Raw genomic sequence first — 57,671 nt, forward strand, 5'->3', positions numbered from 1 at the left:
GGCCAGGGTTTCCAACTCCCGGACGTTGCCCGATGAAGGGGTGGCCACTTGCCGCCTTGCGGCGGTGCGCGCACCGACCCTGCTGCTTGTGGGGGGTGCCGACACGCAGGTCCTGGCACTGAACCGGCAGGCCATGGGCCTGATGCGGGCCCCAGTGCACCTGGAGATCATCCTGGGAGCCACCCACCTCTTCGAGGAGCCCGGAACGCTGGGCCAGGTCGCAGTGCTGGCCAGGGAATGGTTCTCGCGCTACCTTACGCCGGAGGCTGCCGTGGAAGGTGCGCCGGGGGTTTCTTAGGACTTCAGCTACGCGCCGGCGGGCACCGCTGCAGGTTTCCGGCCCAGCTCGGCGGTCCGCTTCACCGACCACCACAGCAGCACCACCAGGAGCACGTTGCGCGTCGTCAGGATGGCCGCCATCACCGGGTGGGCGTGGATCAGCGGGGTGTAAAACAGCGGGTAGATCACGAAGGTGGTCATGGCGATGCCCATCAGCAGCGCCGCGGGGACCTTCCACCGGTCCCAGTCGTGGGTCAGCCCGGCGATGATCACGGGTGCCAGCCAGATGATGAACTGCGGGGAGCCCACCTTGTTGAACACAATGAAGGCGGTGACCATCATCAGGGAGCCCTCGAGGAAAAGTTCCTCCCGTTCCGCGCCGCGGTTCAGGGCGCGGACCAGCAGGACGGCAGCGATCACGGCCGCGAGGATCAGCAGCGGCTGCATCAGGAAAGCCGCCACGCCGGCGCCGGGTCCGTAGACCTCGGTGGAGTTAATGGCGGTGTTGTCCGCCATCTTCGAGCCTGCGATGTTGAAGACGCTCAGCCACACCCACGGCGTGGAGAAGGTGGCTTCCAGCTGCATGCCGCGCTCGCCCTGGTTGGTGAGGAAGTCCATGATGTGTGGCAGCCCGCCGGCCAGCCAGGTGCCCAGGGCTACAACCACTGTCACCGCCACCCCGGAAAGGAGTATGTGTATTCGTTTCCGGCTGGCAATCACGATGGGCACCAGGACCGCCGCCGGCCACACCTTGATCCAGGTGGCGATGCTGAGCAGGACGCCGGCCACCACCGGCCGCTGCGCCGCGTACAGCAGGGCGATGAGCACGATGGGGGCGGTGATGCCTTCAACGCGGGCGAAGCTGAGGTAGCCCATGAAGACTGTGAAGAACAGCCACCACCAGGCCGGGGCGATGCCGCACTCCTTCCGCGGCCCGCGGGTGAGGAAGGCGAGTCCGGCCGCGTTGAGGGCTGTGATGATCAGGAACCACACGAGGAGGTACAGGTCCGGCCCGGCGATGTTGGCCAGGAAGATGGGGATCTGCGCCAGCACGGGGTACACCCAGGGGCTGATCTTCCCATCGAGGTCCGCGGGGTTGTAGCCGTCCATGGCCCACTGGCGGTACTGCTCCGTGTCGCTGAATGTGTCGCCGTGCAGGAAGAAGGACGCCATCCAGCCCAGGAAGTACAGATGGACGACGGCGAATCCCCACCACACGCTGGAAGGGCGGGCGAACCAGTCCACCACCTTTGCGGGCAGGACTTTGCTGCGGACGGTGACCAGGCGGTCGAAGAACCTCGTGGAAATCTTAGGACTCCTTGAGCGCGGGGGCGGCAGCAGGCGCCTTCTTGCCCAGCAGGTAGAGGCGCCGGACGCTCCAGATGAACAGGACCACCAGGAGGACGTTGCGGATGGTCAGCACCAGGGCCATCCAGGGATTGTTGTGGCTGAGGGCGTCGTAGAACAGGGGGTAGATAAAGTACGTTGCCACGGCGATGACGATCAGCATGGCGGCCGGGACCCGCCAATCACGCCAGCTGTGGGCGAGGCCGACGGCGACGGCCGGGGCGAGCCACACCATGAACTGCGGCGAGCCCACCTTGTTGAACACAACGAACGCGGTGGCCAGGGTCAGGGCACCGGCGAGGAGCAGCTCGGTGCGGTCAACGCCGCCGTTCAGCTGGCCTTTGTGCTGGTTTCCGTTGTGGAGTGCCCAGAATGTCAGGCCGGCCACCAGCAGTGCGGCCAGGATCAGGAGGGGCTGCATCAGCACTGACATCAGTGCGGTGCCGGGGCCGTCCACCTGCATGGAGTTGATGTCCGTGTTCATGTACATCCGGGAATCGCCGACGTTCAAAACGGACAGCCAGAGCCAGGGCGTGGTAAAGGTGGCCTCCAGCTGCATGCCGCGGTCACCCTGCTGGGTGAGGAAGTTCAAAAGCTTGGGGACACTGCCCACCGCAGCGGCCAGCGCAACTACCCCCGCCGTCGTCGCAAGGCCGGCGAGCACCACCAGGACGCGGTTTTTGACGACGGCGAACAGGGCCAGCATGACGGCGGCGGGCCAGACCTTCACCCAGGTGCCGATGGCGAGCAGGACGGAGGCGATGAACGGGCGGCCGACGCCATAGGCAAGGGCCACCAGGACCAGCGGGGCGGTGAGGCCGTCCACGCGGGCGAATCCCAGCCAGCCCATGAGGAAGGTGAACACCAGCCACCACCAGCCCGCGGGGATGGCCTGGCGGTCCCGGCCGCGGTTGGTAAGTTTCAGCAGTGCCCAGCCGTTCAGGACTGTGGTCATGAGGACCCACAGGAAGAAGAACGGACCGGGGCCGGCGACTCCTGCGATAGCCATGGGGATCAGGGCAAGGATCGGGTAGACCCAGGGGCTGGGCCCGCCGGTGAGGTTCGCGTCGTTGAACCCTGCCATGGCCCAGTCGCGGTAGATGAAGGTATCGCTGAAAGCCTCACCGCGAAGCGAGAGGGATGCCGCGAAGACCAGGAAAACCAGGTGCACCACGATGAAACCGCCCAGCAGCCCGCGGCCGGTGTTCAGCCGGGTCCGGGCGGGCGTGGGAAGAACGGCGTTGCGGATCCGGGTGAGTCTGCCGAAGAAAGCGTCCGTAGAGATGGCGGGATCCTTATCAGGTCGTTGCACAGCCGTGTGTTGCGCAGTGGTGCACGGGTCTTGCCGGGAGGCTTCTCCGGTGGCATTGGAGGCGTCCAAAAACAGCTTCCACTCCCCATTAACTGTAATTGACCAGCCCGAGCGGGCCGTAATTGCTGAGCTTGCACGGCGGATCCCGCAGCGCTGACCTGCGGTTCCTTGTTACTTGATTTTTCAAGTTGCTGGTGGTCCGATGCTGGGGCATCATGAGGTGGGCAGTATGATGCCCTGCCGCGTCGGCAGCTTGGGGGAGCGAAAGACGCGTGTCCCACACCTAGAACACTAAGGCCCCACCCATGACCGCTGACTTCCCCTTGACCCTGACCGTTGCCGACCGCGCGAGCATGGACAGCGAGCTCGACGCCGCTGTCACCGCCGCCAAGGCCTACGCGCTTGCCGAGAAGCGCCACGGCATCCTGGTGACACGGCACGGCGTGGACAAGTTCACCGTGGCACTCAGTGAGGCTGTTCCCTTCGGCTTCACGCGCGAACACCAGGCCTGGTAATCCGGCCGGGCCGGTTCGCGTAACCGGCGCGCCAGCCGTTCCCGGGAACGCTACCGGCCCCCTTCCGCTCCGCTGCCGCCGTGGCTCGGTCCAGGTACGGCTTGAAGGGTTAGGCAACCGTGACCTTCAGGTCGTTCCTTCCCGGTGCAACGCCCGCTACTGTCGACAGCACCATCGGGGACGACGGAAGAGGCACGATGAGCATCGACATCGAGATTGGTACAAGCCTCAGCAATGAGGACGCAGCGCACTTTGCGGCCACAACGGAAGCAATCACCTCAGCGATGCAGAGGGTGCGGGAACGGCACGCGGCGTACAGCTGGGTGTGGACTGACGAGATCCGCTGCCGCGGCTGCAACGCGAGCCTGGACATACCGCTGCTCGCCAGCACGAACGTGAGCGCCGACAAAGCCTTCCAGGCACATCAGTCCGCCCAGCTCGATGCCTTCCTGGCTGCCGGCGGACACCAGCGGGGGGAATTCGGCTAGCGGTACCAGCCCACCGAACGGTCGTAGCTGGACACCAGCGCCCCTGTGCCTGGCGCGCCATCCCCGCCCGCGGGGAAGTAGATGGCCCCAAACTCGGCGCCTTCAGATTCGATCCGTTGGCGCGCCCATGCTTGGGCGTCGTCGATGTCCTTCTCCGGAATGCCTTCGCGGGTGTTGTTTCCGGCGCTGAAATGGATGTCCAGCTGGTACTCCCCGGACTGCGACGCTCCGGCATGGTGGCCAGGATCCCGCTCATCGCGCCTGCTGACCATCACCTGTGCCAAAGCATGGAGGAAGGACGGGTCCTTGGCCGCGCTGCCATGCTGCTGTTGTTCCATCCGCAGCGCTGAAACCACGCTCTCCACGGTGTCCGCGTCGCTGACCACGTATGAAGCTCCGGCGACGTCCGCCTCCGAGCCCCCAACACTTTTCAAGTACTGCATAAATTGCTCGGAGCTGGACTGTCTGGAGTTCATGCACCCTCCCTGAGGGCTATTCGCGGCGAGTGCCGACCTTCCCCACACTAGACCCATATGGATCGCCCAAGCCCGTGCCCTGTGAAATAGTTTGGGGACGGAGAGTGCGGTCAGGCCGGCTCATGCTGCGTCGATTGGCCGGGTACGCGTGGTGCCCCGTTCCCGCCCGCCTTCGCCAGCGTGAATATCCCATAGCGCATTGCACCGGTGCGGTAGGCCAGGATCAGGCGGGGAATGCTGAGAACGAAGATGCGGTTGCGGGCCCCAAGGGCGAGGCACCGGGTCTCGCGATCGACGAGCAGGGCCTTCATCAGTCGACGGGCGCAGACCGGCCAGGTGCGCGCGACGCGGCGGCTGACATCCTCATAGCCGGTGATCACAAAGCCCGCCGCGACGGCCATCGCCTCATACTCCTCGCGCGTGCCCATCGACGGCAGGCGCCCTTCGCGGCAGATCGGCTCGAGCAGGTGGCGAACCTTCCAACCTGTGGCATCAGTCTCGGCGAGCCACGCGCAGACGACGAAGCGGCCGCCGGGCGACAGCACGCGATGCGCCTCGGCGAAGAACCTGGGCTTATCGACCATGTGCTCGCTCGACTCGATCGCCCACGCGGCATCGGCTGAGGCATCGGGCAGCCCGTTGGCGAGCCAGTCGCGGAGACGGATGTCCACGTCTGGTACAGGATGCGCGGCGGCATAGTGGGCCTGCTCAGCGGACAGCGTGAAGCCGGTAACGCGGACCCTGCGTGTCACCGCCAGCCGTCCTGCTGTGGAGCCATAGCCGCAGCCGATGTCGACGCACGCCTCTCCGGGCATCAGGCGCAGCCGGTCGCCAACGGTGTCCACCAGCGCCTCTACGGCCTCGGCGGGAGTCTCGCGACCGGTTGCCCACAGCCCGTGATGGACATGCTCACCCCACACCCGGCGATAGATCGGATCGAGCTCGTCGTAGTGATCCGCAACCGCCGCGGCGTTCTGGGGAATTTCGGGGACGATCACGCCATCACAGTACAGCTTGTCGGGTCAGCCCAGGCGCTCGCCGGTCACACCGGCCAGGTGGTCCAGGAGTTCGTCCTGGAACCGCTCATCGCGGACGGCAGGATGCGGCTTTTCCCGGTGCTGGTGGTACCAGTAGCCGCCGCTGGTGAGGGCCTCCGGGTCATCGCTGGCGGCCAGCCACTCCTGCGTGCGGTGGCCCAACCGGAGGTCGTCCGGGGCGCCGGCGCCGCCCATCCTGGTGGGCACCCAGCCGGGATCGACGGCGTTGCTGAGGACGTCCGGCCATAAACGCGCGACGGCGGCTGCCAAAGCCGTGAGGTAGAGCTTGCTGTCCGAATAGGTCACCTGGGCGTGCTTTTGGATGGGTGCGTGGCCGCCGCGATGCATGCCGCTGCTGACATATATCAGCCGCCGCGGCCGTTGCATGACTGCGGTGAGGAGGTAGGGTGCAGCGACGTTGACCTGGAAAATGTCCGGGCCGTGGAGCACGCCGGCGTTGTGGATGACGGCGTCCATCTGCCCGAGCCGGTTCACGTGGGCAGCGATACCGCGGACCTGGTCCGTGTCGGCCAAGTCGCCAACAACGCCATCCGCACCGCGGTCCAGCAGATCCTGGACGGAAACCAGGCGTTCCGCACTGCGGGCATGTACGACGACGTGGTGGCCCTCCTCCATAAGCGTTTTGGCTGTGTGCCGACCCAGCCCGTCCGCAGAGCCTGTGATAATATGCGCGCCACTGGTCCTCCTCAAGTTGTATACAAGTATGCACCAAGGGCTAGGGTAGCTTCGGAGGTAACGACATGTCTGGTGCAACCACCCGCAATACCGGGGCGGATTTCGTCTATGCCGAGCTGAAGCGACAGATCATCAGCCTGGAGCTGAAGCCGGGTGAACGCGTGTACGAACCCGCGATGGCCTCTGCACTGCAGGTGAGCCGCACCCCGCTGAGGGAAGCCATCCGGCGGCTGATCTCGGAGAGCCTGCTGGAACAGCAACGGACCGGCGGCGTGCTGGTGCCGGCGCTGGATGAGGCGGCAATTTCCGAGCTGTATGAAGTCCGCGCGGCCATGGAATCGCTGATGGCGCGCAATGCCTGCCTCAAAGCCACCCTGGCTGACATCAACGCACTCGAAGGCATCCTTGAGCGCAACGCTGCGACGGTGGGCTTCGCCGATGAAGCGATGAAGCAGGGGATGTCGCTGCACGGAAAGATCGCCGGGATTGCCGGCAATTCGTGGGCCCGGCGGTTCCATGACCAGATATCAAACCAGATGGAGCGGTACCGGCACTTCACCAACAGCACGCAGGAACGGCGGGACCAGGCCCTGGCCCAGCACCGGACCCTGGTGGCTGCCGTGGCCGCCGGCGACCCGGACCGGGCTGCAAGGATCGCGTTCGACCATGTCATGGGTGCGCGCGACGCAGCCGTGCGGGCCATGTCCGGCACCACTGCATGATAGGCGAACTGGGCCGCCGGTCCACTGCAGCCCTCCTGGTCCATTCCACGCTGATCCAGGCCCTGACCTTCCTGCTGCGGCCCGCTGCCACTTACCGTGCGCTGGAGCTGGACGTTCCCGGTTTTGCCCTGGGTCTCCTGGCCGCCAGCTACGCCGTCTTCCCGCTGCTGCTCGCCGTCCCCACGGGTGCCCTGGTGGACCGCCTGGGTGAACGCCGCCTCATGGCGGCCGGTGCCGCCGTCGTCCTGGCCAGCGCCTTGTTCCTGCTGCTGTGGGGTTCGTCAATCGCCGCCCTGATCATCGGAACCGCCCTCCTGGGCGTCGGCCAGCTGACCTGCGTGGTTGGGCAACAGGCGGTGGTGGCCAACAACGCGGCTGCCTCCCGGATGGATTCCGCCTTCGGCTACCTCACCTTCGCTGCGTCCCTGGGGCAGGCGGTGGGGCCCCTGGCCATCTCCCTGGTGGGAGGCGCGGCCGTCCGCCCCGACACCCAGGCGATCTTCCTCCTCTCGGCCTGCATGGGCCTGGTGCTCCTGGTGACCACCTTCGGCATCTCCGCAAGTGTCAGCGCCAGGAAGGGAACGGCAGCCCCGGCGAACAGCGGCAAGGGCAACGTGGCCGCGCTGCTGAAGACTCCCGGCGTGGCGCGGGCCCTGGCCACCAGCGCCACTGTCCTTGCCGTGGTGGACCTGACCATGGTCTACCTCCCGGTGCTTGGATCCGAACGCGGGCTCAGCGCGGCAACCGTTGGCGCCCTGCTCGCCGTCCGCGCCGTGTTCTCAATGGTGTCCCGCATCCTGCTGGGGCACGTCTCCCGGAAGCTGGGGCGCAAGCGGCTGCTCGTGGCCAGCCTGGTGCTATCCACCATCGCTTTGGCCGCCATGGCGGTTCCCATGCCGGTGCTGCTGCTCTTTGCGGTCATGGCCGTGCTTGGACTGGGCCTTGGCATTGGCCAGCCGCTCACCATGTCCTGGCTTTCGGCGCAGGCACCCGCCGGGCAGCGCGGACGTGCCCTTGCCCTCCGGCTCGCCGGCAACCGGGTGGGCCAGGTGGTGCTTCCCAGTGTTATCGGTGTGGCAGCGGCAGGAGTTGGCGCGATGGGGGTTTTCCTGGCGTCCGCGGCCGCAGTGGGCGGGACGCTTTTGCTGCTCCGCGGCGTTCGGCTGGACGACTAACTACGGCAGCCGACTTGGCCGCAGCAGGGTGGGCACGCCGGCCTGCTCCGGATCCAGTGGAACAGGGCTGACCAGTACTGCCGGGCCGCGATGGAGCGTTCCGCTTGAGAGCGCCCGGCAGCGGATGCCGCCCCGGCCCCGCATCGAGGCGTGGGCGCCGGGGGCCAGCATCTCGTTCATCCAGGCGCAGGGCTGGGCATGCCTGCCGCCGTGGAAAGCCACCGCGTCCCCGCCCGACTCCAGCACAAAGTCCTGCCCCAGCAGAGGCAACAGGTGTGCGCCGCGGAGCACCACGTTCCGCCGGGTCAGGAGGGGATTGAACGGCTCCGCGCCCAGCTCGGCCGCGATGGCCTCCAGGGATTCGACGGCGAACAGTGTCACCGCGGCGTCCATGTGCGCGGCCTTGCCGAAGAACCTGTCACCCACGATGCCCTTGCCCGCCACCACCTCGGCAACATCGGCATCCGTGGTGGGCACATCTGCGGCGCCGTCCCGTGCCCGGCCGAAGTAGGCGTGCCCGGGTGACACCAGCAGGTGCAGGATTTCGACGCCGTACCGGTACTTAGCTGACATGTCCATAGCCTAGGCCAGCCTGCCCCACAAATACGGTTAAAGACGGCGGCCTCCCAGCCTGTGGAGCAGGATGAACGGGCCGGAGAAATCGTGTGCCGCGTTCAGGAACTCCCGGTACTTGCGTCGATAGCGCTGAATGCTCGTGTATTACTGTCACGGCGCTGAACAATGGCGTTGACCAAAGATGCCCAACGATGCTCGGCTGCGGCGGAGGTTCTCGGGTAGTGGTTACCCGGGACCGGCACCAGGGACCACTCCCGTCCGTGCCCTGTTGCACGGTCCATGGATCTCCGGGTGGAACTCGGCAGCACGACTTCATCTTCGTCCGGAGCGATGACCACCACGCGCACAGGGCATTTCCGGGTGTGTTGGTCGCCGTCGTCAGGCCCTCCCGCGGTCGGTCCGAAACGAACCGCCGCCCACCTCCTGAACTCCGGCTCGTCCCCGTGTAGCTGAAGGTGATCTTGGAGGTTGATCATGGGAGACATAGCAACCACCTGCCTCGGCTCGACATGCTCGGCAAGCTGAAGGCCCACCCACGCTCCGAAACTGACGCCGAAAATGGAGACCTCTGGCGTTCTGCGCGTGGCCATGACCTCGGCGACTGCCTTCGCCGTTTCCCGAATCGCGGCCTGCCAGTTGAGCCAGGCGCGTTCCTGGAAGTCGGAGCCAAAGCCGGCAGAGCCGGGATAATTGATGATGAGCAGGTCAAAACCTGCATCAATAACGGTTCGATAGGTACCGCCATATCTGAGGTCGTCGAGCTCATGGCTGTCCGGGCCACCGTGAAGACAGACGACGAGCTCCTGGCCACGCGGCGGCTGTTCGGCATGCACGTAAACGCACGGCAATCCGGCCGGGGTGATCTGGCTCACCGTCAGTTCCCTCCTTACAGCGGCGATCCCGGCGATAAGGCCCCTTTGGGTCCGCCAGCACGATCCGATTGCGAGACCCTTGGACCGGATGACCGGGTCAGTAGCCGCTCCCATGGCGAAAACCTGGGACGTTCCGCATTGAGCTTCAGCTAACGTGAAGCAATCGTCGCAGGGGTCCAGATGCAGCAGGTGTTGTCCCTTTTCTGCGTGGATGCCATAGGCCGTTATACGCGTGTCCGACGCAGCGACAGAGATCAGGGACCAGCCCGGCGGAGCCACGATTTCCGCCTCGCCGGCGCCGCGGACTACGGAGAATCGGGCACCGGACTTACTCGACCGTTTAATAACAACGAACTCGGATGTGGCGGCAACGATCAAACCGGCACCATGCCCCACACTGTTCCCGTCGCGGACCATGCTCCACCCGACCTCCGATTCGGCAACCAGGGTCCCGCCAGCGAATATGCATTTTGGTGTGCCGTGGCTGGGTGCGACCCGCCGCAGATCCCCACACTCCAGATCGAGGAGGAGAGTGTCCCCCGCTGCCGTCAATGGCTCGAAAACCACGCGTAGTGTCGCTTCTTCTGCATCTGGGATGAGGCTGGCAATGCGGTGCGTCTGATTAGATGGCGACGGGATGGCACGCTCACGGGGTTGGCCCAGGCCCGTTGCTACAAGGGGAAACTCCCTTACCGTCAAGGTAGCCGAATCATGGATGAGGTCATAGACGAAAGGGTGGCCAGGTACACAAAAGGGCGCCAAAAAGCCGGACAACAATATCTGCTCATACCCGCCGGGCTCAGCCTGTCCCTGGTTTGATATTCGGTAGAGGCACCCATCGAGTTGGCTGAAGGTGAAGAGGGTAGAGCCTACAAGTGCGATGGGGACGAGGTGGTCCTCCTCGAAAAGGGACTCGACCGGCATGATTAGGCCGCTTTCACTGTCGATTCGCTGCGAACGCTGCGCAGAAGCGCAGGCAGAAGCACTGCATTGAACAACGTAACTGCGCCAGCAGTGAACAGCAGTCCCTCCGGGCCCGCGTTGAGCCAAAGGGGGGCGCCGAGGACGCCACCAAGCGTGTCTCCAACCAGGAACGCAGTTTGTGAAATCCCGAAAACAAAACCTGTTGCCTGGGCCGGGATAATGGCGTATTGGATCGTTTCCTCTGATGCGATGGCAAGCGACACGAAAGCAGCCCGCGCGATGAAGATAACTGCTATCCACGGAGCTCCCATCCCCAAGGCCAGCGCGGCAGCCAGCGTAATGACTCCGGTAAGGACCTCGGACACAGCAAACAGCGCGAAGGGCCGGCTGCTGGTGCTGTAGCGGGAGAAGATCCAGGTGGCGCAGATTTGAGCGACGCTCATGAGCGCCATGATCAAGGCTGCCTGCGCGGCGGTGGCGCCACCATTGGTGAGAATCAACGGCAAATAAGGTGCCACCAGACTGACATAGAAGCCAGAGAGCAAGCCGATGACGGCCAGCTTTACGGCCAAGGCCTTGTAGCGCCTCTTATCGGCGGCCTCGTCTGCCTCTTCCGGCACGGAGTTCGGCAGAGTGCGGGCTTGGGAATTCGGCGCGAGCAGCACCCACACAAGCGCTGCTGCCACGAGTGCGGGGGCAATCAGCAAAGCGGTCTTCGCCCCGTCCCCTTGGGTTGCCGACAACGCGAAGATAGATGCGGCCCCGACTGTTCCCAGCAGGAGACCCGTCTGATTCCCGAGGTTTCGGGTTCCGACAATTTTGGGAATTTCCTCATCGGAGGCTGTGGATCGCACCCAAGGCCTAATAGCTACGAGAACCAGGGATGCGCCTGCGCCTGCAACCCCTGAGAAAATCACTACCGGAATAACGTCCGTGAAAAGGCGGCCAGCAATTCCGACAGCGTATAGAAGCGTTCCCAGGCGGACAGCATTTAAGCCGCCAAAGCGGTCTGCAAAGACACCCCATGCGAAAGAGAACCCGCCTACGACTGCCATAACGGCGTAGCCAATACCGAATGCTACTAACGCATTCATCTGCTCAAAATAGAGGGGTTGTGCAACTTTTGACATCCACATTCCACCGGCAAACAAAACGGTGAAGACTCCCAGTTGTCCCCGCAATCCGAGGCTCATACGTGCATGCCCAGAAGGGCTTCCCGGTTTGCTGCCAGGACGTCGGAGTCAGGGAACAATGCGAGTCCTGCTTCTATCAGTTCCAGAGCCTCAGCGCAGCGGTCGTGCCGGATTGCAATCTCTGCGCTCAGCGATGCACGGCGTTCGGCTTCTTCCTTTGGCAGGGTGCTGTGGATCCAGCCGTCAACATGCTGGGTGGCTTCATCGACGCGGTCCGCGAGGATGAGGCTGTAAACCAGATTGGTGGGATGGACGTAAGAGGCGGGATCGAGGGACGCGGCCCGAGCGTGCGCGTCCGCGGCTACCCCATGTGAACCGATTTCCCCTTCGTATACCCCGATCAGGCCCCATGCAGAGGCGAGACTGTCATCCAATTCCACTGCTTGTCGGCAGGCAGCCAGTGCGGCGTCTAAGTCTCCGGCCGACGCGTGGCATTTTGCTGCTTCCAAGTGGTATTCGGGCATGCGGGGGTCAACGTCAAGGAGTTCAGCGTAGGTGGCAATGGCAGCGGTCAGGTTTCCGGTTTGCTTGTAGCACTGGGCGAGGTTGTAAATGAGTACGGATCGGTGGATGGCCACTTTTTCGCCGGTCTGCGTGAGCCTTTTGATGCCCTCGCGAAGGAGCGTGATGGCCTCGTCCACGTGGCCGCGGCGGAAGAGTATGAGGGCATAGCCGTTCCTGTTGAAAACCTCGTCAAAGACAACACGGTCCTCGGTGCGCTCTTGGGAGCCCAGTTGCTGGATGAGGGCATAGGCCTCATTCAGCAACTCCTCGCTACGAGTCAAACTTCGAAGGCCGTCCGGGTGGTGGCGGGCATAAAGCATGGCTTTTCCGTAGAGGGCCCGGATTGCGTCGAGAGGCTCTTTGGATGTGCTCCAGCGGTCGTAATAGAACTCGGCCTGGACCGTCTCGTTCACCATGGCGTGCGCAAGTGCCAGGAGGTTCCACACCCGGGGTGACTGCTCAACCTCCTGCAGCAGATGTCCAAGGTTCAGCGCTGTCCATGCATCTCCTGAGTTGACGTAGTCGAAGGCCATGGTGACGATCTGTCCCGCATGGTCCTTCCTCGCGGACGGTGACAGCTTGTTCAGCAAGGACTGTTCCTCGGCCGAGAAATGAGGGACGGATTCATTTCCGCCGCTGTCAAAACGCAGTTGGACTGACCAGCCGCCCACGCGAACTGCCGCGTCAAGGAAATCGCGGCTGGGCCGGTCCAAGGCCTCAGCGTCGGTCACGTCTATTTCGATGGGACCGAAGGTTTCGCGGACGTATCGGGCAATTTTGATGTAGCTTCGTCGGGCCCGCTGGTGCTGGAAGAACCGGATCTGCTCGTTGGACGTCGCAGCATCCGTAAGGCTGGTTGTGCCGATCCGCACTTTGGCGGCCAGTTTGGTGTTCAGGGGGTAGAGAAGCCGAAGGCTCAGGGATAAGTCGTCGGGGTGTTCGTCCGGAGTTAAGTTGAAATGTTGCAGGACGGTTTTTACAACACCGAATGAGATGGGGGAATGGATTGAGGCGCTAACGCAGAACAAATAGATCCTTAAATGTAGCCAAAGCAGGGGTGCCGATCTGCAACCGGCACCCCTGCAACGGAACTAGATGGTGGTGGCTTTACCGCCATAAAGAACGGCAAAATCGATCTTCTGTTCCTTGGGCTTCTCGATCCTGAGCTGCATTAATTTCCCCAATCAATTAATGAGAACAACCTCGTACCTTTCTCAGCGAGGAAACTAACACAACTTTACTTATTGCCAAAGTCATACGCTGGGGCGGCGCTTTCACGGCGTGATGCGGTGCTCCGGTATTCGGAGGTTCCTGCCGGTGCAGGCGCAATACTGCTCACGCACCGACGTACGCCGCCAGGTGCTTGCCCGTGAGTGTCGCGGAGCCGGCCACAAGCTCAGCGGGCGTGCCCTCGAAAACGATCCGGCCGCCGTCGTGCCCTGCCCCCGGGCCGAGGTCGATGATCCAGTCCGCGTGCGCCATCACGGCCTGGTGGTGCTCGATCACAATCACGGACCTGCCGGACTCGACCAGCCGGTCCAGCAGGCCCAGCAGGTTCTCCACATCGGCCAGGTGCAGGCCGGTGGTGGGTTCGTCCAGGACATACACGTTGCCCTTCTCGGCCATCTGGGTGGCGAGCTTGAGCCGCTGGCGCTCGCCGCCGGAAAGCGTGGTGAGCGGCTGGCCGAGGCTGAGGTAGCCCAGGCCAACATCCTCGAGCCGCGCCAGGATGGTCCGCGCGGGCGGTGTCTTGGCCTCACCCTCGGCAAAGAACGCGGCGGCCTCGGTCACGGACATGGCCAGGACCTCGGCGATGTTCTTCCCGCCCACGGTGTACTCCAGCACAGCTGCCTGGAAGCGGCGGCCCTCGCAGTCCTCGCACGGGGACTCCACGGTGGCCATCACGCCGAGCTCGGTGAAGATGACGCCCGCGCCGTTGCAGGTGGGGCAGGCGCCCTCGGAGTTGGAGCTGAACAGTGCCGGCTTCACGCCGTTGACCTTGGCAAACGTCTTGCGGATGGGCTCCAGCAGCCCGGTGTAGGTGGCCGGGTTGCTGCGGCGTGAACCGCGGATGGCGCCCTGGTCGATCACCACCACGCCTTCGCGCTTGGCCACGGACCCGTGGATCAGGGAGCTCTTCCCCGAGCCGGCCACCCCCGTAACCACGGTCAGGACACCCAGGGGAATATCGACGTCGACGTCTTGGAGATTGTGCGTCGAGGCGCCGCGGACCTCCAGCGCCCCGGAGGCCTTCCGGACGGCCTCCTTCAGCGACGCGCGGTCCTCCAGGTGGTGCCCGGTGATGGTGTCGCTGCTCCGCAGGCCCTCCACGGTGCCCTCATAGCAGACCTCGCCGCCGTTGGTGCCTGCCCCCGGGCCGAGGTCGACGACGTGGTCCGCGATGGTGATCATCTCGGGTTTGTGCTCCACCACCAGGACGGTGTTGCCCTTGTCCCGCAGCTGGCGCAGGAGCTGGTTCATCCGTTCGATGTCGTGCGGATGGAGGCCGATGGAGGGTTCGTCGAAGACGTAGGTGACGTCCGTGAGCGAGGAGCCGAGGTGGCGGATCATCTTGGTGCGCTGGGCCTCGCCGCCGGACAGGGTGCCGGCCGGCCGGTCCAGGCTGAGGTAGCCCAGGCCGATATCCGAAAACGAGTCGAGCAGGTGCTGGAGGCCCTTAAGCAGAGGCGCCACGGACGGGTCCTTGAGGTTCCGGACCCACCCGGCGAGGTCGCTGATCTGCATCTGGCACAGCTCCGCGATGTTCCTGCCGTTGATTTTGGAGGAGAGGGCCTGCTGCGTCAGCCGGGTCCCCTTGCACTCGGGGCAGGTCTGGAACGTGACGGCCCGCTCCACGAACCGGCGCACGTGCGGCTGCATGGCCTCCGGGTCCTTGGACAGCATGGACTTCTGGATTTTGGGGATGATCCCCTCGAAGGTCAGGTTGACGCCTTCCACCTTGATCTTGGTAGGTTCCGCGTACAGCATGGTGTCCAGCTGCTTGGCGGTGAATTTGGCGATGGGCTTGTCCATCGGCAGGCCCATGCCCTCGAACAATCGCCCGTACCACCCGTCCATGGAGTACCCCGGAACCGTCAGCGCTCCCTCGTTCAGGGACTTGGCGTCGTCGTACAGTGCGGTGCGGTCAATGTCGCTGACGTTGCCCATGCCCTCGCAGCGCGGGCACATGCCGCCAAGGTACACGGCGTGGTTGACCACCGCCTTCTCCACCCGCCCGCCCTTGTCCGTGGACATGACGCCGCTGGCCTTGCGGGTGGGAACGTTGAAGGAAAACGCCGTGGGCGGGCCGGCGTACGGGGTGCCCAGCCGGCTGAAAAGGATGCGGAGCATGGCGTTGGCATCCGTTGCGGTGCCCACAGTTGACCGCGGGTTGGCGCCCATGCGCTCCTGGTCAACGATGATCGCCGTCGTCAGGCCTTCCAGGAAGTCCACCTCGGGACGGGCGAGGTTCGGCATGAAGCCCTGGACGAACGCGCTGTAGGTCTCGTTGATCATCCGCTGCGACTCTGCGGCGATGGTGGCGAACACCAGCGAGCTCTTTCCCGAGCCGGAGACCCCGGTGAACACGGTCAGCCGGCGCTTGGGCAGTTCGACGCTGATGTTCTTGAGGTTGTTTTCCCGCGCGCCCTGCACACGGATGAGGTCGTGGGTGTCGGCGGCGTGCACGCCTTTTGTTTCGGTACGAGCCTGGGTATCGGTGCCGGTGTCCGTGCTCATCGGGTCTCCATCTGTTGGGCTGCGCTATCTGTTGGGCTGCGCTGACCGGAAGCCTCGTGCGCAGCCTCCGGTCGCCGTCGTTGGTATCAGCCTAGGCCTGCTGGTTGATCCGCACGGTGTTCCCGGCGGGGTCGCGGAAGGCGCAGTCGCGGATTCCGTAGGGCTGGTCCACCGGTTCCTGCACGACGTCGGCCCCGCTCGCCTCAACCTTGGCGAAGGCGGCGTCGACGTCCGGGGCGGAGAGGATCACGGTGGCGTAGGTGCCCTTGGCCATCATCTCGGCGATGGTGCGGCGCTCGTCATCGGTGATGCCGGGGTCCAGACCCGGCGGGTGCAGGACGATGGAAACGCCGGGCTGGCCCGCGGGGCCGACCGTGATCCAGCGCATGGTGCCGCGCCCCACGTCGTTACGGACCTCGAAGCCCAGCGCGTCGCGGTAGAACGCCAGGGAAGCATCGGGATCGGTGTGCGGAAGGAAGGTTGAGGAGATGGTGATGTTGTCCATGGCAGTCATGCTAGTTGCGGCTCGGGAGCGGGCGCTTCTCGATTCCTGACCGGTCTGGTGACCTGTTTGGCCACGCACGCGGGGATGCCCGCCGTCGTGCTCTTCGCCTCCTGCTTGTAGGCGCTGGGCGGCATCCCCACCAGTTCGCTGAAGCGCGTGCTGAAGGTCCCCAGCGAGGAACAGCCGACGGCGAAGCACACCTCCGTGACGGAAAGGTCACCCCGGCGCAGCAGCGCCATGGCCCGTTCGATGCGCCGGGTCATCAGGTAGCTGTAGGGCGATTCCTGGTACGCGGCCTTGAACCGGCGGCTGAGGTGGCCGGCGGACATGTGGACACCGCAGGCCAGGGCCTCGACGTCCAGGGGCTGCGCGTACTCCCGGTCGATCCGGTCCTTGACCCGGCGCAGGAGCATGAGCTCGCGCAGGTAGGGGTCGGTAGTCACCCTTCAGATGGTGCTCCCTGGCGGGGGAGTTGTCCAGACTTTTGACGGCGCGGAGGCTGCGTAAAACGCCCCCTCTTTGCGGGGTATGATTATGCCGCCAGCCGGCATGAGGTCCTCGCCCGAACAGGGCTCGAGTCAACGCAGTGTTGGATGATGTCCGTTCATTGAGCAGTGGCATCCGGCGAAACCAAACCCTTTTCATCACTGTCAAAGACCCTGCCCGGATACTGCGCGGGCAGCACCTTGAAAGGACCCCATGGAACTGCTGTGGGAAACCGCCGGCTGGGCCGGCGCGGCTGCGATTCTCAGCGCATACCTGGCCGTTTCCATGGGCTGGTTGAAGGCCGGCAAGGGCTTCCAGACCGCGAATCTTGTTGGCGCCGTCGCCTTCATCATCAACGGCACCTTCCACGGGGCGTGGCCTTCCGTGGTGACGAACGTGGCCTGGTTCCTTATTTCCGCCGTCGCGCTTGTCCGCATGCGTTCCGAAAGCAGCCCGCCGGTGGTGGCTGCCGACCCCCAGGTCCAGTTCCCGGGTGTCCCGGACACCACGGGCCAGATGGCCGTCGTCGAGGTTCTTACCGGTTCCATGCCAGTGGTCTCCATGCCTGCCGTCTCCATGCCTGTCATGGCTGACGGGCAGCGGCTGGCGCACTGAAGGCCTCCGCCGGTCATCCGCAAGGTGGCTGGCGCTACGCGTTCCTGGGTGCGGGGCGCCGGTAAACGCGCAGGCCGTCACTGTGGAGGAACAGTGCGCGGCCTTTTCCCTGGTCCTGCTGGAGCCAGAGGAGGCTGCCGTCGAGGGCGAGCATGTCGATGCGTCCTGATGCGATGGGCAGTCCTTGGCTGTGGATTTCCACCTGGTCGCTTCGCGAGAGTGTGCACCAGTTGGGAACCGGCTCGGGGGAGAGGGGTGCGGCAGCCCGTCTGGCTGGCTGGGGGCGGTTGTACACGATGGTCTCATCTCCTTGGTGGGGGCTTTGTCCTGGCCGGACTGCCTTCGGAAACGTCATGGGAGGAGGCAGGGTGACCGGTGGTCACCCTGCCTCCCTTGCGTGCTGTGGCGTCCCTGCGCCCGTCCTTCGGGCTACCTGTTGCGATGGAGTGCGGGAACGGCAGCACGCGGGCCGGACAAGAAGTCCGGCAGTTAGTGGGCTCCGGTCAGAGTTTGTCGGAGCGGACCGCGAGCACCGGGCAGGTGGCGTCGAGGAGGATCCTCTGGACGGTGCTTCCGAGGATGAGCTTGCCCACCATGGACCGGTGCCGAAGGCCGATAACGATCATGTCGACGTTGCGGTCCTGGGCGATCTGGATGACAGCATCTCCGGGGTCGGACAGGACCGAGGATTCGATGGTCAGGGCCAGGCCGGCATCCCCCAGCCGGGTTTCCAGCGCGCGCACTTCCTCTGGCTCCAGATCGTGGTGCCCGCGGCCGATATTCACAATCAGCAGGTCTGACTTCCTGAGGTGCGCTTCCTTGATTCCTTCTGACAGGGCTTCCCTGCCTTCTGAAGCAGGTGCGTAGGCGACGAGTATCGTCATTTCATATCTCCAATGGCCAAAGTGTGTGGGCGGACGGTTAGACGAGGGTGTTGAGCCAGCCCTGCGGCAGGTCGATCGGCAGCAGTGACGGGAGTGCGAGGAGCACTATGTACAGGACGCCGGTGTAGATGATGGCTACCTTGAGCCGGGCCCTTGCGACTATCAGGAGGAAGGCCGGGATGAAGATCGTGACTGCAACCAGGTATCCGAAGGCGGCCGTGAGAGCCAGGAAGCCTGTCATCCATAGGAAGGTCTTCAATGCGAACCTGGCATCAAGGGTCCAACCTGCCTTCGCGGGTTGTGTGGCAAGGATCCCCTCTGCCTCCTCGGAGATGCTCTGATCTGCCTTCGGGGTCCTGTCGCGAAGCCTTCTCCGGATCTCAATGAAGAGCAGGATGCCGGAGAAGATCAGGCCACCGGTGCTCACCAGCTGGGGGACCAGCCTGGCTTCCGGTGAGAATGAAGCGGAGGAGATTAGGGCGGCGGCGAAGGCTACGAAGAAGATGCCTGATGCTGCGAGGGACCAGGTTGAATTCTTCAGCGGAGCTTCGTCGTCCTCGGGCTGTTCGTCCCGGTGACCATCGTCAAGGTTGGTGTGCCGGCGGGCGCGGATGAACTTGATGAACGCCCAGATCATCGGGAGGATCAGGATTGCCAGGAAGACCATGACGCCGGGGCGGGCCATCCAGTCGAAGCCTTCGTAAAGGCTGTCGGTGAGGAAGTAGTAGCGTTCCAGCGGGATGGCCAGGACGAATCCGATCAGGAATGGTGCCCGGGGGAATCCCGTCGATTTCAGGAGCCAGCCGAAGACGCCGAGGATGATCATGATCCAGAGGTCGCCGAGCTGGCCGCCTTCCTGGAAGGAGCCCAGGAGCATGATGGCGACGAGGCCTGCGGCCAGGACGGCGAAGGGGACCTTGGTCAGTTTTGCGAGCTGTTTGACGCTGAGGAAGCAGAGCAGCGCGCCAAGGATCGAGGCGATGGCGAAGGACCAAACGATGAGGTACATCAGGTCGAGGTGTTCGGTGATGATGGAGGGGCCCGGCTGGATGCCGTAGGTGAGGAGCATTCCCAGGAGCATTGCGGAGGGCACGCCGCCGGGGATGCCGAAGAGGAGGGTGGGGATCAGGTCACCGGCTTCGACGGAGTTGTTGGCGCTTTCGGGGCCGACAATGCCGCGGGGGTCGCCCTTGCCAAACTGGCGCTTGTCCTTGGCGGTTGCGACGGCTTGGCCGTAGGCCATCCATGTTCCGGCGGTGGCGCCGACGCCGGGCAGGACGCCTGCCCAGATACCGATGAGCGCTCCGCGGATGACCTGGGTCCAGTGGGTAAGCCATTCCCGGATGCCCTGGCCCCATCCGCCGCCGAGGCTGATGGTTTGCTTTTCTCCGCGGCGCTGGCTGGCGCGGGATGCGATTTCGGCCAGACCGAAGATGCCCAGGGCGACGGCGACGAGTGACAGTCCGTCGCCGAGGAACAGGCTGCCGAAGGTGAAGCGTTCCTCAGCTGTGGTCGGTGAGGTTCCAACCATGCCCAGGATCAGGCCAAGGAGGCCTGCCGAGACGCCCTTGATGATGTTTCCCCGTGACAGGACTGCCGCCAAAGAGACACCGAGGACGGTCAACATGAAGAGCTCGGGACTTGCGAAGGACAGGACCAAGGGCCGGGCCAGCGGGATCGCCAGGGTCAGGCCGACCGCGCCGATGATGCCTCCGGCCATGGAGGAGAGGAACGCCAGGGTCAAGGCACGGGCTGCCTGCCCTTTCTTGGCCATGGAGTATCCGTCGAGCATGGTGACGCTGGCTGATGCTGAACCTGGGGCGCCGAGCAGCACCGCGGACACTGTGTCCGAAGTGTGAACGACGGCGAGAGCCCCGATGAGGAGCGCCAGGGCCTGGGGAGGTTCCATGCCAAAGGTGATGGGCAGCAGGATTGCGACGGCTCCTGTGCCGCCCAGTCCCGGGATGAGGCCCATGATCAGACCGGCCACCGTGCCGATCAGGAGCATGATGAGGAGGGAGGGGTCAGCGAGGGATGCCAGCGCTGCCATTGCGGAGTCAAGCATGATGGTCCTTATTCAACGTGGATGTTGTATTTGTCCGCGAGCAGCCCTGTGACATAGGACCGGACGGAGCCACTGACTTTGTAGGCGTCGCGGACGCGATCGGCCATGCCGGTGTCCGCGACGAGGGGATAGCCACCGAGTACCTTGGCAGCCTTCTCCTGGAAAGCTTTGTCGGTGCCAAGTTGCTCGCTGGATTGGCGCAGCAGCTCGTAGGCCTTCTCCGGTGTCTCCTGCGGCACCCAGAGTCCTTTTTGGTAGGTGTAGGTAAGCCCGAGCAGGGTCTTGTAGGCCTCGTACTTTTCGCCTGACGGTTTCTTCCCGTGAAGGGTTTCGTAGGCTTCTGCCACTGTGGGCACGTCGGGGAAGTTCGGGTCGCGGACAACATCTCCGGCCTCGTTCAGTTGACCGAAGGACATCAGGACGACGGCTTTGCCTTCCTTGACGATGCCTTCGACTGCCGAGCCGTAGGCCGAGGTCGTCTGGTAGTCCAGATCGATTTCGCCACGCTGGAGGGCCAGGTTGACTGGTCCGCGGCCTTCGAAGCCAAAGGTGCTCGTGACGTCTGCCTCGAGCAGGTCGAAAGCCACCAGGGTGGTGATGTCCAGGCCCGTAGCACTGATGCCGCCAAATACTAGCGGGGTGTCCCTGTTGATCAGGTCCTGCACGCTGGCCACGCCGGCTTCAGCCCGGGCGTAGATGACGCCGCCGGTTCCATTGACGACGACCGGCTTGAGGTCTTCGAAGGAGTACTTGACCGCTGAGCGTCCCAGGACCCAGGGCACGACCGTCTATGCCGTGCCTACCAGGATCTCAGTCCCGTCAGTCTTGGCGGAGCGGGCGAACCGGTTGGTCCCGAGGATGCCTTCACCGCCGGCTTCGTTGACGGGGGCGAAGCCGGGGCGGCCGGCCACGTAGTTCGTCAGTTCCGTGCCGATGAAGCGTGCCCACGTATCCGTTCCTCCGCCGGACGCCAGCGGAATGAGGAATTCGAGGGTCTCGCCGCTGAAGTCGCCGTCTTCGGTGCTGGAGGGCGGGTTCAGCAGGCTTCCACCCAGCACCGTTGTGGCCGTTCCGAGGAGTGCGAAGGCTCCTACCGCGGCAAGGATCGTGCGGCGGGAGTGCTTGGGCGGATCGGGCTGCTCCGTCTGCTCTGCCTGTCCGGCAGTGCCGTCCGGAGAGACTCCGGGCGGCTCCAAGGATGACTTGTTGCTCGTCATTGAGGAATCCTTTTGGGGTCAGTGCCTACCACCATGAAACACCGGTTTGGCGCAGCTGGGAGGGGAGGCTGTTGTGGGTGGTCGTTTACCAGGTCTGTGGAAGCAGCAGTTCGGCGTCAGCGATGCGGCGGGCGCTGCGAAGGGTGCCGACAACGGGGACGCCGTCACGCACTTCAGCCCAGGTCTGCACCAGGCCTGCCGGTGTCCGCATGGTCAGCCCTGAGGACGGATCCGTGGACAGCACGTCCCGGACCACGGTGCCCTCATGCTGGGCGGCCATGGTCAGGGCCACGCTTCCGGTGATCGCGAGGGCGGGGTGGAGTTTGCCCATGGACAGCATTCGGACAACGAGGTCAGCCTCGTCGCCGGGCGATGCCCTGGCTACGATCGCGAGCTTGGGGATGGCCCGCTCAGCTTCGGCCCGGCTGGCGGCAAGGCCCATGCGGACGGCCGCATCCCGGCGCACGTCATCGAGGTGCACCAGCAACGCCGCCTGGCTGTCGATGTCCACCGCAGTTTCGTGGCCCGTGAGCCCGAGGGATACGGCGTCGAGGATGATCAGCGGGGCGCCGGCGTCAATGAGCGTGGCGGGAACCTGACGGCCATCAAACGTGACTTTGTCCAGCGGCTCTCCGGTGGGAAACAGCTTCCCGGTGGTGCGCCCTGCGGGATCCAGGAAACCCATGCCCACCGAAAGTCCGGGGAAAGGGACACCCGGGATCACTTGGGTTCCGGGATCCTGGAGCTCGCCGCCGGGGGTGGGGACCTTCTGCAGGATGAGCTGATCGGTGTTGGTGTTCAGCGTCCTGACCGATGTGCTTTCCTGGCCGGGTTCTACCCAGCCCCGTTCGATGGCGTACGGGGCTACCACTGCTGAGCAGTTGCCGCAGTTGCTTCCCCAGTCCACTTTCTGTTCATCGATGGACACCTGGGCGAATGTGTAGTCGACGTCGGCTTCCTCGCCAAGGGAGCGGGACAGGATGACGGCCTTGCTTGTTGTGGACGTCCCGCCGCCCACTCCATCCACCTGGCGGTGGTCGGGGCTGCCAAAGAGGCGGAGGAGAACGTCGTCCACGCTCTTTCCGGGGACCTGGAGGTTGTCCCATTCGAAGACCCAGCACTTGCTGGTTCCGCCCCGCATCCACACTGCTGGGATCTTAAACATGATTGCCCTTCACATCTTTTTGGGCCCGTCCTTGGGCCATCACGCCGTATCGGCATTCACAAGTGTGATCCGAGCCTCGTATGAATTACAAACGCCAAATTATGCACTGGCATGCACTTTTAGTTCAATCGAAAGGCCGGTTGAGGCACCTTTTCATGCCCCTGAGGCTGACCGGCTCGGCCCTCCACCCCAGCAAGGGTGCTATATTCCGCTCCGCATGAAGTATCGGATTAGAATAGTGAGGGGCATGTAATAAACACTTCAATCGAAGGGCTGCCATGTTGAACGTCCGCAGGCTTGAATTACTCCTCGATGTCGTTGAGCTCGGCTCAATCACCGCTGCGGCGGAGAAGCACGTGTACTCGCCGTCCGGGGTCTCCCAGCAGCTGAGGCGCCTGGAAGCCGAAATCGGGCAGCCCCTCCTGCAAAGGCAGACGCGCGGCATGGTCCCCACGGATGCCGGACACGTCCTGGCCGCCCACACGCGCCGCATCCTCCGGCAGATGGCAGCGGCCGAGGCGGATCTCGCGGAAATCGCGGGCCTCAATCGGGGCAGCCTCACCATGGGAACCTTCCCCACTTTGGGTGGTTCCTTCCTCCCCGTCGTCATCAGCAGGTTCAAGAAGGAGTACCCGGCCATCGAGCTGCATGTCCGCAGCAGCCGGTTCGAGGACCTGATTGAGATGCTGGAGAACGGCCAGGTGGGAATGTCCCTGCTGTGGGACTACGAATGGAACCGGATGAATTCGGAGGACTTTGCGCTGACCACGGTGTTCGAAGACGCAACAGCGTTGATCGTCGGCAAAGACCACCGCCTGGCCCGCCGGAAGCAGGTGGACATGGCGGACCTGGCGGACGAGGAATGGATTGTCCGCGGCCAGGAACACCCGGTAGTGGAGGTCCTGCAGCGCAGTGCCAGCGCTGCAGGATTCACGCCCCGGATCGCCTTCCATGCCAATGACTACCAGGAAGCACAGGCCATGGTGAGTGTTGGACTGGGCATCGCGCTGGCGCCCCGCACCGCCGTCGTCAATAAACACCCCGGCGTGAGCATCGTTTCGCTCGGCTCGTCGGCCCCGTCAAGGCGGGTCCTGCTCGCGCACCGCCATGACAGGGTCCGTGCTGCTGCCGAAATTGCCTTCCAGACAACGCTCCTGGAGGTCGCCAAGGATTCAACGGCTGATTTCCGCTGAGTCAGCGCGTGGCCGTGCTGCGAAGAAGATCGTCCATATAGTTGCACTTTTCTGCCATGGGCAGCCGTGGCGTTTGTCCATAGCCTGAAGAGGTGACGGACTCCAACCACTTCAAGAGCCAGATTCATTTGCCCGACGCGCCGCCGGACCAGCAGGCCGTCCTGGAGGCCGGCGGTGTTGCCTGCTGGAACGAGCCGGTCTCCATCGACACCTACGCTCCCGGCGTGCCGGACCGGTACCCGATGTTCCTGGACCGCCGCGTGTACCAGGGGTCCAGCGGCAAGGTCTACCCGATGCCGTTCATTGACAGCATCGCCGGCTCGAAGGCACCCCGGCTCTGGCAGGCAATCCACCTGGAGAACGAATACCTGAGGCTCATGTTGCTGCCGGAGATCGGAGGCCGCATCCACATCGGCTTCGACAAGACGGCCGGGTACGACTTCTTCTACCGGAACAACGTGATCAAGCCGGGCCTGGTGGGCCTTGCTGGGCCCTGGATTTCCGGAGGCGTGGAGTTCAACTGGCCCCAGCACCACCGCCCGGCAACGTTCCTTCCCGTGGAAACATCCATCGAGCGCGGCGCCGACGGGGCGGTGGTGGTGTGGCACAGCGACCTCGACCCCCTGCAGCGGATGCGGGGGACCCACGGTGTCCGGCTCCGCCCGGGCAGTTCGCTGATTGAGGTGGAGGCGCGGCTCTACAACTGCACGGACGTGCCGCAGACTTTCCTCTGGTGGGCGAATGCTGCTGCCCGCGTCCACGAGAAGTACCAGTCGTTCTTCCCGGCGGATGTCCGCTACGTGGCGGACCATGCCCGCCGGGCCATCACGGCTTTCCCCCGCGCGGACCGCCCCTACTACGGCGTAGACTATCCCGCCCTGGCAGGAGGAGGCCATCCGGATGCGGACCGCATCGACTTCTATGCCAACATTCCGGTCCCCACCTCCTACATGGTCACCGACACCAGGGACAGCTTCTTCGGCGGCTACGACCATGACGCGGGTGCCGGGTTCGTCCACTGGGCGGACCGCAGCATTTCCCCGGGCAAGAAGCAGTGGACGTGGGGCAACGGTCCGGTGGGCAGGGCTTGGGACGCGCACTTAACGGACGACGACGGCCCTTACGTTGAGCTGATGTCCGGCGTGTTCACGGACAACCAGCCCGACTTCAGCTACCTCGCCCCCGGGGAGACCCGCACCTTCAGCGAGTTCTGGTTCCCGATCCGCAAAATGGGCCCGGCGCACCAGGCAAACCTCGACGCCGCCGTCTCCCTCCAGCTGGACGACGCCGGGCGCAACGCCACAGTGGGGGTCTCCAGCACGGCGGACCGGGCCAATGCCACGGTGGTGCTTCAACATCACGGGCAGGCCGTCCGGTCCTGGAATGCCCGGATCTCCCCGGCCCACCCCTTCACGGAAGCGTACGGGCTTGATGGCCCGGTTGAGGCTGCTGACCTCACGCTCCGGGTCCTTGACGGGGGAGCGGAGCTGTTGTCGTGGTCCCCGCCCCGGTCCGGTGAGGCCCTGTCCGGCGATGCCCGGGAGGAGCCGTGGGTGGCCACCGAGCCTGGCCGGCCGGCGGAGATCGAAAGCCAGGACGAGCTCTACGTCACCGCCACACACCTGACCCAGAACCGGCACCCCACCAGATCGCCCCTGCCCTATTTCGAGGAAATGCTCCGGCGGGACCCCATGGATTCGCGCGCATCGATCGCACTGGGTGCAGTGAGATACGCCACCGGCCAGTACGCGGAAGCGCGGAGGCTGCTGGAGAACGCACTTGCCCGGCTGACCCTCCGAAACCTCAATCCGCCCAGTGGCGAGGCCAGCTACCGGCTCGGCCTGGTGCTCGAGCGGACCGGTCAACCGGACAGGGCTGCCGAACACTTTGCGAAAGCCGCCTGGGACAGGGCCTGGGCGCATCCGGCCCACCTAGCGATGGCGCGCCTGGCCCTCCGGTCGGGGCAACCAGCCGAAGCCCTCCGGCAGGCCGAAGCGGCGCTGGGGCTGGACCCGGCCAGCCCTGCGGCAAAGCACCTGCTCTGCCTTGCGCTGCGCCAGCTGGGTCGCGGGGACGAGGCCGCACGCCAGCTTCAGCGCATCCTCAATGCCGACCCGCTGGACCCGGTGGCCTTGGCGCTTGACGGCTCCCTTGACGTTTCGGACCCCAAGACACCGCTGACCGTGGCGTGCTGGCTGGCCAGCGCGGGGCAGTGGCAGCTGGCCCTGGACCTGACGGAGCAGCCGGCCCGGTCCGGCGACAAGGGGTTCGGCAACCCGGAGCCCCTCCGCCGCTACCTCCGTGCCGGCTGGCTGGACGAGCTGCTGGACCCGGAAGCGGCGTCGTGGGAACGGGCGGCTGCCCGGCGGAGCGACACCACTTATGCCTTCCCCCATGGACTGGACCACTATGACGCGTTGCAGCGCGCCCTCCAGGCTTATCCCAAGGACGCGGTGGCGCACGGACTGCTGGGCTGCTGGCTGCTGGACGCGGGGCGCACCCCGGAAGCGCTTGCCCACCTGCAGGCCTCCATGGCAAACGGCTCAGAGGACCCCGTGGTCTGGCGGAATGCCGCGATTGCTCACGTGAACACCGGTGGGGACGCGGCAGCTGCGGACTCCTTCTTCGAGCGTGCGCTGGAGCTGGGTCCTGATGATGCCCGGCTGGTGTTCGAGCGTGCCGTGCTGGCTGGCCTCCGGGGCGTGCCAGTCAAAGAGCGCATTGACGCGCTGGAACGGCACGGCTCGGCTGTCTTCCGGCGCGACGACCTGACCGTTCTCTATGCCAACCTGATGGTTGACGCCGGCCGGGCTGACGAAGCCCTGAAAATCATGGCCACCCGCAGCTTCCAGCCGTTCGAGGGAGGCGAAGGACTGGCCCTGGCGGCCTATGACCGTGCGTCCGTGGAGGTTGCGCGCGCGCTCACCGAGCAGAGTCCGACGGCGGCCGCTACCCTCCTGCGCGAAGGCATCGAGGCGCCGGCGAACCTGGGCGAAGGGCGGCACCCTGCCGGGAGCCTGGCCGAACGGCTCGTGGCGCTGGGGGACGCCCTCAGCCGGGCAGGGGACGGCGAAGCGGCAGCCGAGGCCTGGAGCCACGCCTGTAGCGAAGGCTCCCCGCTGGCCGCCGCCCCCGCTCCGGCGGGACCCGCTGACTACTGGAAAGGCGTTGCCTGCAGCAGGCTGGAAAGGCACGCTGACGCCGAACGGATCTGGCGGCAGCTCGAGGCCCAAGCAGATGAACTGGAAACCGCCCCCGCACTGCCTGACTACTTTGCAACCTCCCTGCCCGAACTCCTGCTCTTCGACACTGACACGGCCGGAGCCCGCCTCGAAACGGCGGCACTCCTGCGCGCCCTGGCCGCAGATGGCCGCTCCCACCTCAAAGAAAAGGCAAACTCTTGACCGATGCACCGAGATACCTCGGATCCGGAACCGTGGAACGCGATACTGACGCTGCATCCCTGACGGGCGCGCCGCCGTCGCACCTTCCTTCCCGGCTGACCATCACCCTCTGGGACTTCTCCTGGTACACGCGGGCCGAAGATGGCGGCCCGTACGCCGACCTGGATGCTGCCTGCGCGAAGGCTGCGCAGCTGGGGTACAACACCATCCGCATCTGCGCCGCGCCGCTGCTCCTCTTCGGTGCCCTCGGCCTCGACGATCTGGCCGCTGACCTGGAGATCGAGGGGCTCGGAACGGCGCCGGACGGCGGCTTCTACGGCCGCGGCACGCGCTGGTACGACGCGCCCGGCGGCTACCGGCTCAACCTGCGGGAGCGGCTGCTGGAGCTTTTCGACGCCGCCGCCCGCCACGGCCTGGTGGTGATCCTCGCCAGCTGGGAGTACCAGCAGTCGCCGGCCTTCGCCCGTTCACCGCGGTGGTTCGAAGCGATCGACGCCGTCCCGCTGCAGGACAGGTACCGGGTCCTCGCGGACTCGTGGTACCGGCTCATCGGCGCGCTGACAACTGCGGGCCACCGGGACCGGATCGCCATGGTGGAGCTGCATAACGAGGTGGACTTCTCCATCCTTCCCGCGCTCGCGGAGGGTGGCACGCAGGAACTGGAGCGCCTGCGGGAACTCCACCCTGACCTTCTGGTGACCGCGAGCTATGGCAAGCCCCCGCACCTGGCCACGCACACCGTCCCGGACGGGCTGGGAGCAGCCCAGTTCCACGTCTACAGCTACGGCGTGCTGGATGCCCTCCAGCAGCAGATCGACATCAGGTCCGAGGGTACCGCCGGGTTTCCCAACCCTGCCTTTCCCAACCCGGCCCTGGCCGCCCTGCTGCGGCCCGGCGCGCCCTCGGTGGCAGAATATGGGCGGCTGGCCGAGTGGAAATACCGGGCAACAGTCGTCACGGACCAGATGATCTACGGGTACGACTGGATCGATCCGGAAGCGTGGGATGCCTGGCTTTACAACAGGTTTGGTGAGTTCAGGGAGGTCATGCGGCGGGACATTGAGTCCCGTGTCATTGCCATCGCCGCCTGGGCGCGCTGGAAGGACGTTCCCGCCGTCGTGGGTGAAGGATGGATCGGTTACACGCCCCTGCACGGCACCTTCGAGGAAGGCCCCATAGGGCGCGACCTCGCAGAACGCGGCATCCGGGCGGCTATGGACCACGGAGTCTGGGGGATGGTCCTGTGTTCCAACGCCGCGCCGCACCACCCCATGTGGGCCGACGAAGCGTGGCAGCTCCGCATGAACCGCCGCATCCTTACCACCCCCACAAGCTGAAAGAACCACCATGCAGAACGAACAAGGGACCGTTGGGATGCTCAGCGCCGGGGTGGGCGGCGATGAAATGCCCAGCGCCGGGGTGCTTTGCGCCGGCCACCGGCCGCACGAACTGGCACTGCAGTTCCCGCCCATGAGCAACACCGAGGACCGCCACAAAAGGTGGCGGCTCACCAGCCAGTACATGGAACACGACGGCGTCCCTGCGATGCCGGTCTCCGGGGAGCTGCACTACAGCCGCCTGCCCCGGTCCCGCTGGGAAGAGCGGCTGCGGCTGATGAAGGCCGGCGGCATCACCGTGGTGGCGTGCTATATCTTCTGGATCCATCACGAGCCGGCCGAAGGCGAGGCCCGCTTTGACGGCAACCTGGACGTAGCAGCGTTCGTCCGGCTCTGCGCTGACGTTGGCCTGGACGTGGTGCTGCGGCTGGGCCCGTGGTGCCACGGCGAGGTCCGCAACGGCGGCTTCCCGGACTGGGTGCAGGCCGCGCCCGTGGCACACCGGACCAATGACCCCGCCTACCTGGCCATGGTGGAGCGCTGGTTCACCCGCATCGGCAGGGAACTGGACGGCCTCACCGGCCCGGACACCAACGTCATTGGCATCCAGCTGGAAAATGAGCTCTACGACCAGCCCCGGCACATCACAGAGCTCAAGAAACTGGCCAGGGCGGCAGGGCTGGGCGCACCCGTCTGGACGGCAACAGCCTGGGGCGCAGCCGACATCCCGGAGGATGACGTCATGCCGGTGTTCGGTGGCTACGGGGACGGTTTCTGGGTTGATGCCGGCGCCCCGTGGGACCCCACCTTCCGGGAGCATTACTTCTTCAGCCACGAGTGGGATGACCCGGGGATCGGCGCGGACCTGCGTGAACACTTCTCGGGCAGCGGCGCGGCACCGTCCCGTTCCCCGTCCACGCTCTATCCGCCGGCAACCTGCGAACTCACCGGCGGCATGGCAACGGCCTACCAGCGGCGGCCGTGGCCCAGCGGCAAGGATGTTGCGGCGGTAGCCAACAACAAGATTGGCAGTGGCTCCGGGTGGCAGGGCTATTACATGTTCACCGGCGGAACGAACCCGCCCGGCGGGCTGCAGGAGTCCCAGGAAACGGGCTACCCCAACGATCTTCCGGTGTTTGACTACGACTTCCACGCGCCCATTGGTGCGGCCGGACGGCTGGCGCCGGGCTTCGCCGAGCTGCGGAAGCAGCACGCGTTCCTGGCGGCCTTCGGTGCCCGGCTCGCCCCGATGCCGTCCACTTTGCCGGACAACCTTCCTGCAAGCATTGATGACAGGGAGACGCTCCGCTGGGCCATGCGCTCGGACGGCCGGTCCGGTTTCCTGTTTATCACCTGGCACCAGCCCCACATCCCGCTGCCGGACCACCCGGGAGCCCAGTTCAGGCTCCTCCTGGACGGGGAAACACTCGTTTTTCCCTGTGCGGGCCTCACTATCCCGGCCGGAACCATCGCGCGCTGGCCCTTTAATCTGGAAGTGGCGGGTGTCCGCCTTCGCTGGGCAACGGCGTCGGCCTTCACACTGCTGGATCCGGGTGGTGCGCCCACGCTGGTCATCGCTGCCGAGGAAGGAATAGTGCCGCAGCTGTGCCTGCCGGAAGGAACCGTTCTGGACGGTCCGGCAACCGCGCTGGACGGCAACGTGTACGTCATCGACGCTACCCACCCCGTGACCCTGACGGCGAGCTCGCCCGAAGGCTCCCTGGCTATCCTGGTCCTGCCCTCCCATCTGGCTGACCAGGCGTGGGCTTTGGAGACACCGCACGGGCGCCAGCTGGTCCTGTCCGCAGACCCGCTCTGGGTTGGTGCGGACGGCCGCCTGGCCGGCAGGTCACCGGGAGAACCCGCCGTGCGGCGCTACTCCGCCGAGGCCGGTGGGTTCGAGGACGTACGGACAAGCGCCGCGACGCCTGAACCCCTTCGCCGGACGCTGCCTGCCGAGCGGATCCGTGCGGCGAAGACGGTCCCGGCGTCCTTCGGTTCGCTCGCCGGCCGCGCTGCCGCGCCCACCGGCTCTTCCATCGATGACCTGGCAGCCGTCTATGCGGTGGACCTGGGCGCGGCGGTACTGTCCGGGGAGCACACGGAACTGCAGGTTGCCTGGGCCGGGGACGTTTCCCGCCTGGTGGTTGACGGGACTGTGGTGGGGGACAGGTTCTGGGACGGTTCCCCCTGGATCATCGAAACCAACGACGCCGGGATATGCCCGGGCTCGGACGTCCGGCTTCAGATCCTGCCGCTCGCCAAGGATGCGCAGGTTGGACTGCCGGCCGAGGCGCAGCGCCGGCGGGACGCGGTTGCCGGTGACCTGGTTTCCCTGGACAAAGTGGAGCTCCTCCAGTGGACCGGGTGGACGGAGGAGCCCGCTTGAGCTGCCGCCTTGTGCCATAGCATGGACACTTCGTGGCGGAAGGAGTGCGGGGTGGAGCGGGCAACGGGGTTTCCCAACCAGCGCCTGGTGGTGGTTCCCCGGCCCCTGGTCCGGGAGGCGCTTGAGCGTCCCGTCACGCGGCGGCTGGTGGTCACCGACGCCGGGGTGTTTCCCGCCGCCGGGGAGCATGGGCGGTACCGGCCTCAGGGCGCGGACGAAACCATCGTCATCCTCTGCGTCGCGGGCGCGGGGTGGGTGGAAACCGGCGGTGCGCGGTACGACGTAGGCAAGGCAACCGCCGTCGTACTTCCCGGCAACACCGGTGAGGCGCATGCCTATGGTGCCTCTGCTGAGGACCCCTGGACCATCTGGTGGTGCCACGTCCGCGGCTCCGATGTTGCCGAACTCGTTGAAGAATCCGGGGTACGTGCCGGCCGGCCCATCATCCCGCTGGTGGCCGTGGACCGGTTGACGGCCATGCTGGACGAGATCATTACTGCCCTGGAGCAGGACCAGTCGCCGGCCCGCCTGGTGGCCACGGCCGGGATGGCCTGGAAGCTGCTGGCCATCCTGGCGGTGGACCGCCGCCTCCCGGAACAGGGAACACCGCTGCAGCAGGCCATGAAGTTCCTCGAGGACCGGGTGGACGGCGCCATCCGCCTGCCGGACCTGGCCAGGCTGGTGGGCGTTTCGCCGTCGCATTTGGGCAAGCTGTTCCGGGAGGCGACGGGCGGGGGAGTGCTGGCCCACCACACGGCCCTGAAGATGGCACGGGCCAGGCTCCTGCTCGACACAACCGACCTGACGATTGCCGAGGTGGGACGAGAAATCGGGCTGAACGATCAGTTCTATTTCTCCCGCCAGTTCCGCCGGCTGCACGGGGTAAGCCCCAGCGCGTACCGGGCGGACCGGAAGGGCTGAGGTGCTGGGGCTTGTGGCTTTCCAGGCCTGCTGTAGAGGACCGGCCGCTCCAGACCCGTTCGGATGAGTGTCAGGTTGGGGCCTGAGGCCTTCCACGGGATGTGTCCGGGATGCTCGTTCGGGATCCCAATCTGACGCTTTTGTCGGGCAAATCTGACGTCAGGTGGGGGTGTGCTCTTCAATGACGAGACGGCCTCGGAGCTACACCATCCGGACGCCATGGGGTGGGAGCCGCTGGTCGTCGAAGCTTGAGTGCGCAGATCTAGTTTCCCCTCGACACGATCGCTGTCAGTTCCAGGTACGGCGGATGTACGTTCCTGGTTGTTGTTCTATGACGCGCCGGCTGTGGGCTCCGTCCTGCATCAACCACAGTAGAGATCCGTCGGCCATGACAGCTTCGACGCGCCCGCGGTCGGTCATGCTGCCGTGAGTGTGGACTTCGACGTCCTGGCCGGTCAGCACAGTCCAGTCGTCAACAGGCTGCCACGGTGCGAAAGAGTGGATGTTTGTTTAGTCTTGATTCGGCGTCGTGCTTGTTTGCATGTCGTCCTCGAGCTTCATGCAGCAGAACGCTGAGCAACTTTGTGACGGGGAGCATAACGTTCGCGAATGATGTTTGTCTTTTGAGCGTCTACCCGAACAAGACGGCGGCTTCGTCGTAGCGCTGCTGCGGGACGGTCTTGAGCTGGCCCAGAGCTTCATGGAAGTTGACGTGTTTAATTTCCGTTCCTTTGAGGGCCACCATGGTGCCCCACTTGCTTTGCATGATCGAGTCGATGGCGGCCATGCCGAGCCGGGTGGCCAGGACCCGGTCGAAGGCGGACGGAACGCCGCCGCGCTGGATGTGGCCGAGGATAGTGGCGCGGGTTTCGATGCCGGTGCGGGCTTCCAGTTCCGGGACGAGCTGGTCGGCGATCCCGCCCAGGCGGGGACGGCCGAAGGTGTCCAGGCCGCGCTCGGAATAGGCCCCGTCCATATGTTCGGGAATGAAGCCTTCTGCGACGACCACCAGGGGTGCGCGGCCACGGTGGTGGGCTTCCTTTACCCACTGGGTGATTTGCTCGATGCTGACTTTTTGTTCCGGGATCAGGATGGCGTGGGCGCCTGCGGCCATGCCGGCGTGCAGCGCGATCCAGCCCACGTGGCGGCCCATCACTTCGGCGATCATGCAGCGGTGGTGGGATTCGCCGGTGGTGCGGAGCCTGTCGATGGCTTCGGTGGCGATCTGCACGGCGGTGTCGAAGCCGAAGGTGTAGTCGGTGGCGTCGAGGTCGTTGTCCACGGTCTTGGGTACGCCCACGATTTTCAGTCCGGCGTCGGTGAGGCGTTTGGCGGCGGCCAGTGTTCCCTCACCGCCGATGGCGATGATCGCGTCGATGCCCAGGCGGTCCATGTGGGCCTTGATGACCTCCGGGCCGCCGCCGTTGTCGAACGGGTTGGTGCGGGACGTGCCAAGGATGGTGCCGCCCTGCTTGGCGATACCGCGGACCATGGTGCGGGGAAGGTCGATGATGTCGCCCTCCACCACGCCGCGCCAGCCGTCGAGGAAACCCACGAATTCGTGGCCGTGGATGGCGATGCCCTTGAGTACGGCGCCGCGGATGACCGCGTTCAGTCCGGGGCAGTCACCACCGCTGGTGAGGATTCCAATTTTCATGCGTGATTCCTAGGTTCAGTTGCCATGTTGGAAAGGGGCCATCAGAAAAGCCCAAGACAGGCATGAGGCTGATTTCGCCTATCGCCTTCGTGTACTACCAGGTTGTTCGTTCGTAGCTCATGCCGTAGGGAACATTTGGGTCAAGGCTTACGATGACCGTTCCAGGAGCCGTCCGGGTTACCAGAATTCCCTGCTTCCGGTACCTCGCACGAGCAGAGAGTTGTTGGACGGCGGCCTCCACGGCGGCCTCCAAGTGGGATCGCGTGTGGACGTGGATGGTGATGGAATCGTGCTGCGTGGGTACATGCTCGTGGAAGTCGGTGCAGGTGGAATTCTCTGTCTGCATTTATCCACTGCTCCTACAGTTCATTCGCGGTGGGATATATAGCCTTGGGGGTTGTTCTTTTGCCAGCGCCAGTGGTCTTTGCACATTTGGTCCACGGTCTTGGTGGTGGACCAGCTGAGGTCGGCCAGCGCGGAGGTGGCGTCGGCCCAGAAGGCAGGGAGGTCTCCGGCGCGGCGGCCGGTGATGTCGTAGGGGATGGGCTTGCCCACGGCCTTCTCAAAGGAGCGCAGGACCTCTAGGACGGAGGAGCCCTTGCCGGAGCCGAGGTTCCAGCGGAACACGCCGGTGGTGTCCGCGATATGGTTCAGGGCCGCTATGTGCCCTTCCGCGAGGTCCACCACGTGGATGTAGTCGCGCAGGCAGGTGCCGTCGGGGGTGTCGTAGTCGCCCCCGAAGACTATGAGCTTGTCGCGGCGGCCCACGGCCACTTGGGCGATGAACGGCACCAGATTGTTGGGGATACCCTGCGGGTCCTCGCCAATCCGTCCGGATGGGTGTGCACCCACCGGGTTGAAATAGCGCAGCAGGGCTATGTGCCAGCGCGGGTCGGCAGCGCCGAGGTCGGAGAGGATGTCCTCGATCTGTTCCTTGGTGCGCCCGTAGGGGTTGTTGGCCCCGATCTCCATCTTTTCCACATAGGGGATGGGGTTGCGTTCGCCGTAGACGGTGGCGGAGGAGCTGAAGACGATGGAGCGGACGTCATGCCTGTCCATGACGCGGATCAGGTTCAGAGTGCCTACAAGGTTGTTGTAGTAGTACTTCAACGGCTCCCGCACAGATTTGCCCACCGCTTTGAGGCCAGCGAAGTGGATGACGGCGTCGATGGCTGCGCCGGCAAAGACCTTGTCGATGGCTGCCTCGTTCACGAGGTCGACGTGGTGGAACTCTGCGGTCTTGCCGCTGAGTTCGGCTACGCGGCGCAGCGATTCCTCGCTGGAGTTGACCAGGTTGTCGATGACGACCACGTCGTGGCCGGCTTCCTGCAGGGAAAGAACGGTGTGGGAACCGATGTAGCCCGTGCCCCCTGTGACCAGGATTTTCATGAGCGGGTGTGGGTTGGGTTGGCTGGTATCGCTTCGATGTTCCAGCTCGCGGTATGACTCTGCCCCGGGAGGAGGACTATGAGGTCTGTCCTGGTGTTGAAGGCATTAGGCGGACAGGTCATTGGTTCTACTGCCAGGCCGGCTCTGCTGGATTCCGCATCTGGGAGGTCGGCTGTGTGTATCTGCACCCAGGGGCAGTCCCGACCCCATGTCATCGAAGTTCCGGACCCGTCCCATGTAGTCAGGCGTGCGGTTGAGTAACCTTCGTTGTCACGTACGAGATCAGTGAAGGCATGGTCGAGTGTTATGGAACCGATGGGGCGGGGGGCAACAAAGTCGTAGTGTCGGTCCTCTGAAACGTCGCTAACTCCTGTAGGTATCAAAAGGTCCGGGGTGACTTGCTGCACTTTTCGTGCGGGCAGCTCGAGAATCCAGTCGTCGACCCGGCCCTCCCCGGCGACCAAGTATGGGTGCCCGGCGGCCCCGTAAGGTGCTGAGCCGGGGCCGGTGTTGGTGGCTGTAACAGTGGTGTGCAGCCCGGAAAAGTCCAGCTGGTAGGACACCTGTACGTCCAGGCGGAAGGGGTAACCGCTCCTCGCTTGAACGACGGTGGACAGAATGGCCGAGGACTCGTCGGATTTAACCGGGCACCAGTCTTCCCAGGCCAATAGGCCATGAAGTGCGTGGCCCCGGCTCGGTTCGTTGATACCGAGCTGGTATTCCACGCCTTCGAATTCATACCGTCCCGCGATAACCCTGTTAGGCCAAGGCACCAATACTGCCCCTCGGTAGGCGGGGCGGACCTGATGTTCCGAAAAGGGGAGAATCAGGTCCCTGCCGTTGTAGCGCAAGGAGCGTAACGATGCACCGACGCTGGCTATTTCGGCGGTGTAGGGGCCGCAGCGCAGCGTGGTCTGCCTACCTGAGATCGGAACGGTATCGGCGCTCATCCTGGACATCACGAGGCTGGTCATTCGGAGGCCGCCAGGCGGAAGGTGAGCGTCCGCGCCTCCGGCGCCAAGGCGGACTCGGGCCAGACATCCGGGCCACACGAGCGAGTGCCGAGCCCGTGCTGGGCCGCGTCGAGGTATAACCATGAACGCGTGGCCGCGGGCAGCTCATGCGGGTGCCGGGCCGCGGCGAGCTCCTGGGCCGTGTACCGGCTCAGGGTGAAGCCCGGCAGGCGGCCCCGCGAGTCCGCGAACGCGTCTACCCGTACCCACGGCTCCGAGCCCCGGAGCAGGTCGAGGGAGCGCATACCTCCGCGGTGACCGGTCTCCTGCGGGCACGCATACGGCACGGCGAGCTGATCGATCCCGGCTGCGTACCGTCCCACAAGCGCGGCTTCGAGGCTGTCAGGGTAGGACTCGTGCGGTCCCAGCCCGAACCATGACGCCGCGTCCACGTCGGCGGGCAGCCCGAACCGCACACCGACACGGGGCCACACACCGTCCCAATCGGAGGATGGCAGAATGTCCACCCGCAGCCACAAACCTTCGGGGTCGAGAATCCATTGCTCCTCGACGGTGACGGTGCGCACCTGGTCCGCCGCGGCGTACCGGGTGCGCACGCGGAGGGCACGGTCATCGAGCACTTCGACTGCCTCAACACGCCCGTGCAGCCGGTCCAGACCGGCCGCGTGCCAACGCGCTGCCGACGAAGGCCCGGGAGCTCCTACACCCGGGATGCCGTCTGCGTCTGGTGCCCAAGGGTCGGTGTCGATGTATCCGCCCCGGGATTCGCCGCGGTCATTGTCCGTGGGCGCCCGGAACAGCTCAAGCCGGGGCCCATCCACAGGGAGGCCAGCGAGTGTAACGAGCCGCCCTTCATCGAAGACTGCCGGCCCGAGCTCCAGGAGCCCGGCGCCTTCTCCCGGCCGCCAATTTCCGCCCGGGAGCCCGGCTGCAAACGGCAGCGGGCGCCTCGCGGGCGACGCGAGGCGGCCCTGCGCTGAGGCGACTTCGTGCCCGGAATGCGCCCACCCGGCATCCTGCTCGAGGACCGCCTCGACGGTCACCCATACCTCTCCAGTGCATCCCTCGGCGGACACCGGAAGGGGGACCGCGGCCGAGGCGCCAGGGGTGAGTGGGCCGCCGTCGAGCCCATCGACGGCGAGCTCACCGGAGGCGACTGGTTCGCCGTCGTCCTCGATCCGCCAGCGAAAGACCATGTCTCCCAGATCCGCGCTGTGTCGCAGGTTGGTCACCCGTATAAAGGGCTTGCCGCCCGGCTCGAGCCCGTCAAAGGCAAGTCTCACGGGCGCCACGACGGTCTTGAACTCATATAGTCCCGGCGAGGGCGTGGAGTCGGAGAGGATGAGGCCGTCGAGCACGAAGTTGCCGTCATGGATTTCCTCGCCGAAGTCGCCGCCGTAGGCGAAGTATTCGGTGCCGTCCGCGGTACGGGCGGCGATACCGTGGTCGCGCCACTCCCAGACGAACCCGCCGTGCAGCCGCGGGTATTTCGCGATGAGGTCCTCGTACAGCGATATGTTCCCGGGCCCGTTGCCCATTGCGTGGACGTACTCGCACAGAATAAACGGCTTGGTCCGCTGCCGCGCCCCCTCGGCAGGGGAGCAGCCCAGCAGCGGTGTGGTGTCGCCGTCGCGGCCGATTGTCTCCACCTCGGGCAGTGTCGCGTACATGCGGGAGTACACGTCGGTGTACGCGCCGGCGTAGTCGTTCTCGTAGTGGACTGGTCTGCCCGCATCCCGTGCATGCACCCACGCGGACATAGCGGCGAGATTCTGTCCTGTGCCGGACTCGTTGCCGAGGGACCACATGACGATCGAGGGACGGTTCTTGTCCCGCTCCACGGTCCGTTCGATCCGGTCAAGGAGCGCCTCGCGCCACATCGGCTCGTCGCTCGGGTTCCGGGCCCAGCCGTGCCGCTCGAACCCGTGCGTTTCGAGGTCGCACTCGAGGATTACCCAGAAGCCCATCTCGTCCGCGAGCTCGAGCATTCGCGGGTGGGGCGGGTAGTGGCTGGTACGGATTGCGTTGACGTTGGAGCGCTTCATGAGCGCGAGGTCCTCGCGGGCGAAGTCCTCGTCGAAGACGCGGCCGAGCGTGGGGTGGGTCTCGTGGCGATTGACACCGTGGAACACCACTTTGCGTCCGTTGACCAGAAATTGGTCTCCCACGATTTCTACGGTGCGGAAGCCGATCCGCAGTGACACCGTCTCGGCCTTGCTGGCCACGGTCGCATCGTAGAGCCGCGGGGTTTCGGCGGTCCAGGGCTCGACGGCAGAAACAGGTACCGGTGCAACATCACCGGGATTGGCCCACTCGACGTCGATGCCGAGCTCGGGTACGCGGAGGCGAACAGGGTACGACGATGCCGGCGCTTTCACTTCCGGTTCCAGGGTCCCCGCCCCGTCGTTGTAGCCGGTCCGGAGCCAGACGTCCTCGATGCCGCCGGCCGGGCGGGACAAGAGGGTCACGGAGCGGAAAATTCCCGGCAGCCACCACTGGTCTTGGTCTTCGAGGTAGCTCGAAGCGGACCATTGATGGACGCGGACTGCGATGGTGTTGGTACCGGTGCTGACAGCGTCGGTGACGTCGAACTCCTGGGCGAGGCGACTTCCGGCGCCCCATCCGATCTCTGTGCCGTTGACCCATACCTTGTACCGGGATTCGACGCCGTCAAAGCGCAGGACGACGCGGCTCTCGCCGCCTGTGTCGTCGGCCTTCCAGCCGTCGGGCAGCTCGAACGTACGGCGATAGTCCCCGGTGGGGTTTTCGTCGGGGACGAACGGCGGGTCGATTGGGAACGGGAACTGCACGTTCGTGTAGATCGGGCGGCCGTACGATCCGTCGCCCTGGAGCACCCAGTGGGAGGGTACGGTCAGCGACGCCCACGAAGAGTCGTCGTACTCCGCAGCGGCCATCGCCTCCGCGGCCTCCCCCGGGGACAGCACCCCACGCCCGCCGGGTGTTCCGGGGACTCCCTTGAGGAGTCGGAATCGCCATTGCCCGTCGAGGGACAGGGACGGGGCGTCGGTGCGAAGCCAGGAACGGGCCGGTACTCGCCGTCCTTCTCCCGGGCCCGGGTCGGTGACGTAGGCGGTGGAGGCTGTGGCCTCCGCTGGACGGGGGCTCATTTGACGGCTCCTTCTGTGAGGCCTCCACGCCAGAAGCGCTGAAGGACGATCATGGCGATGGCGAGCGGGATGACAGACAGCAGTACGCCGCCGGTGGTCAGCTGGTAGAACTCCGGTAGCCGGTCGGCTTGGCTGAGCCAGTTGTTCAGACCTACCGTGATGGGGAACAGATTCGAGTCGGAGAGCATCACCAGCGGCAGGAAGTAGTTGTTCCAGATGCCCACGAGCTGGAACAAGAACACCGTCACCAGGGCGGGAGTGAGAACCCGCAGCCCCACGGAGTGGAAGATGCGAAGTTCGCCCGCGCCGTCGATTCGCGCAGCCTCCAACAGCGCCGGATCCACTGTTGCCTGCGCATAAACCCGACACAGAAACAGGCCAAACGGCGAGACGAGTGAGGGCAACAGGACGCTCCAGTACGTGTTGGCGATGCCGAGCTGGCTGAAGAACAGAAACAGGGGCAGGGCCGTGGCGGTGCCGGGGACGAGGACGCCTCCGAGGACGAGCCCGAAGATGAGACTGTTGCCCCGGAAGTTGTACTTGGCCAAGGCGTAGCCGCCAGCAGCGGCGAAGTACGTCGCGGCCAATGCGCCAACCCCTGCATACAGAATTGAGTTGAGGAACCAGCGCACAAAGACGCCGTCCCCGTAGGAGAGGACGTTCGCCAGGTTGTCCCACAGGACGAAATTAGGCGCGAACAAGAAACCGTTGGTCGCGAACAGGTCTCCGCTGGTCTTGGTCGCAGCGACCACCACCCAATAAACGGGGACCAGGAAGTAGAGCGCGGCTACGACAAGCAGCCCCGTGACAAGAATCGTTGTGGAGCCCGGGCGTCGGCGCCGGGTCACAGGGGGCTCCCCGGCGACGCTCTGGGGCCGGCTAAGGGTGGGAGTGGCAGTCATGAGGACTTCCTGTTCGTGAACCGGAGGAAGGTGAAGGAGAGGATGAAGGCCGCGAGGGCAATGAGCACGGCCTGGGCTGCGGCAACGTTGTAGTCGTTGTATGCAAAGGCAGTGGTGTAGGCGGAGAGGTTCGGGGTGTATTGGCTGTCGACGGCCGGAGCCACAGTCTGAAGGACTTGCGCCTCGGCGAACAGTTGAAGCGTGCCGATGATCGAGAACACCGTAGTGAGCACGAGGGCGGGCCGGATAAGCGGCAGCTGAATGGTCCACGCGACACGGAAGGGCCCGGCACCGTCCACGCGCGCAGCTTCATATATCTCGCCGGGGATCGACTTAAGCTGGGCTATGACGATGAGCATGTTGTAGCCCGTGTAGCTCCACGTAACGATGTTGGCGATGGACCACAGCACGGTGTCCGGGCCGAGGAAGTTCACGGTGAGGCCTACGGACGTGGCAGCGTCCACGAGCGGGCTAAGACCTGGGACGTAGAGAAAAGACCAGAGAATGGTCGCGATGACACCCGGCACGCCATACGGCATGAAGTAGGCCGCGCGGAAGAACCCGGGCCACTTAGCCGAGGCCGACTCCAGCAGGAGCGCAAGGACTGTACATAGGGCGATCATGACAGGAACCTGGACCACGCCGAAGAGCAGCACGCGGCCGATTGAGGCGAGGAAGCTACCGTCCCCGAGGGCGCGGGCATAGTTCTCGAACCCCGCAAACCCGGAGTGGACGCCCGTCTCGCCGAAGAGGCCACTGCGGGTCACTTTCGTAAAGCTCGAACCGACAGCAGCGATGATCGGGAAGATGAACGTGAGGGCAAAGAGCGCCAGGAAGGGCGCGAGCAGTATCCAAGGTGCACGGGTGACGACGCGGCGCTGCTGCCTTGCCCGTCCGTGCCCCTCCCGCTGGAGTGCTGACGGATGTGCTTGTGCGGTATCTGCCGTGGCGCTCATGCCTGCTCCTTCCTAATCGTCAGACCTTTGTTCCTGAAGGCGGTCATGATCTGCTGCTCGGCGGCTGCTACGGTGTCGACCAGGCTCGTGCCCGATGCCTTACGGCGGAACCCGTCGCCCAGGATGTTGAAAGACTGCGTGGTGACGGGCCACCAAGACCAGTCCATGTTCTGCGACTTACTCGCCGGCACGATCACGTCCTGGTTGTAGTTCTGCCCCCCGAAAAAGTCGGAGGGCCTCTCGCGCTTTGCACCGATGATGCCCGGCACGGGCGACCATCCGATGCCACTGTTGGCGATCTCGGCGTCGATGCCGGCCTGCGTGGACGTCATCCAGACAGCGAACTCGAGGGCCTCGCGGGGGTGCTTGCTGTTAGCCAGGACCGCCGCGGTGGAGCCGCCGAGGTAGCTTGAGCCATACCCTCTGGGGTCCCAAATGGGCATGGGCGCCACGCGCCACTTGCCCGCTCCGCCGCTGACGCTCTGCACAAGGGCATCGGCCCAGCTGCCGCTCGTGAGCGACGCGAGCTCCCCCTTCGCAGCCGCCGCGTACCAGCCGGGGGTGAAGGGTCCATAGGCGGTGGTGACGATGCCGTCGTCGATTGCCCGGTCAAAGAAACGCGCGACGTTCAGCGTTGAGTCGTCGGTCATGTTGATGACCCATCCGTCCTCGGCTGGGCGCAGCCAGGAAGCGCCAGCCTGTGCGGCGAAAGAGACGAAGTAGGAGGTGTCCGCGAGAGAAAAGCAGTCGATGTAGGCGTTGGCACCGCGGAGTTCCTTCCCAACGGCTGCCCACTCCTCCCAAGTCACCGGTGCCGCCGCGCCTACCTTGGCCAGGACGTCGGGGCGGTAGAACGTGGCCATCGGCCCCGAGTCCTGGGGGATGCCGTAGACGCCCCCGGAGAAGCTCACCTGGCTCCAAAGTGCGGGGTCATAAAGGTGTGCGTATTCACGGGCACCGTAGCGCGAGAGATCCACGAGCCCGTTGACGAGCATGAACTCAGGAACGGTACGCATTTCAACCTGCGCTAGGTCAGGGCCGCCGCCCGCCGCTAGCGCGGCGTAAAGCTTGGAGTACCCACCACGGTTGCCGCTGGGGATCCAGACCGTCTCAACCTGGACATTGGGGTGGCTCGCGTTCCAGATATCGGCGACCTTCTGAACATTCTTGAGCCAAGACCAGTACGTGAGTGTCACCTTCTCACCGGTACTGGCCGCAGGAATGGCAGGTGCGGCATTGACGGAAACAGTGCCCGGAGTGGCGCATCCGGTGAGAAGGGCAAAGGCGGAGGCGCCGAGTCCACCGCAAAGGAGTTGTCGTCGTGTCAGAGATGGCATGAGTCCCACTTCGTTATGGTCAGCGCCGCGGACACGGCGCCGGGGCCGTGCGGCCCGACGTGACAAGGCTAACACAAAAGCTGAGTGGATGCTCAGTTTTTAATGAAACTAGACTGGATTCCATGACTAAGAAGGCGAACGCACGCTCAGGCCCGCGCGGCCCCTACGCCAAGACCGCTGAGCGCCAACGGCAAATTCTTGAAGCCGCCGTAGAGGTCTTCGGGTCACGGGGCTACAACGGCGGCAGCATCCAGGACGTCGCGGACCGGGCAGGGATCAACCAGACCACGCTCCTCCACCATTTCCCCACCAAGGCTCAGCTGCTCGTGGCGGTGCTCGAGTACCGCGACCGGATCTCCACGAGCACCCCGGGCACACGGGAGCGGTTTGCCGAAACCATCGTGCGGCAGGCGAAACACAATGAGCGGATTCCCCACCTCGTAGAGCTCTACTCCGTCCTCTCCGGAGAAGCCACGACTGAGGACCACCCGGCCCGTAACTACTTCGTCCAACGCTTCGCCCGGCTTCGGAAGGAATACAGTGGGGAGCTGCGGTACCTCGCGAGCATTGGCCGGCTTCGGCCGGGCGTCGACCCAGATGTCGCGGGCCCTACCATCGTGGCTCTATGGGAAGGAATTCAAACCGAGTGGCTCCTCAATCCTGACACCGTGGACGTGCCCGGCATCCTCAAGGGCTACCTCGACCTGATCCTTGTGCCGGAAGAAAATGCAGGGTGGTCATCTGGTACCGAGACCCCCGTGGAAGCGCTGAATACACTTTGAAGACGATGCTTCACTAATCGGTTCCCGATAGAGGCGGCCGCCGTTCCCCGCCACGGGGCCACGGCAACGCCGAGAATGGATATTCGGTCAAGTAGCTATCGGGTAATGCCACGAAGCAGGAGCCGTGTGAGGGTTCCCGCACGCCTTGCCCGTAAAAGTTTCTCTGAGGTCGCCTCGCCCTAGAGCAGCGTTGGACAGGGTGACGGGGAGCGCGGGCAAGTTGCGGCGCCGGTCTGGCGTCAGAATAGCGCGAAATTCCGCATTGTTGACGGTGGCTCATGATGTTCTCAGATCCCACCCTGACAGTTGGAGGGGCAGGAAACCGAGCTGCGGTAGCCCGAGAACTATCAAAATAGTCCGAAGAATCAGGTCTTGATGGAAGTCGCTTAGCGAAGGGGCGGGTGATGTCACCTCCTGCGGTTCGTCAGGTGTCTGAGAACCAGGCCGGAGCTCCACCTACGGGGCAAGTCTTCCCACGTCAGGCGCCCCGACGTCAGGTTGGGGTGTAGTCCAATCTGACTGCGCGTCTAAAAACCTCCCGCCCGCGGACGAGCACTGTCCCCGCCCCCGCGGCAGGATCCTCTGTCCAGCGGTTTGAATCTTGCCTTACGGGGTCTGCGATTTGGTGGGCGCACCACCGTCTGGCCGGGGGAGCGCCATGTCCGGATTCAGTACAGTTCATTACCGTCCTCGGAACGGGTGTACGGGCCCGTCGACCTACTTCAAGAAAACACTTCGGCGATCTCATGGGAGGGGACGCCAGTTCCGCTTGGCCGAAGGCTCCAAATACGGTCGCCGTCGGAACGGTGAATCATTCGGCGAGTTGAAGCGCCGCCGGGACATACCCAGACGATGGAGCCGTCTTCCATCAGACCATCCACGGTGCCTTCGTCGGCTGGGACATTCCCGCGGCCGATCCACACGATGTCGCCGGGTTTGAGTAGTGTCCAGTCTGCTACTGGATAGACGGGCATGGTCGGGCTTGCAGCCGTCCCGTTGGAGGTTGCCGAGGAAAGGCCAGCGGAGTTGATCCTTCTCGCGGTGAGATTCATATCAGTTGCCTTTATATCCTGTCGGCTAAGGGTTCCGGTGCGGCCCTCGGGTGTGTCCTATACCCGGGCTGACCCACCACCGTCTCTTCCAGGGCATGCTTACGTGGGGATGTCCTAGTATCAACCCGCCGGGCCCAGTCGTCCGCCTCGTATGTTCGGCCGCGGGGTACTAGTGAAGAGACCGAAACCCGGAATAGCCCCCATTCGAGTCGGCGTACCAGGACGCCTGTGGAGGCTACTGCCCCATGGCCCTGAGCCTGTGCGATGGCGGCATCGAGTCGCTGCCATAAAGTTTCGGGCGGTTGCGGGAGTACTTCAATGGTATGCAGTTCGTCGGGAGTCGAAATCATGATCTCAGGACCCTTTCTCACGGAACGTTGAGACGAAGATGATCTCGGTCGTGCGTATTTCTCCGACCTAGCCCGAGAAATACGGAAGCGGCTGTGCGGCTGCACCTCGACTTTGATCAGACCGCACTCTGGAGTCAGGAAATATCGATTGTGACGACAGCAGGATGTCTGGTGCCTGAGTCCCCGGAATCGGCTTTTGAAGTTACAAGGCGTGAGACACAGCAGCACATTTTTTCAGCAGCATGTTGTTGGCGCTTGCTGTAGAAAACATCCCGGTGGTCGACGGTTCCTTCAATGCCTAGGATCCTCACCTCACAGAGCCCGCATTCACCTTTGCGGCAATCGAACATCATGTCCACTCCGGCGTTTTCGAGGGCCTCCAGCATGGTCCGGTCAGGGCTCACGCTTGTTTCGATGCCAAGCCTGGGTATTCGGACAATGAAGTCTTCCGGGTCGTGCCAGCCACTGTTTCCGAACGTCTCATACCGCAGATTCGGGGCATTCAGACCTCGCTCCGCCCATCCTCGTCTCACGGCATCCATCAGGCGGATGGGGCCGCACATGTACAACTCGGTGTCGGTGTCGATGCCGGCAAGCAATTGCTCGATGCTGAGGGACGTTCCTTCGTCGTCGACGTGGATGACGAGGTTTTCCCCGTGCAGGGCCACCAGGTCGGGCAGGTAAGCCATTGCTTCCCGGTTTCGTCCGGCGTAGACCAGCGTGTAGTCGTAGTTCAGGCGTTTGAGGACTCTTGCCATGTTGATGACCGCTGTGATGCCGATGCCGCCTGCCAGCAGGACGTATCGGCGGGCGCCGATTCTGAGCGGAAAGTTTTGGAGCGGCTGGGTGATTTCCAGCTGTTCACCCTCCCGAAGCCCGTGCATAAAAATGGATCCTCCACGGGACTGGGGGGCTCTGAAAACACTGATTGTCAGGAGGCGTCCGTCGTCGCTGGACTCGACGACGGAGTATGAACGTTTCTGCTGTTCGCCGTCGATTGTGAGGATGAGGTCGATGTGGGAGCCTGGTTCGGCCTTCTTGGGTGCCGAGGGCGCTAGAACGATTCGCCGAATATCTGGGGTTATGTTTTCGGCGTCGACTACAGCGGCTGATTGCCACACCTCGATGTTTGTTGCTGCCATTTTCTTCTTCCAGAATCTCTTTGGAGGCCGTGATGTGAGTGCGGCTTGCCTAGACGGTGGGTACCAGGCGGCCTTCATCGGCGAGCTGGCGTTCGATGAGGCGCCGTACCCACATGCCCCCGGCGTCGATGTTGAGGTTGTAGAACTCGTAGTCAGGGTTTGCATCGATTGCTGCCTGCTGCGCCTCCAACATGTCTTCGTCTTCCTTGAAGACTCCGGAGACCCCGTCCCGCAGTTGCGTGGTGATCAGCTGGCTGTCCAGCCTGTAGTTCCGCATGAAGGCCCAAAAGTAATGGCAGGTCTTGTCCGTCTCAGGTGAAATGGTGTTCATGACGTATCCGTTGACACCCTGGCTGCGGTCGCCCTCCGGCGCTCCGGTGCCTGCTTTGGCGACGCCGACATCGATGCGGATGGTAGAGGGGGATTCGAAGCGGATGATCTGCCAACGGTCGACTTTTCCTTCAAAGTCGGGAAACTTGTCGCGCATGTTCTTTAGCCAGAATGGGGGCGCGTCGATGTTAAGCATCCACCGAGCGACAGTAACGGTGTTCCCCTCGTGGCTCACCTCAAAGTCTGATTCGCTGAGCTCTTCCTGGCCGATGGTTGAGCTGTGCACGAATTCCTCGTGGGTGAGATCCATCAGGTTGTCAACGACCAGCTGGTAATTGCAGTTCACGGGGATGGTCAGTCCATCCCCGGCCCACGACGGGTCATCCATTTGGAACATATCGGGGACCAATTGGGGGTCGGCCAGAGTCGGATCCCCGAGCCATACCCAGATGTAACGGTAGCGCTCCACCACGGGATAGGAGGGGACGGTCGCACTGGGATTGATGGTTTCCTGCGCAGGCATCGAGACGCAGCGCCCGGCCGAGTTGTAGACGATCCCGTGGTACGGGCACTGGATTTCGTCCCGGGCCTTAACCGTACCCATCGAGAGCGGAGCAAGCCGATGCCAGCACGCATCTGCGAGGGCGACGGCGCGGCCATCCTCCGTGCGGTAGAGCGCCAGAGGCCGCCCGGCGATCCTCCGGCCCATGGGCTTGCGGGTCACCTCGTGGTCCCATGCTGCCACGTACCAAGCGTTCAGAGGGTAGCCCAGCACCTTATTCGTCGTCGAGGTCATCGACTGGGTATCCGTAGTCATAGCAGTTCCTTCCGTGCCCGCCACCCCGCAGGACGTCAACGTCGAGGGATGCATGCGTGTGGAGAATCGTGTGGTGAGGCTCAGACGCCAGTCACGATTGCCCTAGAGAGTGGGTCCAATCACAGTTTACCTATATACATAGGTGTTCGCAACATAGCAGCTAATCACCGTCGCAACCCTAAACCCGCAAGGCACCCGGGGTTTCCGTAGACCCCAACTGGAAATTTCTAATCCCGGCAGTGCGGATCCACTATGGAATGCGGACTTCCGGCCCCTGGTGTGACGTGGGCATGTAGGCGGGACCGTTTCGGCCACCGGGGTGCCGCGAATCCGGCCGATGGAGCCCTGAAGGCCTACAGTGCCCGGTATGCCGGGCGCCAATGGCCGTGGAACCGCCGACCCAGGGCCCAGAGAGGCACCTAGGGCGCCTGAATAGATGCGCTAATAGAATTTTGTCGGCGATGTCGGGGCAAGGGGTGCTGATCCGGAGGCCAAGATCACGACCGTGGGGTTCAGTTGGCACCTCACGGGCGCGCCCCGACCCTGCTCTGTCTGAATCAGTCTGAGTAGGGGTCGGGGAGGGCCATGTATTGGGTAGTGGTGTACTCCGAGATACCTTCGGCTCCGCCCTCACGGCCCAGCCCGGACTGCTTGACCCCTCCGAACGGCGCAGCAGCATTGGAAAGGGCGCCGGTGTTGTATCCGATCATCCCGAACTCGAGCTTGTCACTGAGCCTTTGGCCGCGGTTGAAGTCGGCCGTGTAGACGTACGCCGCCAATCCATATTGGGTTGAATTCGCCAGGACAACGGCCTCATCTTCGTTGTGGAATCGTGTCACCGGTGCGATGGGGCCAAATATTTCGGTCTTGAGGATCTGCGATTTCGGTGGGACGTTGGACAGGACGGTGGGTGCGTAGAAGTAGCCTTCGCCCGCGCCGACAGATCCGCCCGTAAGGATTTCCGCTCCATCCCATACAGCCCCTTCGACCAAAGCGTGGACGTCCCTGCGGGCATCTTCGCTAATGAGCGGCCCGACCTTGTTTTCGGGATCGGTACCGCGCCCCGTTTTGAGACCCTGCACCGCGAGGGAAAGCTTCTGGGAGAATTCGCGTTCAACGGATTCGTGGACTAGGAAGCGGTTGGCTGCGGTGCATGCCTGGCCCATGTTGCGCATTTTGGCAATGAGGGCACCCTCCACAGCCTTATCCAGATCTGCATCCTCGAAGACAATGAAGGGGGCGTTGCCGCCAAGTTCCATCGAGGTCCGAAGAACGTTTCCAGAGGCATCTGAGAGCAGTCGCTTCCCGATTTCGGTTGATCCGGTGAAGGATATTTTGCGCAGACGGGGGTCCTTCATGACCGCCCCCGAGATGGAGGCTGCGCTCGTCCCGGCAACGAGGTTCAGGACCCCGGCCGGGAGTCCCGCTTCGATCATGACTTCCGTGAACAGTTGAGCAGTCAGTGGTGTCAGCTTTGCCGGCTTGAGGATCATGGTGCAGCCGGCCGCGATGGCTGGAGCAACCTTACGGGTGACCATCGCGAGAGGGAAATTCCAAGGCGTGATCAAAAGACAGGGGCCAACGGGTTTGCGCTGAACAAGGATTCTGTTCTTGCCCTCCGGGCTGTTGGTAAAGCGCCCATAATCCCGCACTGCTTCTTCAGAGAACCAGCGCAGGAACTCCGCCCCATAGGCGACCTCTCCTCGGGCTTCTGCAAGGGGCTTCCCCATCTCGAGGGTCATGAGCAGGGCGAAATCTTCCGTTCGCCGTGTCAGGATTTCGAAGGCCGATCGAAGTATCTCGGCACGAGCCCGCGGAGCCGTCAGCGCCCAGGACGACTGAGCCGCGGCGGCGGCGTCCATTGCGGCCATGGCATCTTCCCTAGTGCCGTCAGCGACGCTGGCAATGGTTTGTCCCGTTGCCGGATCCTGGACGTCGAACGTGCGGCCGCCGGCAGCGTCCCGCCACCGACCGTCGATGAAAAGCTGTGTGGGGACACTGGCGAGAAGTTCTCGCTCACGTTCAGGACTCAATCGGAGCCTCTACTTTCTTTCTAATATTCTTGCGGCAGGAATGTGCCCTGGGCGTTCAGCTACTTCTTAATCAAATTCGGATCAGCACAGACTGATGCTCACTATCAGCCCTGGCCTGGGTCTTTCCGGTCCTCATAGACCGTGCCGGCCGGTGGTAGCTGCCGACTTTGCGTCAGTCATCCCGGAGCGTCCCGTTGAGGAACCCTGGACTGGACGGCCAGAAGGAGGGCCGCCGGTCCCTCCCGCTAAATCTGGGAAGAACCGGCGACGGATTCAGTGTCCGGACTCTACGTGGCTGAGACGGACTTTGGATGAGAGGAGCAACGAACTGACGATTCCAATGAGGGAAGCGCAGACCGCGATCAGCAGTCCTGCTTCGTAGTTGGCCGGGGTAGGCGGTTCCATCGGGGCATGCCCGGCAGAGATCGCTGCGGCGTACAGGGAGGTACCCAGGGCGGAGGCAAAAAGTGCCATGCTGACGTAGACGGACGCCGTGCCCGCACCTTGCTCATCGGTGGCCTCTGCCGCGATGACGTTCACGGCAACTGTGACCATGGCGGTGAAGCCGAAGGCATAGATCAGTACTCCGACCACCACGGCGGGGATGCTCGCGTAGCCCAGGTAGATGACGATGATTCCAACGGAGCACGCTATGGCTGACGCGAGTTGCACCCATTTGGCCGGGTACTTCTGCAGCAGCGGGACTGTGAAGCGGGGGGCAATGAAACCAGCCAGGATGTACGGCGAAAACAGGAGGGATGCCAAGAAGAGGCTAAGGCCAAATCCGTAGCCGAGAAGAGTCGGGCTGGTCTGTGCCCAGCCGAGGACGGTACTGAACAGAATCAAGCCGATGATTCCGGTCTGAACGAACACCGCGTACGCAGGGAGTAGCCGGGTGCTGAACGCCTTCTTCACGTCCAGCAGAGGATGGCGCGACTTGGATTCCCAGTAGAAGGACAGGGCGACGAGCGCCAGGCCTGATAGGACGAAGCCGATGGTGGCACCGGAGAAGACTCCCCAGGTCGTGCTCTCGTTTACTCCGATGCACAAGGAGGTCAGGCCGATGCCCATGAGGATGACTCCGCCGTAGTTGACGGTGCGCGAACTGCCGGCGTTACGGACCTTGGCATCCGATTCGGCAACCCAGACGAGAGTGGCGACGAGTCCTATGACGGTGAGAATTGCCCCGATCCAGAAGCCTGTCCGCCACGATGCACCCGCGTCAATGAGGAGGCCGCCAAGCCCGAGCCCCAGAGGGATCCCGACTGCCTGGAAGGCAGCGATGATTCCGATCGCTTTCCTCCTGTCGGGAGCCGTGAGACGGTCATTGAGGATGCCAATTGTCAGGGCCTGGCCGGCGACTACGCCCACGAGGGCACGGCCAATCACCAGCGTGATGAAGTTAGGTGCAAGGGCGCTTAGGGCGAAGCCCGCAGTGATGAGGACAAGGCAGATAATGAGCACGCGTCGATGGCCATGCAGATCCCCGATCTTCGAAAGAACGGGTACTGAGGCTCCGCCAGCCAGTAGGGTCGCAGCAACTGCCCAGGAGACCTGTCCGGGGGCAAGCCCGAGATCGACTGCCATGGGGCCGTAGAAAGGGATGGCTATGAGGGCGCCTACTTCATTGAGCAGCTGAAGCAGGGCCAAGGTGAGGGCCATGAGCAGCCCGCGGGATTTCCATGAAACGCGGCCTTGCACAGTACTGACCGGAGACCTGTCAGGAATTCCTTCAATAGTGGTCATGTGGGTGTAGTCCTTTCGCCCTTGAAAGTGATGAGGGGTTCAAATCGATCCGGCCAGACGCCAGCTGCAGCGGTTCTACATCGGATCGTGCGAGTCAGCGCAATCCGCCGATATGACGAATCCTATCTTCTTGTCGGATAGGTTGCTAGGTATTTGGCAGGTATATCTGCAAAGCGCCTGCGAGGCTTAGATGGTGAGGCCGCCGTCGATCAGCAGTGATGAGCCTGTCGTAAAGCCCGCTTCGTCGGAAACGAGGTGCAGGGCGGCTTTTGCGATTTCGTCTGGTTGGCCGATTCGGCCCAAGGGGGTGGCTGCAATCCCCATGCGTGCGACGTCTTGTGCTTCAGGGGCGAGGAAAATTTCCGTCTGGACCATGCCGGGCCGGATTTCGTTGACGCGGATGCCGTCGGCCGCGTGTTCCAGGGCGAGGGATTTTGTCAGCTGCCGTACGGCACCCTTGGACATGGAGTACAGGCCCGTTCCGGGTACGGGGCGTTCGGAGGCAACTGAGTTGATGTTGAGGATCGTTCCTCGGGTCGGGGTCCGCAGCATGAGCTTTACGGCGTGGACGGACGCTACGAAGTAGGATCGGAGATTGACGTTCATGATGTGCTCGAAGTCGGCTGTAGTGCAGTTGACCAAGGGCTTCGTGAGTTCGGTCGCCGCGTTGTTGACGAGGATATCCAGTCTTCCGGTTCTTTCCACGGCGGAATCCAGCAGCCACCGCAGCTCGTCGGGGACTGAGGCGTCTGTTTGGATGAACTCGGCAATGCCGCCGGCACTGCGGATTTTATCGACTACTGCACCCCCGCGTTCACGGCGACGTCCTGAGACAAAGACGTGGGCGCCGTTGGCGGCGAATTCCCGGGCGATTGCTTCGCCGATTCCCGCCGTGCTGCCGACGATGACTGCTGTTCTTCCGGAGAGTTTTGGTGCGTGCAAAGGGTTGCTCCTTATGTTTGGGGCTGTGTGTGGCCTACATGACGTATCCGCCGTTTGGGGAGATCGTCTGGCCTGTGATGAACGCCGCTTCGGGGCTGGCTAGGTAGACAATCGTGGCAGCGATTTCTTCTGCGCTTGCTGCTCTGTTCAGAACTCCCATGCCCACGACAGCAGCCCTCACCGCGGGGTCTTCCGGAAGCATGGGCGTGTCGGTGGCGCCGGGTGCCACAGCATTAACCCGGATGTTCTCCGGTCCCAGCAGCGCCGCGGTAGCTCTGGTGAGGCCCAGGACACCTGCTTTGGCTGCGGGATATGCCGCTGCGAGGGGGAAGTTGGCCAGCGCCCCCACGCTGGAGATGTTGATGATGGATCCTCCGGCTGCGCCATTGTTGCGCATCACGGAAACAGCCGCCCGGGTTACGTAGAAGGTGCCAAGCAGGTTGACGTTAACCACTAGGGAGAAGTCTTCGTCGGTGATCTCACTCAGGTCGTTGCCGAGGCCGCTTTTCATTCGTCGGGGTGAATCTGGAATCCCGGCACTGTTGACCACAACGTCAAGTCTGGAATGGTCCGTATCGATCCGTTCCATAAGGGCGTTGACGTGCGCGCTTTGGGTCACGTCAAGGGCGACCTGAATGAACCGTGGATTCTGGTCCGCCGCTCCCGACCCGGGGTGCAGGTCTGCTGCGTACACGGTAGCTCCCTCGGCCAGCAGTCGCTCCGCGACCGCCTTTCCTATGCCGGAACCAGCTCCCGTAACGAGTGCTACCTGATTGGAGAACCTTCGGTAGTTGTCGGCCATGTTTTACTCCTTTTGTGTTTCCTGTGAGGCGTCGTTTTGGCCCCGGGTGCCGAATTGCGCGTCGAGCCAGTGGAGAACCGGGAGGCACGTCTCTTCAGAGTTTGCTTCGAACATAAGTCCATGGCCATTGCCGTGTATTCCGAAATCGGTCAGCGATATGAGCTCGGCTTGCGCCCCGTTCCGCGTGAGAAAATCCACAACCGGGGGCGCGAAACTTCCTGCGGGGGAGGTCTCGCCGACAATGATTGCTACGGGCACGTCGGCGAATCCGGCGATCGTTGCAGGTCCTTCATGGGAAAGCTGGGATGCCTCGGCGTCGGCGGGGAGGGTGGCGACGGGGGTTGCTGTCAGTCCCCAGGTGAGGTTTCCCAGACCGGGAAGCTGCGCAAAAGGCGGTCCCATGGGTTCGATGGCGACAATGCCTGCCACTGACGCCGGTCGAAGATTCAGGGCCAGCCATCCGGCCGCCGCCCCGGCCGAGTGCGTGATCACCACGGCGGGGCCCACAAGGTCCAGAAGGTCAGCCATCCGTAGACCGTCGACGCGCTGGGCCTCAGCGAGATCGGCCGGCATGGCGCCCAGGGCAGCCGTTAGCTGCTGCATTTCGGCTCCCTTCGGGTCACGGGCCCACGGCCACGCCGTCTGGGTGTCGCCGGCCTGCTCGGGTGCGAAGAGCATGCTCGCCAGTTCAAAGCTGGTCTGTGGTCCTGTCTCACCCAGGACGTGGGGATGACGGAAGGATCGTCCGTGGCCTGGCCGGTCCACGACGTAGACGGCGTAACCCTCCCGGAGGAAGCGCTCAGCCCAGCCGGGCCGGCCGTCGGGGGTGCCCAGCCAGTCAGTGCCCTGGCCGCCGCCGCCGTGGACGAGAATCAGCGGGTAGGGCTGGGTGATCCGGGACGGGGCCATCCACTCGACGTACATCTGTCCGCGCTGAACGGTACCGAATTCGGTGGCGACAGCGTCGCCAGGGACCCAAAAGAACCCGCGCTTCTGATTGACGGCGGTTCGATCCTGTGCGTGAGGTGGTTGACCCTGTGCCAGGTCTTCCTTGGCAAGGCGCGTCACTGGAGTGCCCCCACGGTGATGTCCGATAGTTTCTGGAACCGCTCAATGTTGGCAGCCTGGCTGAGGAGTCCCGCTGTCAGTGCCACAAATACGAGGTCGAGTTCCGGGTCGATCCAATACAAGGTGCTTCCGGCGCCGTAGTTGCCGAAGGTTTCGGCAGTGGTGAGCGTCCCGAACTGGTGGCGCACCATGGCTGAGCCCCGAAGGCTGAACCCGAGACCCAAATATGCCGGTGGGGGCGTGTAACCCGCACGCAGGGCGACGGCCTTATAGATCTCGTTGGGCAGGTCACCTGTCCAATTTTGCCGTGCGAGGGCAATCATGCGGGGCGAAATGATGCGGTTTCCATCCAGTTCACCTCCTCGCCTGAGCATTTCGGCGAATCGGAGCAGATCTCCGGAGGTGGATGCCGCCCCGACCCAGGTAGCTTCGTTGACTTCTGCCTCGTAGAGGCCGTTGTCTCCCGGGGTAGTGCGGGACAGCGCCTTGACAGGCACCGTTCCCCTCATGTCCGGGATGACGTGGCGGTCCTTCATGTGGGGCCTGATTCCCAGACCTGAATCCGTCATGCCTAAAGGCCCGAAAAGGTCGGCTTCGAGGATCTCGTTGATGGACCTCCGGGCCGGGTCCGTCCGGCGAAGGACCTCGCCCAGCAGGACATGGTTGACCATGGGGGAGTAGTCACATCGATCGCCGGGTTCGCTGTTGCCGGCGGCTGCCTCGCAGACGGCGGCGACCATTTCGTCGAGGTTGTCCTGGTACATTCCCGGCCGTACTTCCCAGATGCCGGGGATTCCCGTTGTGTGGGTGAGGAAATGGAAGATGGTGGCGCGGTCGCGCGGGGCCCCTGAGAATTCCGGAATGATTTCGGACATTCTCGTGGTCAGGGCGAAACGGCCATGCTCGATGGCCCTGAGAATCAGGACGTTGATGAAGGCTTTGGTGCAGGAGAAAATGGAGAAGACACTGTCCTGCGTGATGGGCGAGGTTTTTGCCTCGTCGGCGAAGCCGGCTGCGTGATCGAACAGCAGTTCGCCGGCATGCGCGATCTTGATGGACGCCCCGAAATAGTGACCTGTGGACACATCGTGGTCCACCACGTTCTTCAGCTCATCCATCCGGCTGAGGGAGAGTCTCCGGTTTCCGGTCATCGGTTGGTCCGTCCTTGTCCGCTTGAAATGGGTTCGGGTGTCAGCAGCGAGGGGCTGCGGATACCATCGAGGGCCTTGAGGAATCCAAGCTGGGCCTCGGGAGTGGAGGTTCCCTGCCGCATCGGCTCTGTCGCCGCCGCGAGGGTCTCCGCATCCAGGCCGCCGTAGACAATGTTCTTCAGATTGCTTGCCATGGGAGATGTCATGGTGGAAAAGGTCTTGACGCGTTCCTCTGCGTACCGGTCCAGGATTGACTCATCGGCGGCCCCTCCCAGCAGTGCGCGGAACGCTTCGTGCAGTGCGAAGACATCGTACAGCCCTGTTGTGAGGCCCAGTCCACCTGTCGGGTTTGTCAGGTGTGCTGCGTCGCCGGCCAGAACAACTCGTCCCTGCCGCAGTTTGGAGGAGAGTCGCTGGTGCATCCGGTAGGGCCTGAAGTCGACGAGCTCGTATGCTGCATCTGGCCCGAGAAGCGCGCTGAAGTACTCCTTGATCCGGGACGCGACGGTTTCTTCAGGGAGCGCTGCCGATTCCTGGATGGTGCAGCGCCATAGTCCGTCCCGATTAATCTGCCCGATAACAGCCGGCAGTGTGGGATGGACGAAGAGGTTTGAGCTCTTGAAACCGAGCTGCCGGAAATCGAAGTGCAGATTGGTGGCTATGAAGCGCTCATCCCAGGTCGTCCCGTCCAGAGTCGCGCCGATGAGCGTGCGGATCGAGCTTCGGCCGCCGTCGGCGCCTACTACCCAGTTCGATCTGTGGGTGCGTGTGCTCCCTGTTTCGTTCGAGAGGGTGAGGCTGACGCCATGGGCGTCCTGTTCAAGACTGGTCACTTGTGTATCCCAGTGAATGGTCACGTGCGGCATTCGGGCCAGATGCTCAAGGACGATGTTGCACAGCTCGCCCTGGCCCATGTGGATGTTGAAGGGCGTCGGATGATGTCCTTCCAGGACCGTGTTCGGTGCAGACAGCACTTCACCGGTTCGGACCAGATGCATGTTGAAGCCCTCGTGGTCCACATGGCCCCGCTGCTTCATATCCTCCAAGATTCCGTAGCCGTCCAGGTCCGGCAGCAGCGAATTGAGGTAGACCATCGCACGGGGAGACATGTTCGGTTCTGCCTCGGTTTCGATGACTGTTACAGGGACGCCGTCCCGGGCCAAAGCCAATGCCATAACAAGGCCAACTGGGCCTGCGCCCACTACACACACCGATTCCGTGTCCATGAATTCCTCCTCTTTGAGGGTGGTTGATGCCATCCCTATGCCTTGACGGCTTATTTAGGATAGTGTGTCAGACAGCACATGACAACCTGTATGACAGGTACATGGCTGCCGCTTTTGGCTACGCCGAATCAAAGGAGATTAGAAATGACGTATGTAACGGGCTCCCACCACGTCACGCTGTCCGTCGGGCATGCGCAGGAAGACGTCGATTTCCACACCAAGGTGCTGGGAATGCGCTTCATCAAGAAGACGGTCCTTTATGACGGTTCCACCCCGATTTATCACCTCTATTACTCGAACGCGAACGGTGATCCCTCCTCGGTCGTGACCACGTTTCCGTGGGCGCAGGCCGGCGTGTACGGCAAACGGGGCACCAACCAGGCCCGAGAAGTGTTCCTCTCTGTCCCGTCGGATTCTTTGGACTACTGGGACAAGCGACTCGGCCAGCACGATATCGAAACCCAGATGACCGAGGTGTTCGGCGAACGACGCGTGAACTTCCGCCACCCCTCAGGACTCGAATACGTCCTGGTCGGCAACGACGCCGACCCCCGCGAGGGCTTTACCGGCAACGGAGTCTCCGCCGAGCATGCTGTCCACGGAATCCATGGCACCGGAGTGCACGTCTATGACCAGGACCGTATGGTCGAGTTCGCCCGCGATGTGTTCCAGGCCAAGGGAAACATCCAGGAAGAAGGAGACCGGGTCCGCTTCCAGGTCGGCGATGACAAGTTCGGCAACTACGTCGAATTGACAGGCAACCGCACCGATGAGCAGGGAACCTGGCACTACGGGGCCGGCACCTACCACCACTTTGCTTGGAATCTGGACACCCTGGAGAACCAGAACGCCATAAAGTTCGAAATTGAAGGGGCCGGTTACACCGACATCTCCGAACTGAAGAATCGCACCTACTTCAAGTCCCACTACGTCCGCACCCCCGGCGGGGCGCTGTTCGAACTCGCCGTGACTCATAACGAGGGTGGCTGGGACTGCGACGAGTCCCCCGAAGAGCTGGGCCAGGCGTTCATGCTCCCCCCGCAGTTCGAGGATCAGCGTCAGTCCATCATGGACCAGCTCGAACCCATTCAGGACTAAATCCGTCCGCTGCCACACCGGACTGAACAGCGGTGACGCGGAAATTGCCGGTACCCGTCCGCGTCACCGCTTCTGCCCTTGCCAGGGTCACGGAAGATTCAAAAGGAGCGCTCTTGAGTTCAACACCAAAACAGCAGCAGTCCCTGAGGGAATGGGGCACGCCTGCCCAGGATGCGGCTATGGCAATACTTTCTGTCCACGGCAGGGGTCAAAATCCCGAAATCATGCAGGACTTTGCCAGCTTCCTGAACGTCCCGGGCGCCCGGTTCTACGCACCCTCAGCCGAGGGGGCGACGTGGTATCCCGAACCGTTCCTCGAACCCCTGGAGCGGAACCAACCGCAGCTTGATCTCTCTTTGGCACTCATACCGCAATATCTCACCATCATCGCTTCGGCCGGGTTCACTCCCGAAAACACAGTGTTGTGGGGCTTCTCCCAAGGCGCCTGCCTCCTGTCCCACTTCCTCGCCACCCGCCATTACAGGTGCGGTGGAGCGGTGCTGTTCACAGGAGGGCATCTCGGGCCCGGGCCGCTCCCCGAGTACGCCGGCCGGCCCCTGACGGGCATGCCGGTTCTCATGCGCACCATCGCAGAGGACCCTTGGGTCCCCAGATGGCGCGTGCGGGAAACCGCCGCGACCCTCACCCGGCTGGGCGCCAACGTCGACCTCAAGGTCGCCCCCGGCACTGAACACATCATCACGGCGGAAGCGTTCGAGGCCGCCTCTGAGCTAATCAACACCCTGGCGCCGAA

At 63.9% G+C, this 57,671-nt stretch carries 49 protein-coding genes and 1 pseudogene (1 of these 50 running past the window's edge); 14 read left to right on the forward strand and 36 right to left on the reverse strand.

Translation table 11 applies throughout. The features are described 5' to 3' along the window. Positions 1 to 298: pseudogene (locus ACKAE7_RS00005) on the forward strand (hypothetical protein); the annotation flags it as partial. An 8-nt stretch (positions 299 to 306) separates the two neighbouring features. Here ACKAE7_RS00005 and ACKAE7_RS00010 read toward each other — a convergent pair. Beyond that, positions 307 to 1,527, reverse strand: coding sequence for a glycosyltransferase 87 family protein (locus ACKAE7_RS00010; RefSeq protein WP_188810552.1), 1,221 nt, complete (start codon positions 1,525 to 1,527; stop codon positions 307 to 309). Between the two features lie 61 nt (positions 1,528 to 1,588). Further along, positions 1,589 to 2,938, reverse strand: a complete 1,350-nt coding sequence (locus ACKAE7_RS00015; RefSeq protein WP_229666392.1) for a glycosyltransferase family 87 protein — start codon at positions 2,936 to 2,938, stop codon at positions 1,589 to 1,591. A 305-nt stretch (positions 2,939 to 3,243) separates the two neighbouring features. Here ACKAE7_RS00015 and ACKAE7_RS00020 point away from each other — a divergent pair, with 305 nt between their 5' ends. After that, entirely contained in the window at positions 3,244 to 3,453 is a 210-nt protein-coding gene (locus tag ACKAE7_RS00020) for a hypothetical protein (RefSeq protein WP_188810551.1), read from the forward strand. 119 nt (positions 3,454 to 3,572) lie between these two features. Next, positions 3,573 to 3,941 (forward strand): hypothetical protein, encoded by a 369-nt coding sequence (locus ACKAE7_RS00025; RefSeq protein ID WP_344672556.1) that lies wholly within the window; start codon positions 3,573 to 3,575, stop codon positions 3,939 to 3,941. Here ACKAE7_RS00025 and ACKAE7_RS00030 read toward each other — a convergent pair. From ACKAE7_RS00030 to ACKAE7_RS00040, 3 genes are all read right to left on the reverse strand, one after another. After that, complete coding sequence (locus ACKAE7_RS00030; protein WP_188728536.1) at positions 3,938 to 4,417, reverse strand: hypothetical protein; 480 nt, start codon at positions 4,415 to 4,417, stop codon at positions 3,938 to 3,940. The two genes, ACKAE7_RS00025 and ACKAE7_RS00030, sit on opposite strands and share 4 nt — an antisense overlap. 110 nt (positions 4,418 to 4,527) lie before the next feature. Next, positions 4,528 to 5,415, reverse strand: a complete 888-nt coding sequence (locus ACKAE7_RS00035) for a class I SAM-dependent methyltransferase (protein ID WP_191036011.1) — start codon at positions 5,413 to 5,415, stop codon at positions 4,528 to 4,530. Positions 5,416 to 5,439: 24 nt separating this feature from the next. Then, on the reverse strand, positions 5,440 to 6,141 hold the full coding sequence (locus ACKAE7_RS00040; RefSeq protein ID WP_408978263.1) for an SDR family NAD(P)-dependent oxidoreductase: 702 nt from the start codon (positions 6,139 to 6,141) through the stop codon (positions 5,440 to 5,442). A gap of 74 nt (positions 6,142 to 6,215) precedes the next feature. Here ACKAE7_RS00040 and ACKAE7_RS00045 point away from each other — a divergent pair, with 74 nt between their 5' ends. Next, positions 6,216 to 6,872: a GntR family transcriptional regulator gene (locus tag ACKAE7_RS00045; protein ID WP_408978155.1), complete on the forward strand. Its 657-nt coding sequence runs from the start codon at positions 6,216 to 6,218 to the stop codon at positions 6,870 to 6,872. Beyond that, complete coding sequence (locus ACKAE7_RS00050) at positions 6,869 to 8,047, forward strand: MFS transporter (RefSeq protein WP_408978156.1); 1,179 nt, start codon at positions 6,869 to 6,871, stop codon at positions 8,045 to 8,047. The genes ACKAE7_RS00045 and ACKAE7_RS00050 overlap by 4 nt, the downstream gene beginning before the upstream one ends. On the opposite strand, the gene ACKAE7_RS00055 is transcribed toward ACKAE7_RS00050, so the two are convergent. From ACKAE7_RS00055 to ACKAE7_RS00085, 7 genes are all read right to left on the reverse strand, one after another. Further along, positions 8,048 to 8,620, reverse strand: a complete 573-nt coding sequence (locus ACKAE7_RS00055) for an MOSC domain-containing protein (RefSeq protein ID WP_408978157.1) — start codon at positions 8,618 to 8,620, stop codon at positions 8,048 to 8,050. A 101-nt stretch (positions 8,621 to 8,721) separates the two neighbouring features. After that, positions 8,722 to 9,495 (reverse strand): hypothetical protein, encoded by a 774-nt coding sequence (locus tag ACKAE7_RS00060; protein ID WP_408978158.1) that lies wholly within the window; start codon positions 9,493 to 9,495, stop codon positions 8,722 to 8,724. Between the two features lie 926 nt (positions 9,496 to 10,421). Further along, positions 10,422 to 11,612: an MFS transporter gene (locus ACKAE7_RS00065; protein ID WP_408978159.1), complete on the reverse strand. Its 1,191-nt coding sequence runs from the start codon at positions 11,610 to 11,612 to the stop codon at positions 10,422 to 10,424. After that, positions 11,609 to 12,988, reverse strand: coding sequence for a tetratricopeptide repeat protein (locus tag ACKAE7_RS00070; RefSeq protein ID WP_408978160.1), 1,380 nt, complete (start codon positions 12,986 to 12,988; stop codon positions 11,609 to 11,611). The genes ACKAE7_RS00065 and ACKAE7_RS00070 overlap by 4 nt, the downstream gene beginning before the upstream one ends. Before the next feature lie 463 nt (positions 12,989 to 13,451). Next, positions 13,452 to 15,854, reverse strand: coding sequence for an ATP-binding cassette domain-containing protein (locus tag ACKAE7_RS00075; RefSeq protein ID WP_408978161.1), 2,403 nt, complete (start codon positions 15,852 to 15,854; stop codon positions 13,452 to 13,454). A 91-nt stretch (positions 15,855 to 15,945) separates the two neighbouring features. Further along, a complete protein-coding gene (locus ACKAE7_RS00080) occupies positions 15,946 to 16,368 on the reverse strand; it encodes a VOC family protein (protein WP_191036003.1) in 423 nt (140 codons plus the stop codon). Then, the gene (locus tag ACKAE7_RS00085; protein WP_188810961.1) at positions 16,365 to 16,772 is read right to left on the reverse strand and encodes a helix-turn-helix transcriptional regulator; all 408 of its coding nucleotides are present in this window, start codon (positions 16,770 to 16,772) and stop codon (positions 16,365 to 16,367) included. Before ACKAE7_RS00085 ends, ACKAE7_RS00080 begins: the two co-directional genes overlap by 4 nt. 286 nt (positions 16,773 to 17,058) lie before the next feature. On the opposite strand from ACKAE7_RS00085, the gene ACKAE7_RS00090 reads away from it, so the two are divergent. Further along, entirely contained in the window at positions 17,059 to 17,460 is a 402-nt protein-coding gene (locus tag ACKAE7_RS00090) for a CBU_0592 family membrane protein (RefSeq protein ID WP_190613710.1), read from the forward strand. A gap of 34 nt (positions 17,461 to 17,494) precedes the next feature. On the opposite strand, the gene ACKAE7_RS00095 is transcribed toward ACKAE7_RS00090, so the two are convergent. From ACKAE7_RS00095 to ACKAE7_RS00120, 6 genes are all read right to left on the reverse strand, one after another. Further along, positions 17,495 to 17,815 carry a hypothetical protein gene (locus ACKAE7_RS00095; RefSeq protein ID WP_408978162.1) on the reverse strand — a complete coding sequence of 107 codons (321 nt, stop codon included), beginning with the start codon at positions 17,813 to 17,815 and terminating at the stop codon, positions 17,495 to 17,497. Positions 17,816 to 17,963: 148 nt separating this feature from the next. After that, positions 17,964 to 18,344, reverse strand: a complete 381-nt coding sequence (locus tag ACKAE7_RS00100; RefSeq protein WP_408978163.1) for a universal stress protein — start codon at positions 18,342 to 18,344, stop codon at positions 17,964 to 17,966. Positions 18,345 to 18,381: 37 nt separating this feature from the next. Further along, positions 18,382 to 20,409: a tripartite tricarboxylate transporter permease gene (locus tag ACKAE7_RS00105; protein WP_408978164.1), complete on the reverse strand. Its 2,028-nt coding sequence runs from the start codon at positions 20,407 to 20,409 to the stop codon at positions 18,382 to 18,384. Between the two features lie 8 nt (positions 20,410 to 20,417). Further along, on the reverse strand, positions 20,418 to 21,191 hold the full coding sequence (locus tag ACKAE7_RS00110) for a hypothetical protein (protein WP_408978165.1): 774 nt from the start codon (positions 21,189 to 21,191) through the stop codon (positions 20,418 to 20,420). 6 nt (positions 21,192 to 21,197) lie between these two features. Then, positions 21,198 to 21,626: a hypothetical protein gene (locus tag ACKAE7_RS00115; protein WP_408978166.1), complete on the reverse strand. Its 429-nt coding sequence runs from the start codon at positions 21,624 to 21,626 to the stop codon at positions 21,198 to 21,200. Between the two features lie 85 nt (positions 21,627 to 21,711). Continuing rightward, positions 21,712 to 22,791 carry a PrpF domain-containing protein gene (locus ACKAE7_RS00120; protein ID WP_408978167.1) on the reverse strand — a complete coding sequence of 360 codons (1,080 nt, stop codon included), beginning with the start codon at positions 22,789 to 22,791 and terminating at the stop codon, positions 21,712 to 21,714. 278 nt (positions 22,792 to 23,069) lie between these two features. Between ACKAE7_RS00120 and ACKAE7_RS00125 the strand changes: the two genes are divergently transcribed. The 5 genes from ACKAE7_RS00125 (at position 23,070) to ACKAE7_RS00145 (ending at position 32,035) form a co-directional block, all read left to right on the forward strand. Continuing rightward, a complete protein-coding gene (locus ACKAE7_RS00125; protein ID WP_188810522.1) occupies positions 23,070 to 23,984 on the forward strand; it encodes a LysR family transcriptional regulator in 915 nt (304 codons plus the stop codon). 92 nt (positions 23,985 to 24,076) lie between these two features. Further along, positions 24,077 to 27,388: a DUF5107 domain-containing protein gene (locus ACKAE7_RS00130; RefSeq protein WP_408978168.1), complete on the forward strand. Its 3,312-nt coding sequence runs from the start codon at positions 24,077 to 24,079 to the stop codon at positions 27,386 to 27,388. Continuing rightward, entirely contained in the window at positions 27,385 to 28,725 is a 1,341-nt protein-coding gene (locus ACKAE7_RS00135; RefSeq protein ID WP_408978169.1) for a cellulase-like family protein, read from the forward strand. The genes ACKAE7_RS00130 and ACKAE7_RS00135 overlap by 4 nt, the downstream gene beginning before the upstream one ends. A 10-nt stretch (positions 28,726 to 28,735) precedes the next feature. Continuing rightward, positions 28,736 to 31,114, forward strand: a complete 2,379-nt coding sequence (locus ACKAE7_RS00140) for a beta-galactosidase (RefSeq protein ID WP_408978170.1) — start codon at positions 28,736 to 28,738, stop codon at positions 31,112 to 31,114. A gap of 51 nt (positions 31,115 to 31,165) precedes the next feature. Further along, positions 31,166 to 32,035, forward strand: coding sequence for an AraC family transcriptional regulator (locus ACKAE7_RS00145; protein ID WP_408978171.1), 870 nt, complete (start codon positions 31,166 to 31,168; stop codon positions 32,033 to 32,035). Positions 32,036 to 32,666: 631 nt separating this feature from the next. On the opposite strand, the gene ACKAE7_RS00150 is transcribed toward ACKAE7_RS00145, so the two are convergent. From ACKAE7_RS00150 to ACKAE7_RS00185, 8 genes are all read right to left on the reverse strand, one after another. Continuing rightward, positions 32,667 to 33,692 carry an ATP-dependent 6-phosphofructokinase gene (locus tag ACKAE7_RS00150; protein WP_188810515.1) on the reverse strand — a complete coding sequence of 342 codons (1,026 nt, stop codon included), beginning with the start codon at positions 33,690 to 33,692 and terminating at the stop codon, positions 32,667 to 32,669. 94 nt (positions 33,693 to 33,786) lie between these two features. Then, the gene (locus ACKAE7_RS00155) at positions 33,787 to 34,038 is read right to left on the reverse strand and encodes a hypothetical protein (protein WP_043438973.1); all 252 of its coding nucleotides are present in this window, start codon (positions 34,036 to 34,038) and stop codon (positions 33,787 to 33,789) included. Between the two features lie 20 nt (positions 34,039 to 34,058). Next, entirely contained in the window at positions 34,059 to 35,081 is a 1,023-nt protein-coding gene (gene galE, locus ACKAE7_RS00160; RefSeq protein ID WP_188810513.1) for a UDP-glucose 4-epimerase GalE, read from the reverse strand. After that, the gene (locus tag ACKAE7_RS00165; RefSeq protein ID WP_321201500.1) at positions 35,078 to 36,055 is read right to left on the reverse strand and encodes an aldose 1-epimerase family protein; all 978 of its coding nucleotides are present in this window, start codon (positions 36,053 to 36,055) and stop codon (positions 35,078 to 35,080) included. The genes galE and ACKAE7_RS00165 overlap by 4 nt, the downstream gene beginning before the upstream one ends. Further along, positions 36,052 to 39,183 (reverse strand): glycoside hydrolase family 2 TIM barrel-domain containing protein, encoded by a 3,132-nt coding sequence (locus tag ACKAE7_RS00170; RefSeq protein ID WP_408978172.1) that lies wholly within the window; start codon positions 39,181 to 39,183, stop codon positions 36,052 to 36,054. The genes ACKAE7_RS00165 and ACKAE7_RS00170 overlap by 4 nt, the downstream gene beginning before the upstream one ends. After that, a complete protein-coding gene (locus tag ACKAE7_RS00175) occupies positions 39,180 to 40,085 on the reverse strand; it encodes a carbohydrate ABC transporter permease (protein WP_134165682.1) in 906 nt (301 codons plus the stop codon). Before ACKAE7_RS00175 ends, ACKAE7_RS00170 begins: the two co-directional genes overlap by 4 nt. Next, the gene (locus ACKAE7_RS00180; RefSeq protein WP_188810509.1) at positions 40,082 to 41,041 is read right to left on the reverse strand and encodes a carbohydrate ABC transporter permease; all 960 of its coding nucleotides are present in this window, start codon (positions 41,039 to 41,041) and stop codon (positions 40,082 to 40,084) included. Before ACKAE7_RS00180 ends, ACKAE7_RS00175 begins: the two co-directional genes overlap by 4 nt. Continuing rightward, on the reverse strand, positions 41,038 to 42,378 hold the full coding sequence (locus tag ACKAE7_RS00185) for an ABC transporter substrate-binding protein (RefSeq protein ID WP_028271803.1): 1,341 nt from the start codon (positions 42,376 to 42,378) through the stop codon (positions 41,038 to 41,040). The genes ACKAE7_RS00180 and ACKAE7_RS00185 overlap by 4 nt, the downstream gene beginning before the upstream one ends. A gap of 122 nt (positions 42,379 to 42,500) precedes the next feature. Between ACKAE7_RS00185 and ACKAE7_RS00190 the strand changes: the two genes are divergently transcribed. Beyond that, the gene (locus tag ACKAE7_RS00190) at positions 42,501 to 43,160 is read left to right on the forward strand and encodes a TetR/AcrR family transcriptional regulator (protein WP_028271802.1); all 660 of its coding nucleotides are present in this window, start codon (positions 42,501 to 42,503) and stop codon (positions 43,158 to 43,160) included. Positions 43,161 to 43,882: 722 nt separating this feature from the next. Here the strand turns inward: ACKAE7_RS00190 and ACKAE7_RS00195 are convergent. The 10 genes from ACKAE7_RS00195 to ACKAE7_RS00240 all read right to left on the reverse strand — a co-directional run bounded on the left by ACKAE7_RS00195 (position 43,883) and on the right by ACKAE7_RS00240 (position 55,852). Continuing rightward, positions 43,883 to 44,212: a hypothetical protein gene (locus tag ACKAE7_RS00195; protein ID WP_400584942.1), complete on the reverse strand. Its 330-nt coding sequence runs from the start codon at positions 44,210 to 44,212 to the stop codon at positions 43,883 to 43,885. 484 nt (positions 44,213 to 44,696) lie between these two features. After that, positions 44,697 to 45,704, reverse strand: coding sequence for a PDR/VanB family oxidoreductase (locus tag ACKAE7_RS00200; protein ID WP_400584939.1), 1,008 nt, complete (start codon positions 45,702 to 45,704; stop codon positions 44,697 to 44,699). Positions 45,705 to 45,753: 49 nt separating this feature from the next. Continuing rightward, a complete protein-coding gene (locus tag ACKAE7_RS00205) occupies positions 45,754 to 46,851 on the reverse strand; it encodes a Rieske 2Fe-2S domain-containing protein (protein ID WP_400584937.1) in 1,098 nt (365 codons plus the stop codon). Positions 46,852 to 47,408: 557 nt separating this feature from the next. Then, a complete protein-coding gene (locus ACKAE7_RS00210; RefSeq protein ID WP_400584935.1) occupies positions 47,409 to 48,884 on the reverse strand; it encodes an NAD-dependent succinate-semialdehyde dehydrogenase in 1,476 nt (491 codons plus the stop codon). 273 nt (positions 48,885 to 49,157) lie between these two features. Further along, positions 49,158 to 50,630: an MFS transporter gene (locus ACKAE7_RS00215; RefSeq protein ID WP_400584933.1), complete on the reverse strand. Its 1,473-nt coding sequence runs from the start codon at positions 50,628 to 50,630 to the stop codon at positions 49,158 to 49,160. A gap of 186 nt (positions 50,631 to 50,816) precedes the next feature. Then, positions 50,817 to 51,572 carry an SDR family NAD(P)-dependent oxidoreductase gene (locus tag ACKAE7_RS00220; RefSeq protein WP_400584931.1) on the reverse strand — a complete coding sequence of 252 codons (756 nt, stop codon included), beginning with the start codon at positions 51,570 to 51,572 and terminating at the stop codon, positions 50,817 to 50,819. A 34-nt stretch (positions 51,573 to 51,606) separates the two neighbouring features. Further along, complete coding sequence (locus ACKAE7_RS00225; protein WP_400584928.1) at positions 51,607 to 52,374, reverse strand: SDR family NAD(P)-dependent oxidoreductase; 768 nt, start codon at positions 52,372 to 52,374, stop codon at positions 51,607 to 51,609. A 3-nt stretch (positions 52,375 to 52,377) separates the two neighbouring features. Further along, entirely contained in the window at positions 52,378 to 53,298 is a 921-nt protein-coding gene (locus ACKAE7_RS00230; protein ID WP_400584925.1) for an alpha/beta fold hydrolase, read from the reverse strand. A 140-nt stretch (positions 53,299 to 53,438) separates the two neighbouring features. After that, positions 53,439 to 54,593: a serine hydrolase domain-containing protein gene (locus tag ACKAE7_RS00235; RefSeq protein WP_400584922.1), complete on the reverse strand. Its 1,155-nt coding sequence runs from the start codon at positions 54,591 to 54,593 to the stop codon at positions 53,439 to 53,441. Then, positions 54,590 to 55,852, reverse strand: a complete 1,263-nt coding sequence (locus ACKAE7_RS00240; protein WP_400584920.1) for an FAD-dependent oxidoreductase — start codon at positions 55,850 to 55,852, stop codon at positions 54,590 to 54,592. The genes ACKAE7_RS00235 and ACKAE7_RS00240 overlap by 4 nt, the downstream gene beginning before the upstream one ends. Before the next feature lie 111 nt (positions 55,853 to 55,963). On the opposite strand from ACKAE7_RS00240, the gene ACKAE7_RS00245 reads away from it, so the two are divergent. Then, entirely contained in the window at positions 55,964 to 56,917 is a 954-nt protein-coding gene (locus ACKAE7_RS00245; RefSeq protein ID WP_408978173.1) for a VOC family protein, read from the forward strand. A 113-nt stretch (positions 56,918 to 57,030) separates the two neighbouring features. Further along, positions 57,031 to 57,671, forward strand: the 5' portion of a protein-coding gene (locus tag ACKAE7_RS00250) for an alpha/beta hydrolase (RefSeq protein WP_408978174.1). Its footprint extends 76 nt past the window's final position; 641 of the gene's 717 nt are visible here — the first part of the coding sequence; its start codon is at positions 57,031 to 57,033; the stop codon falls past the right edge of the window.

This window comes from Pseudarthrobacter sp. NKDBFgelt (assembly GCF_046097905.1).
GTDB lineage: Bacteria > Actinomycetota > Actinomycetes > Actinomycetales > Micrococcaceae > Arthrobacter > Arthrobacter polychromogenes.

Coding starts and splice junctions, on each gene's coding strand:
- ACKAE7_RS00020 (WP_188810551.1), top strand. CDS start 3,244: ATGACCGCTGACTTCCCCTTGACCCTGACCGTTGCCGACCGCGCGAGC.
- ACKAE7_RS00030 (WP_188728536.1), bottom strand. CDS start 4,417: ATGAACTCCAGACAGTCCAGCTCCGAGCAATTTATGCAGTACTTGAAA.
- ACKAE7_RS00045 (WP_408978155.1), top strand. CDS start 6,216: ATGTCTGGTGCAACCACCCGCAATACCGGGGCGGATTTCGTCTATGCC.
- ACKAE7_RS00050 (WP_408978156.1), top strand. CDS start 6,869: ATGATAGGCGAACTGGGCCGCCGGTCCACTGCAGCCCTCCTGGTCCAT.
- ACKAE7_RS00055 (WP_408978157.1), bottom strand. CDS start 8,620: ATGTCAGCTAAGTACCGGTACGGCGTCGAAATCCTGCACCTGCTGGTG.
- ACKAE7_RS00065 (WP_408978159.1), bottom strand. CDS start 11,612: ATGAGCCTCGGATTGCGGGGACAACTGGGAGTCTTCACCGTTTTGTTT.
- ACKAE7_RS00075 (WP_408978161.1), bottom strand. CDS start 15,854: ATGAGCACGGACACCGGCACCGATACCCAGGCTCGTACCGAAACAAAA.
- ACKAE7_RS00080 (WP_191036003.1), bottom strand. CDS start 16,368: ATGACTGCCATGGACAACATCACCATCTCCTCAACCTTCCTTCCGCAC.
- ACKAE7_RS00085 (WP_188810961.1), bottom strand. CDS start 16,772: ATGCTCCTGCGCCGGGTCAAGGACCGGATCGACCGGGAGTACGCGCAG.
- ACKAE7_RS00090 (WP_190613710.1), top strand. CDS start 17,059: ATGGAACTGCTGTGGGAAACCGCCGGCTGGGCCGGCGCGGCTGCGATT.
- ACKAE7_RS00095 (WP_408978162.1), bottom strand. CDS start 17,815: ATGACGTTTCCGAAGGCAGTCCGGCCAGGACAAAGCCCCCACCAAGGA.
- ACKAE7_RS00100 (WP_408978163.1), bottom strand. CDS start 18,344: ATGACGATACTCGTCGCCTACGCACCTGCTTCAGAAGGCAGGGAAGCC.
- ACKAE7_RS00105 (WP_408978164.1), bottom strand. CDS start 20,409: ATGCTTGACTCCGCAATGGCAGCGCTGGCATCCCTCGCTGACCCCTCC.
- ACKAE7_RS00115 (WP_408978166.1), bottom strand. CDS start 21,626: ATGACGAGCAACAAGTCATCCTTGGAGCCGCCCGGAGTCTCTCCGGAC.
- ACKAE7_RS00120 (WP_408978167.1), bottom strand. CDS start 22,791: ATGTTTAAGATCCCAGCAGTGTGGATGCGGGGCGGAACCAGCAAGTGC.
- ACKAE7_RS00125 (WP_188810522.1), top strand. CDS start 23,070: ATGTTGAACGTCCGCAGGCTTGAATTACTCCTCGATGTCGTTGAGCTC.
- ACKAE7_RS00140 (WP_408978170.1), top strand. CDS start 28,736: ATGCAGAACGAACAAGGGACCGTTGGGATGCTCAGCGCCGGGGTGGGC.
- ACKAE7_RS00150 (WP_188810515.1), bottom strand. CDS start 33,692: ATGAAAATTGGAATCCTCACCAGCGGTGGTGACTGCCCCGGACTGAAC.
- ACKAE7_RS00155 (WP_043438973.1), bottom strand. CDS start 34,038: ATGCAGACAGAGAATTCCACCTGCACCGACTTCCACGAGCATGTACCC.
- galE (WP_188810513.1), bottom strand. CDS start 35,081: ATGAAAATCCTGGTCACAGGGGGCACGGGCTACATCGGTTCCCACACC.
- ACKAE7_RS00165 (WP_321201500.1), bottom strand. CDS start 36,055: ATGACCAGCCTCGTGATGTCCAGGATGAGCGCCGATACCGTTCCGATC.
- ACKAE7_RS00170 (WP_408978172.1), bottom strand. CDS start 39,183: ATGAGCCCCCGTCCAGCGGAGGCCACAGCCTCCACCGCCTACGTCACC.
- ACKAE7_RS00175 (WP_134165682.1), bottom strand. CDS start 40,085: ATGACTGCCACTCCCACCCTTAGCCGGCCCCAGAGCGTCGCCGGGGAG.
- ACKAE7_RS00180 (WP_188810509.1), bottom strand. CDS start 41,041: ATGAGCGCCACGGCAGATACCGCACAAGCACATCCGTCAGCACTCCAG.
- ACKAE7_RS00185 (WP_028271803.1), bottom strand. CDS start 42,378: ATGCCATCTCTGACACGACGACAACTCCTTTGCGGTGGACTCGGCGCC.
- ACKAE7_RS00190 (WP_028271802.1), top strand. CDS start 42,501: ATGACTAAGAAGGCGAACGCACGCTCAGGCCCGCGCGGCCCCTACGCC.
- ACKAE7_RS00195 (WP_400584942.1), bottom strand. CDS start 44,212: ATGAATCTCACCGCGAGAAGGATCAACTCCGCTGGCCTTTCCTCGGCA.
- ACKAE7_RS00200 (WP_400584939.1), bottom strand. CDS start 45,704: ATGGCAGCAACAAACATCGAGGTGTGGCAATCAGCCGCTGTAGTCGAC.
- ACKAE7_RS00205 (WP_400584937.1), bottom strand. CDS start 46,851: ATGACTACGGATACCCAGTCGATGACCTCGACGACGAATAAGGTGCTG.
- ACKAE7_RS00215 (WP_400584933.1), bottom strand. CDS start 50,630: ATGACCACTATTGAAGGAATTCCTGACAGGTCTCCGGTCAGTACTGTG.
- ACKAE7_RS00225 (WP_400584928.1), bottom strand. CDS start 52,374: ATGGCCGACAACTACCGAAGGTTCTCCAATCAGGTAGCACTCGTTACG.
- ACKAE7_RS00230 (WP_400584925.1), bottom strand. CDS start 53,298: ATGTACGTCGAGTGGATGGCCCCGTCCCGGATCACCCAGCCCTACCCG.
- ACKAE7_RS00235 (WP_400584922.1), bottom strand. CDS start 54,593: ATGACCGGAAACCGGAGACTCTCCCTCAGCCGGATGGATGAGCTGAAG.
- ACKAE7_RS00240 (WP_400584920.1), bottom strand. CDS start 55,852: ATGGCATCAACCACCCTCAAAGAGGAGGAATTCATGGACACGGAATCG.
- ACKAE7_RS00245 (WP_408978173.1), top strand. CDS start 55,964: ATGACGTATGTAACGGGCTCCCACCACGTCACGCTGTCCGTCGGGCAT.